47 protein-coding genes, 1 tRNA gene and 3 pseudogenes (2 of these 51 cut by a window edge) are annotated in these 57,671 nt (G+C 55.2%); 20 read left to right on the top strand and 31 right to left on the bottom strand.

Going from position 1 to position 57,671, the window contains the following annotated elements; genetic code table 11:
* Positions 1-1,448 carry the 3' portion of a pyridoxal phosphate-dependent decarboxylase family protein gene (locus H7849_RS05625; protein WP_186744848.1) on the top strand. It extends 4 nt beyond the left edge of the window, so the window shows 1,448 of its 1,452 coding nt (coding positions 5-1,452); its start codon lies beyond the left edge, outside the window; the stop codon is at positions 1,446-1,448.
* A 135-nt stretch (positions 1,449-1,583) separates the two neighbouring features.
* Here the strand turns inward: H7849_RS05625 and mbfA are convergent, their stop codons facing one another.
* The gene (gene mbfA / locus H7849_RS05620) at positions 1,584-2,540 is read right to left on the bottom strand and encodes an iron exporter MbfA (protein WP_186743028.1); all 957 of its coding nucleotides are present in this window, start codon (positions 2,538-2,540) and stop codon (positions 1,584-1,586) included.
* A gap of 89 nt (positions 2,541-2,629) precedes the next feature.
* Positions 2,630-3,361 (bottom strand): hypothetical protein, encoded by a 732-nt coding sequence (locus tag H7849_RS05615; RefSeq protein WP_251106634.1) that lies wholly within the window; start codon positions 3,359-3,361, stop codon positions 2,630-2,632.
* A gap of 290 nt (positions 3,362-3,651) precedes the next feature.
* Here H7849_RS05615 and H7849_RS27320 point away from each other — a divergent pair.
* From H7849_RS27320 to H7849_RS05590, 6 genes and pseudogenes are all read left to right on the top strand, one after another.
* Positions 3,652-3,825: pseudogene (locus tag H7849_RS27320) on the top strand (LysR family transcriptional regulator); the annotation flags it as partial.
* 18 nt (positions 3,826-3,843) lie between these two features.
* Positions 3,844-4,557, top strand: a complete 714-nt coding sequence (locus H7849_RS05610; protein WP_251106633.1) for a LysR family substrate-binding domain-containing protein — start codon at positions 3,844-3,846, stop codon at positions 4,555-4,557.
* Between the two features lie 584 nt (positions 4,558-5,141).
* On the top strand, positions 5,142-5,561 hold the full coding sequence (locus H7849_RS05605; RefSeq protein ID WP_186744845.1) for a fibronectin type III domain-containing protein: 420 nt from the start codon (positions 5,142-5,144) through the stop codon (positions 5,559-5,561).
* 324 nt (positions 5,562-5,885) lie between these two features.
* Complete coding sequence (locus H7849_RS05600; RefSeq protein ID WP_186744843.1) at positions 5,886-6,377, top strand: (2Fe-2S)-binding protein; 492 nt, start codon at positions 5,886-5,888, stop codon at positions 6,375-6,377.
* Positions 6,378-6,397: 20 nt separating this feature from the next.
* Positions 6,398-8,626 (top strand): xanthine dehydrogenase family protein molybdopterin-binding subunit, encoded by a 2,229-nt coding sequence (locus H7849_RS05595; protein WP_222439768.1) that lies wholly within the window; start codon positions 6,398-6,400, stop codon positions 8,624-8,626.
* A 429-nt stretch (positions 8,627-9,055) separates the two neighbouring features.
* Complete coding sequence (locus H7849_RS05590) at positions 9,056-10,174, top strand: carboxypeptidase-like regulatory domain-containing protein (protein WP_186744839.1); 1,119 nt, start codon at positions 9,056-9,058, stop codon at positions 10,172-10,174.
* A 210-nt stretch (positions 10,175-10,384) separates the two neighbouring features.
* Here the strand turns inward: H7849_RS05590 and H7849_RS05585 are convergent, their stop codons facing one another.
* The 6 genes from H7849_RS05585 to H7849_RS05560 form a co-directional block, all read right to left on the bottom strand.
* Positions 10,385-11,200, bottom strand: a complete 816-nt coding sequence (locus H7849_RS05585) for an SDR family NAD(P)-dependent oxidoreductase (protein ID WP_222439767.1) — start codon at positions 11,198-11,200, stop codon at positions 10,385-10,387.
* Between the two features lie 349 nt (positions 11,201-11,549).
* Positions 11,550-13,022 (bottom strand): catalase, encoded by a 1,473-nt coding sequence (locus H7849_RS05580; RefSeq protein WP_186744838.1) that lies wholly within the window; start codon positions 13,020-13,022, stop codon positions 11,550-11,552.
* Positions 13,023-13,183: 161 nt separating this feature from the next.
* On the bottom strand, positions 13,184-13,879 hold the full coding sequence (locus tag H7849_RS05575; protein WP_186744836.1) for an MIP/aquaporin family protein: 696 nt from the start codon (positions 13,877-13,879) through the stop codon (positions 13,184-13,186).
* Between the two features lie 132 nt (positions 13,880-14,011).
* Complete coding sequence (locus tag H7849_RS05570) at positions 14,012-15,616, bottom strand: cytochrome-c peroxidase (protein WP_186744834.1); 1,605 nt, start codon at positions 15,614-15,616, stop codon at positions 14,012-14,014.
* Positions 15,617-15,897: 281 nt separating this feature from the next.
* Positions 15,898-16,821, bottom strand: a complete 924-nt coding sequence (locus H7849_RS05565; protein WP_186744832.1) for a SphA family protein — start codon at positions 16,819-16,821, stop codon at positions 15,898-15,900.
* 14 nt (positions 16,822-16,835) lie between these two features.
* The gene (locus H7849_RS05560; RefSeq protein WP_186744830.1) at positions 16,836-17,423 is read right to left on the bottom strand and encodes an NADPH-dependent FMN reductase; all 588 of its coding nucleotides are present in this window, start codon (positions 17,421-17,423) and stop codon (positions 16,836-16,838) included.
* Positions 17,424-17,591: 168 nt separating this feature from the next.
* Here H7849_RS05560 and H7849_RS05555 point away from each other — a divergent pair, with 168 nt between their 5' ends.
* Complete coding sequence (locus H7849_RS05555; RefSeq protein ID WP_186744829.1) at positions 17,592-17,768, top strand: LysR family transcriptional regulator; 177 nt, start codon at positions 17,592-17,594, stop codon at positions 17,766-17,768.
* Positions 17,769-18,610: 842 nt separating this feature from the next.
* On the opposite strand, the gene H7849_RS27190 is transcribed toward H7849_RS05555, so the two are convergent.
* The 6 genes and pseudogenes from H7849_RS27190 to H7849_RS05525 form a co-directional block, all read right to left on the bottom strand.
* Entirely contained in the window at positions 18,611-19,084 is a 474-nt protein-coding gene (locus tag H7849_RS27190; RefSeq protein ID WP_186744827.1) for a hypothetical protein, read from the bottom strand.
* A gap of 156 nt (positions 19,085-19,240) precedes the next feature.
* Positions 19,241-19,522, bottom strand: a complete 282-nt coding sequence (locus H7849_RS05545; protein ID WP_186744826.1) for a zincin-like metallopeptidase domain-containing protein — start codon at positions 19,520-19,522, stop codon at positions 19,241-19,243.
* A gap of 78 nt (positions 19,523-19,600) precedes the next feature.
* Positions 19,601-19,891: pseudogene (locus tag H7849_RS05540) on the bottom strand (ArdC-like ssDNA-binding domain-containing protein); the annotation flags it as partial.
* Positions 19,892-20,835: 944 nt separating this feature from the next.
* Positions 20,836-21,072 carry a hypothetical protein gene (locus tag H7849_RS05535; protein ID WP_186744824.1) on the bottom strand — a complete coding sequence of 79 codons (237 nt, stop codon included), beginning with the start codon at positions 21,070-21,072 and terminating at the stop codon, positions 20,836-20,838.
* Between the two features lie 105 nt (positions 21,073-21,177).
* Positions 21,178-23,283, bottom strand: coding sequence for an alpha-amylase family glycosyl hydrolase (locus tag H7849_RS05530; RefSeq protein ID WP_186744822.1), 2,106 nt, complete (start codon positions 23,281-23,283; stop codon positions 21,178-21,180).
* Positions 23,284-24,071: 788 nt separating this feature from the next.
* Complete coding sequence (locus H7849_RS05525) at positions 24,072-24,533, bottom strand: cupin domain-containing protein (protein WP_186744820.1); 462 nt, start codon at positions 24,531-24,533, stop codon at positions 24,072-24,074.
* A gap of 464 nt (positions 24,534-24,997) precedes the next feature.
* On the opposite strand from H7849_RS05525, the gene H7849_RS05520 reads away from it, so the two are divergent.
* The 5 genes and pseudogenes from H7849_RS05520 to H7849_RS05495 all read left to right on the top strand — a co-directional run bounded on the left by H7849_RS05520 (position 24,998) and on the right by H7849_RS05495 (position 29,836).
* Positions 24,998-25,606, top strand: coding sequence for a polysaccharide biosynthesis/export family protein (locus H7849_RS05520; protein WP_186744818.1), 609 nt, complete (start codon positions 24,998-25,000; stop codon positions 25,604-25,606).
* Positions 25,603-27,030, top strand: coding sequence for a hypothetical protein (locus H7849_RS05515; protein WP_186744816.1), 1,428 nt, complete (start codon positions 25,603-25,605; stop codon positions 27,028-27,030). Before H7849_RS05520 ends, H7849_RS05515 begins: the two co-directional genes overlap by 4 nt.
* Before the next feature lie 45 nt (positions 27,031-27,075).
* Positions 27,076-28,761 carry a hypothetical protein gene (locus tag H7849_RS05510; RefSeq protein ID WP_186744814.1) on the top strand — a complete coding sequence of 562 codons (1,686 nt, stop codon included), beginning with the start codon at positions 27,076-27,078 and terminating at the stop codon, positions 28,759-28,761.
* 171 nt (positions 28,762-28,932) lie between these two features.
* Positions 28,933-29,280 (top strand): annotated as a pseudogene (locus H7849_RS27315) (methyltransferase).
* Between the two features lie 217 nt (positions 29,281-29,497).
* A complete protein-coding gene (locus H7849_RS05495; protein ID WP_251106631.1) occupies positions 29,498-29,836 on the top strand; it encodes a VOC family protein in 339 nt (112 codons plus the stop codon).
* 484 nt (positions 29,837-30,320) lie between these two features.
* Here the strand turns inward: H7849_RS05495 and H7849_RS05490 are convergent, their stop codons facing one another.
* Positions 30,321-30,965 carry a dihydrofolate reductase family protein gene (locus H7849_RS05490; protein ID WP_186744809.1) on the bottom strand — a complete coding sequence of 215 codons (645 nt, stop codon included), beginning with the start codon at positions 30,963-30,965 and terminating at the stop codon, positions 30,321-30,323.
* A gap of 331 nt (positions 30,966-31,296) precedes the next feature.
* On the opposite strand from H7849_RS05490, the gene H7849_RS05485 reads away from it, so the two are divergent.
* Together H7849_RS05485 and H7849_RS05480 are read left to right on the top strand one after the other, a co-directional pair.
* On the top strand, positions 31,297-33,729 hold the full coding sequence (locus H7849_RS05485; protein ID WP_186744807.1) for an ABC transporter permease: 2,433 nt from the start codon (positions 31,297-31,299) through the stop codon (positions 33,727-33,729).
* 71 nt (positions 33,730-33,800) lie between these two features.
* The gene (locus H7849_RS05480; protein WP_285288930.1) at positions 33,801-34,019 is read left to right on the top strand and encodes an aminotransferase class V-fold PLP-dependent enzyme; all 219 of its coding nucleotides are present in this window, start codon (positions 33,801-33,803) and stop codon (positions 34,017-34,019) included.
* Positions 34,020-34,238: 219 nt separating this feature from the next.
* Here the strand turns inward: H7849_RS05480 and H7849_RS05475 are convergent, their stop codons facing one another.
* From H7849_RS05475 to H7849_RS05415, 13 genes are all read right to left on the bottom strand, one after another.
* Complete coding sequence (locus H7849_RS05475; protein WP_186744803.1) at positions 34,239-34,406, bottom strand: hypothetical protein; 168 nt, start codon at positions 34,404-34,406, stop codon at positions 34,239-34,241.
* A 370-nt stretch (positions 34,407-34,776) separates the two neighbouring features.
* Positions 34,777-35,166 carry a hypothetical protein gene (locus tag H7849_RS05470; protein WP_186744801.1) on the bottom strand — a complete coding sequence of 130 codons (390 nt, stop codon included), beginning with the start codon at positions 35,164-35,166 and terminating at the stop codon, positions 34,777-34,779.
* A 377-nt stretch (positions 35,167-35,543) separates the two neighbouring features.
* Positions 35,544-36,566, bottom strand: coding sequence for a sigma-54 interaction domain-containing protein (locus H7849_RS05465; RefSeq protein WP_186744800.1), 1,023 nt, complete (start codon positions 36,564-36,566; stop codon positions 35,544-35,546).
* 4 nt (positions 36,567-36,570) lie between these two features.
* Positions 36,571-36,981: a response regulator gene (locus H7849_RS05460; protein WP_186744798.1), complete on the bottom strand. Its 411-nt coding sequence runs from the start codon at positions 36,979-36,981 to the stop codon at positions 36,571-36,573.
* Positions 36,982-37,067: 86 nt separating this feature from the next.
* Positions 37,068-37,679, bottom strand: a complete 612-nt coding sequence (locus tag H7849_RS05455; protein ID WP_186744796.1) for a response regulator transcription factor — start codon at positions 37,677-37,679, stop codon at positions 37,068-37,070.
* Positions 37,676-38,716, bottom strand: coding sequence for a sensor histidine kinase (locus H7849_RS05450; RefSeq protein ID WP_186744794.1), 1,041 nt, complete (start codon positions 38,714-38,716; stop codon positions 37,676-37,678). Before H7849_RS05450 ends, H7849_RS05455 begins: the two co-directional genes overlap by 4 nt.
* Before the next feature lie 198 nt (positions 38,717-38,914).
* Positions 38,915-39,289, bottom strand: coding sequence for an efflux RND transporter permease subunit (locus tag H7849_RS05445; RefSeq protein ID WP_349627455.1), 375 nt, complete (start codon positions 39,287-39,289; stop codon positions 38,915-38,917).
* Positions 39,290-39,728: 439 nt separating this feature from the next.
* The gene (locus H7849_RS05440; RefSeq protein WP_186744793.1) at positions 39,729-40,256 is read right to left on the bottom strand and encodes a DUF4136 domain-containing protein; all 528 of its coding nucleotides are present in this window, start codon (positions 40,254-40,256) and stop codon (positions 39,729-39,731) included.
* A gap of 971 nt (positions 40,257-41,227) precedes the next feature.
* Positions 41,228-41,797, bottom strand: coding sequence for a hypothetical protein (locus H7849_RS05435; RefSeq protein WP_186744792.1), 570 nt, complete (start codon positions 41,795-41,797; stop codon positions 41,228-41,230).
* 1,088 nt (positions 41,798-42,885) lie between these two features.
* Positions 42,886-44,277 (bottom strand): alginate export family protein, encoded by a 1,392-nt coding sequence (locus tag H7849_RS05430; protein WP_186744790.1) that lies wholly within the window; start codon positions 44,275-44,277, stop codon positions 42,886-42,888.
* A 298-nt stretch (positions 44,278-44,575) separates the two neighbouring features.
* Positions 44,576-45,838 (bottom strand): cupin domain-containing protein, encoded by a 1,263-nt coding sequence (locus tag H7849_RS05425; RefSeq protein WP_186744788.1) that lies wholly within the window; start codon positions 45,836-45,838, stop codon positions 44,576-44,578.
* Positions 45,839-46,164: 326 nt separating this feature from the next.
* Positions 46,165-47,121 (bottom strand): IS481 family transposase, encoded by a 957-nt coding sequence (locus H7849_RS05420; protein WP_186744786.1) that lies wholly within the window; start codon positions 47,119-47,121, stop codon positions 46,165-46,167.
* 290 nt (positions 47,122-47,411) lie between these two features.
* Positions 47,412-47,485, bottom strand: a tRNA-Gln gene (locus H7849_RS05415).
* On the opposite strand from H7849_RS05415, the gene H7849_RS05410 reads away from it, so the two are divergent.
* The 4 genes from H7849_RS05410 (at position 47,486) to H7849_RS05395 (ending at position 53,523) form a co-directional block, all read left to right on the top strand.
* Complete coding sequence (locus H7849_RS05410) at positions 47,486-48,040, top strand: hypothetical protein (RefSeq protein ID WP_186744785.1); 555 nt, start codon at positions 47,486-47,488, stop codon at positions 48,038-48,040.
* 70 nt (positions 48,041-48,110) lie between these two features.
* Entirely contained in the window at positions 48,111-49,361 is a 1,251-nt protein-coding gene (locus H7849_RS05405; protein ID WP_186744783.1) for a TolC family protein, read from the top strand.
* On the top strand, positions 49,358-50,437 hold the full coding sequence (locus tag H7849_RS05400; RefSeq protein WP_186744781.1) for an efflux RND transporter periplasmic adaptor subunit: 1,080 nt from the start codon (positions 49,358-49,360) through the stop codon (positions 50,435-50,437). Before H7849_RS05405 ends, H7849_RS05400 begins: the two co-directional genes overlap by 4 nt.
* A 2-nt stretch (positions 50,438-50,439) precedes the next feature.
* The gene (locus H7849_RS05395) at positions 50,440-53,523 is read left to right on the top strand and encodes an efflux RND transporter permease subunit (RefSeq protein ID WP_186744779.1); all 3,084 of its coding nucleotides are present in this window, start codon (positions 50,440-50,442) and stop codon (positions 53,521-53,523) included.
* Between the two features lie 34 nt (positions 53,524-53,557).
* On the opposite strand, the gene H7849_RS05390 is transcribed toward H7849_RS05395, so the two are convergent.
* Positions 53,558-56,134, bottom strand: a complete 2,577-nt coding sequence (locus H7849_RS05390) for an ABC transporter permease (protein ID WP_251106629.1) — start codon at positions 56,132-56,134, stop codon at positions 53,558-53,560.
* Positions 56,124-56,816, bottom strand: coding sequence for an ABC transporter ATP-binding protein (locus tag H7849_RS05385; RefSeq protein ID WP_186744776.1), 693 nt, complete (start codon positions 56,814-56,816; stop codon positions 56,124-56,126). Before H7849_RS05385 ends, H7849_RS05390 begins: the two co-directional genes overlap by 11 nt.
* 33 nt (positions 56,817-56,849) lie before the next feature.
* On the opposite strand from H7849_RS05385, the gene H7849_RS05380 reads away from it, so the two are divergent.
* Complete coding sequence (locus H7849_RS05380; RefSeq protein WP_186744774.1) at positions 56,850-57,497, top strand: arylesterase; 648 nt, start codon at positions 56,850-56,852, stop codon at positions 57,495-57,497.
* On the opposite strand, the gene truB is transcribed toward H7849_RS05380, so the two are convergent.
* On the bottom strand, positions 57,498-57,671 hold the end of the coding sequence (truB, locus tag H7849_RS05375; RefSeq protein WP_186744772.1) for a tRNA pseudouridine(55) synthase TruB. It continues 699 nt past the right edge of the window; 174 of the gene's 873 nt are visible here — the last part of the coding sequence; the start codon falls outside the window, past its right edge; its stop codon occupies positions 57,498-57,500.

The following is a 57,671-nucleotide window of genomic DNA, read 5'->3' as shown; positions in this document are numbered from 1 at the left end:
CTGATCGCCTGACTACCATTGCCGGAGCTCATCCCCTCCAACTAGCGTTCGATCACGCCCTCGAATATATCGCCCGACCTCAATCCCGCGTCGCCGGAACCGCGACCCTCGATGACCTCCGCTCCGCCCTCGGCGTCGAGCTGACAGACACCGGCATAGATGCCGCCACAGTCATCGAAGAGCTCATCGAAGCTTGCAAAGACGGCCTCAATCGCTCCTCCGGCAGCCGCTTCTTCGGCTGGGTCATCGGTGGCACCCTTCCATCCGCACTCGCTGCCGATCTCCTCACCTCAGCGTGGGACCAGAACGCCGCCATCTACGCCCACTCCCCCGCCGCTGCCATCGTCGAAGAGGTCGCAGGAGCTTGGCTCAAAGACATCCTCAACATCCCCTCTACGGCCAGCTTCGCGTTCACCAACGGCTGCCAAATGGCCCACTTCACAGCACTCGCTGCGGCACGCCACCACGTCCTCGCTCGCTTCAGTATCGACATCGAAGAAGCAGGCCTGGCCGCCGCTCCTGCCATCCGCGTCTTCACCAGCCGCAAAGTCCACACCTCATCCGTAAGCGCTACCCGCATGCTCGGCATCGGTTCCGCCAACATCCACTACCTTGCTACCAACGACGCAGGCCAGCTACTGCCCGAAGCTCTCGAAACAGCTCTGCAACAGGCAGGTGAGATTCCGTCCATCGTTATCCTTCAAGCAGGGGATGTTAACGAAGGTATTTACGACGACTTCGCCACACTCATCCCCATCGCTCAGCGCCACAATACCTGGGTCCACATCGACGGAGCCTTCGGTCTCTGGGCCGCCGCTTCACCCAGCTACGCGTACCTGCTCAACGGCTCTCACCTCGCTGACTCCTGGGCCATCGACGGCCACAAGTGGCTCAATGTCCCCTACGACTCCGCATACGCCTTCATCGCGCATCCCGAAGCGCATCAGGCAGCCATGTCGAAAGGCGCCTCCTACATCGTTGCAAGCACCGACGCGCGCGACCCGATCAACTTCAATCCTGAAATGTCGCGCCGCGCCCGCGGCTTCGCCACCTACGCCGCACTCCGCGAGCTGGGCCGTAACGGCATCGCCTCTCTCGTCGATCGCTGCTGCCGCTTCGCTACCCAACTCACATCGCGTATCGGCGCATTGCCACATGCCGAGGCACTCAACACGCCCATTATTAACCAGGGCCTCGTCCGCTTCCTGAACCCTTCGCCCACTGCCACCGTGGCAGATCATGACATATTCACGAACCAGATCATCACGGCCATCTGCGCCGAAGGGACCGCATTCTTCACCGGCACCACATTCCAGGGCCAACGCGCCATGCGCATCAGCGTGTGCAACTGGCAAACCAACGACGAAGACATCGACGCTGTCGTCAGCGCCGTCGAGACTGTTCTCGCCACCGCTGCCAATCAGGTTGCCGTTCCGCATCATTCGTAAACCTGTATGCCAAGAAGAGACTCTGCGCCAGGAAATCTGAACCATAGACGGCTGTATAGGAGCTATGCCCGTTCCGGCTTACGCTCTGGATCAGAAGTTTTATCAGCTTGCGAACAATAATCTTGATTCGACACTCTACGACCTTCCTATAAGGATGCCCGTGATGAACACAAGCGCTCCGCCGAGTCCCACCTGCAGAGCTGCCGAAAACACCGGAGTATCCATGAATCGGTGTCGCACCCATGTGATGACCCCGAGTTCGACGAGCACGACGGCCATTGCAATCCCCAAGGCGATCCGAAACTCCGGGACAAGGAACGGGAGGGTGTGACCGATGCCCCCCAGCGTTGTCATGGCACCGCAAATTAGCCCGCGTACCCACGGGTGTCCGCGTCCGGTAAGACTTCCGTCATCGGACAACGCCTCCGCAAAGCCCATGCTGATGCCTGCTCCCAGCGATGCAGCCAGCCCGACCAGGAAGGCATCCCAGCTGTTCTTCGTGGCCAAGGCCGCCGCAAAGACCGGGGCCAAAGTCGAAACGGAGCCATCCATCAGTCCAGCCAGGCCGGGCTGCACGATTTGCAGCACAAACAGCCGTCGGCGTGCCTTGTCCTCATCTTCTTTCACGTCTGGACGCAGCTTTTCTTCCGTTAGCTCCTGGGCGCGATCTTCATGCGTGCGCTCCTCCTGCGCGAGATCATCGAGAAGCTGGCGGATGCTGGCATCCTGGGCTCGGGCCGCAGCCCGTTCATAGAACCTGCGCGTTTCGACTTCGATAGCGCTTGCCTGCTTGCGAACCGTGTCCAACCCCAACGGACGCACCAGCCACACCGGCGTGCGCTGGACGAATCCTTTCACGTCCTGGCGGCGAATGAGCGGTATATGCTCGCCAAACTTCTGCCGATAGAGTTCGATCAGACGACGGCGGTGCTCCGACTCCTCATGTCGCATGCTGTCGAAGACAGCAGCAGAGCCGGCATAATTCTCGCGCAGCCCTTCGAAGAAGTCTGCATACACGCGCTCGTCCTCTTCTTCCAAAGAAATGGCCAGCGCGAGAATCTCGCGTTCCGACAACTCATTGAAATTCTTCATGGTGCTCCCTTTCTCTCACTGTGTGGTCTCGGAACTGCCCGCACGATGATGCGTCCAGTCGAAGCGTCTGCGCACAATGCCCTCTACGATCAGATGATCGGTGGCTGAGACGGTCCTACGCCGACACCGAAGTTGATCTCCCAGTTAGGCGACACGTTCAGGTCGACGGACGGGAAGAACTGCCGCTGCTGATCGTGGAAGGAATCGAAGCCGTGCAGCGATCCATATGAGGCGTAGTATTCGAGACCGCCCGAGATGTACTTGTTGAAGTCATAACCAATTTTGGCATTCGGCGAGAATCCGACGCCCTGATTCACGCTCCGACCGTGAAAGGAGCGCTCAAAAGCAGGGTTTACGGCGAAGTACCAGCGTCCTATTGTCTTGTCCACGATAGGACGGATCTCCCACGTCCAGGTGTCGGTCGAGTAATGAGGACGCTGATAACCGATCTCGGTGGAAAGGCTTACACCCACGGGCCAATGCCAGCTGTCAGGAACGCGAACACGGGGACGGATGTGGTCGCCGACCCATTGCCAGCCGTCACCGTCGCGGGCGCTGGTGAAGATGTAAAACCCGACTTCGGACCAGTTAGTAATGCCTCGAGTGATCTCGATGGTCTCGTGTTCGGCGTGGTTGGTAAGGTACATGCCGTCGGCCGCGTACTTCGAGCCTGGCAACGGTTTAGTGCCAGCCGCAGTGAAGTTACTGTGCAACTCAAGCATGGTTGTTTTGGGAGCCACAGTATCGGCGCCGTAAACCTGAATTTCGTAATTGTCCTGGGCGTGGGCAGAGGCACCGAAGATATAGCAAGAGAGTGCCATTCCGAAAGCAATTAGTTGACAACTAGAAACCCACCTTCTCATCAAGGCATGCATCTACCCTTTCTCCTTTCGCACTCTTTCGCAAACGGATCACCTCGATAAAGGATGCGAACTCAGCGACAATTTCGTTTGTTGTGATTGCGAAACCTCACACCGCTGAGCGCATTCCCGAACATTTGTTCCGGGATTCCAACCGCTTTCTTCGAACCTTTCACGCTAAGAGACGCTGGCTGCCTGATATGGGCTCGATACTTTGTTCCTGTTACTCTGATAGCTAAGAACTATCAGCCATGGAACTAAGGCACCTGCGATACTTCGTTGCCGTTGCCGAAACCCTAAGTTTCCGGCAGGCAAGCAGGCGCATGCATGTCTCCCAGCCCTCATTGAGCGTCCAAATCAAGCAACTTGAGGATGAATTGGGCGTCTCTCTTCTCCGCCGGTCAAAGCGGCATGTTGAGATCACATGCGCAGGCGAGGTTTTCTTGTCCGCAGCGCGAGAAATCTTATTGAAGCTTCAGCAGGCATCGGCAGCCGCACTCCATGCGGAGAGCGGCGAGGCAGGAACGATCCGACTCGGTTTCATCCCGACTGCGAGCTTCCATATCCTTCCCCGGCTTGTTGACACGATCAGAAGCACTCTTCCTTTCGTGAATGTGGAGCTCAACGAAGGTCCTGAGGCTCTGCAGGTCCCAGGAATTCAGTCGGGAGCCTTTGACATCAGTATTGGACATTTAGGCCATAGCTACGACCAAATCGAGAGCATGTTGCTGGTTCGTGAGCCCATTGTTGTGGCCATTCCGAAAGGGCATAAAGCTGCCCGCAAGAGGGTTGTAGCATTGAAGGATTTTGAGGGCGAACTCTTTATGATTCCCTCGAAGGATCTATTCCCGAGTCTGCATCAACTGATTGCCATGGCCTTCCTACAAAACCACGTGCCGTTAAACAGATATCAAATGGTGGAGCATTTCCATACTGCGGTGGCTCTCACCATGAGCGGTGCCGGATTCGCGTTCCTTCCATCTTCGGCAAGAAACTTTGTTCCCCAAGGTGTCGTTTTACGTCCTCCGAGTTTTTCGATCCAACCGCTGGAGACCTTTGCTCTATGGTCACGTGGGAATGTTGACCCACTTGTTCAACGAGTACTTAGTCTGCTCAAGGAACTCAGTAGAGATTTGAGGGTATCTTGGTCGGTTTAGCCGTTCCTCTTCTCTCCAGCGATGGAGTCACCGTGGTTTCGCAATGCCGAGTGGATGGCCCGACCTTTCCTTAATAGGACACGAATAGGACACGGTTTGGGAACCTGGTACGCCAACGGGTCGGTCGATCCGACAAGCGGTATCTAAGAAATCTCCTACGTGGGCGCTTTGTTTATGCATTACGGCTGCGGCTGCATTGCTGGTTTGGCTCCTTCACGATTCTGCCCTCACTTGCCATTGCCCTGTCTTATGTACAGCATCAGGTAATACAGCGACCGGAAATTCCGCATTCCAGCTACAATCATTTCTACAACACCCGGGATAAGTATCGGATGCAGGTCGAAAGCGGCGAGTGCCCGGCAGGAACGCCACTCAGGGTAACTCGACGCTGATTCCAGCGACCGTGCTACGACAGTTGGCTAAACAGCAATAAGTAAGGCAGAGCACAACCCGTACGATGAGGGCGCATGAGCAACCGATAGGCATGTTCATGCGCCCCCGAATACGCTTCGACAACAAATCCTGACAAAACTCCATGGAGCAGTTCCTGGGTCTAACCTATGAAACGTCTCTTTCGAAACAGAGTGCTTCTCATTCTGGCGGCTGGCCTGACCTTATCGTGGGTAGCTGCCGCCCAGACGTCGCCTTACACACCCAAAGACATTCTGCCACCTGCAAAGAGAGCGGCAACGGTGAAGATTACGGAGGGACCAGCCCTCGAATTGTTCAGAAACAACGAGGCCATTATCCGATGGACCAGCACCAATCCTGGCGGCTCGGACGAGCACTTCGGTCTCGTGCATTACGGTACCGATCCTGAGCACCTGACCGAGACGGCGAAGTCTCACATCCGGCTGAATCAAGAACATCCCTATACAGTGTTCCGCGTTCGAGTGGAAGGCTTGAAACCTGGAACAAAGTATTACTACACGGTTGACTCGATGCAAGCCAACGGCGAGAGCGATGGGGTGAAGAGCTCGGTGAAGCATTTCATGACCCCCTAGGGAAACCTCACGGGTATTGTCCCAAGCACAATCCTGCCTGTTAAACCGCTCATATGCGTTCGCCGGGTACTGGAAATCTCGATCTACAGGACGGTGATTCAGGTGGATCCGGCTTCTACATCTCCGACACTCAATCCAAATTTTCTGACTAATGGTTTTCCAGTTATGGGCGATTCTGGAGCATTTGGGATAGCTCCGCACCCTTTCGATTTTAGGGCGTATACTTCCTACTCTTCCATAATCCGGTTTATAGAAAAGGAATCCGAGGTTTAACATTGAATGTATGCACGGTGTTCTCACAAGCCACTATGGGGGTAAAACAGCATGCCTATAAAACTGAAGGTAAATGGCGTCGAGTCGACGGTGGATGTACCTGAGGACACGCCTCTACTATGGGTGCTGCGCGACGTATTGAACTACAAAGGGCCGAAGTACGGATGCGGCATAGGACAGTGCGGCGCCTGCACGGTACATCTCGCCGGAGACGCAACCCGCTCGTGTATCACAAGCGTGGGATCGGTGGGCGACGCGACGATCACCACGATTGAAGGGCTCTCACCAGATGGGCAACACCCGGTGCAACTGGCTTGGATGGCGTTAGATGTGCCCCAGTGCGGCTATTGCCAGGCAGGGCAGATTATGTCCGCCGTGGCGCTGCTCGCGAAAACGCCCCAGCCTACGGACCCCGAGATTGACGCGGCGATGAGTGGGAACCTCTGCCGCTGCGGAACATATACGCGCATCCGTGAAGCAATCCACCATGCGGCTAATGCAGGCGGAACGTCGAGTGCGGGCACAACTGCCCACGGTGAGTAAAGGATGACATTCAGATGAGCATGAATCGGAGATCGTTTCTGCAGTTGACGGCCCTTACGGGTGGCGGCCTGGCCTTGAATTTCTATCGCTTACCCTTTGCTGCGGGCGAGGAAGCAGCCAAGTCCGACCTTACCCCACAAGCCTTTATTCACATCGCTCCGGATGGCGTAACCACCATCATGGCCCGCGCCTCAGAGTCCGGCCAGGGCATGCGCAACATGCTGCCCATGCTGATTGCCGAAGAGCTGGATGTCGATTGGAAAGACGTTCGCGTGAAGCAAGCCGATCTGAACGAGAAGATATATGGCACCCAGTTTTCCGGAGGTTCCGCGAACACACCTGAGGGCTGGGAGCCAATGCGCCGCGTGGGCGCAGCCGGGCGGCAGCTGCTGATCACAGCTGCAGCGCAGACCTGGGGGGTGCCGGAGGCCGAGTGCACCACGCAACCGGGCAAGGTGCTCCATTCCGGGTCAAAGCGCTGTGCTGGCTATGGCGAGCTCGCCGCCAAGGCTGCTTCGTTGCCCGCGCCCGCGCTCAGCAGTGTCAAGCTCAAAGATCCCAAGGATTACCACATTATCGGTACATCACTGCCCGGCATAGACACGCCTGCAATCGTCACCGGCAAGCCACTCTACGGCATCGATGTGAAACTTCCTGGAATGCTGTACGCATCCATTGAAAAGGCTCCCGTGTTTGCGGGGAAAGTGAAGAGCGCCAATATCGATCAGATTAAGGTGCTCCCGGGCGTGCGCCATGTCCTGGTCATCGCCGGAGGCATCACCCCTGCCGCTTACACACCTTGGGAACCCGGCATGGAACCGGGAATCGCCATCGTCGCCGACACCTGGTGGCAGGCGCAGACTGCGCGTGCGGCGCTGAAGGTTGACTGGGACCTTGGCCCGGCAGCCACGCAAAGCTCTGAGGGCTTCAGAAAGCGGGCAAAGGAACTTCTTGAAGCCCCGCCGGCAAAAACCGTGCACAAATATGGGGACGTGGACGCAACCCTCAAGTCGTCGGCGAAAGTTGTCGAGGCCACCTATGAATACCCGTTCATTGCCCACATGACACTCGAGCCTCAGGGCTCCACCGCGCACTGGAAGGACGGCAAACTGGAGATGTGGTCCACCAGCACACTGCCAGCCAACGGCGTTGAGTTGGTCGCCAAGACTCTCGGTATCCAGCAGAGTGACATCACCACGCACATGGTGCGCTCGGGAGGCAGCTTTGGACGCCGCCTGCAGAACGACTACCTCGTCGAGACGGCCTGGATCGCCAAGCAGATTGACGCCCCGGTTAAGTTGCTCTGGTCCCGCGAAGATGACATTGGCCATGACGGCCTGCGCCCAGGTGGGACACACGGCTTTAAGGCCGGCCTGGATGCGAAGGGCAAACTCACCGTATGGCGTCAACACTTGGTCACCTTTGGAGATGACAAGCATCTCGCATCCGGAGGCGGCATTGGCGGGGACTCCTATCCTGCTTCCTTTCCGCCCGTTTACGCCCTTTACACTTCCGCGCAGCCGCTCATGCTGCGCACCGGGGCTCTCCGCGCCCCCGGCGATAACGCTTATTGCTGGGTGTCGCAGTCGTTCCTCGACGAGGTGGCTTGCGCTGCCGGACGTGATCCGCTCGAGTTTCAACTTGATCTGCTCAGCAATAAGAAAGTGCCCTGGACCTCAGGCGAACACGACGCAGTGGGCGACCACGAGCCAACTGGACAGTCGGTTCTCATCCCCGAACGGTTCAAGGGCGTGCTTGAGTTGGTCGCGGAAAAGTCAGGTTGGGCCAAGCGCACTAAGGAAGCCGGCTGCGGCATGGGCATTGCCGCTTGGTTCTGTCATTTAGGCTACTTCGCTGAGGTTGCCGAAGTGTCCGTGGATAAGGACAACAAGGTGAGGGTCACCCGCGTTTGGGCAGCGGGCGATGTCGGCAGCCAAATCATCAATCCAAGGGCGGCCGAGAGCATGGCGCAGGGCGGCATTATGGAAGGCATGGGCCATCTGGCGCAAGAAATTACGTTGGTGGATGGGAAGATTCAGCAGTCGAACTTCGACGACCACCCGCTGATGCGCATGAGGCAAGTGCCGAAGATCGAAGTTTACTGGCGCAAGACAGACTACGCGCCGACGGGCCTGGGCGAGCCCACGCTGCCGCCGATTTTGCCGGCGGTGACCAATGCTATCTTTGCAGCGACCGGTAAGCGCATTAGGACGCTGCCGCTGAGTAAGAGCGGATTCAGCTGGGCGTAAGAGAACCGGATTTAGCCCGGACTTCGCTGCCCAGCTCTCAGATCGCGCGCTGGACAAAGAAAATCAAATCGTCCAAGCCTTGTCGTTCAGATGTCCATGCGGAAACGATAGCCGTAGCAATCGCCGAGACGAACGGGCGACGTACTCCGGGGTGTGATATTCAGCAAACGTTAAGGTTCCCGATGCTACGGTTTAATGTATCTGTTTGAATGTTTGTTTCGATATAAATCCATTCGCAAATGACTAGCAGCAAGGCGATATTCGTGAAGAGTTTCCGAGTGATTGTAGCGTTATCTGCCGCGCTGTCGATTTCGAAGGCAGTTGTGCCCGTATCTGTACAGTCAGACTCGAAACTCGCAAAAGACTAAGCAAAACCTACTAAGTCTAACTAGGGGGCCGGAATTTGCCCTGCGAGACGAGGTTGATTGAATGTTTCACATCGCACGGGCGTCGACGCCGATGGTGTTGGCTAGTTCCATTTTGTTAACGTTTGCCAACCTTGCAGGTTCAACCGCTCATGCGCAGGAGAGTTCGAACTCGAGCGCACGCGACAGTCTCCCGAATGCGCCGCAACCGGCACAGGTCACCAGTCAATCCGGAGAAAAGGGATCCACGCAGACCGCTACCGGGAATATTTCCGGGACGGTGCTCGATACGAGGGGAGATGTACTGCAGGGAGCGAAAGTGACTCTGGCAGGCCAATCGGGTTCGCTTGTACGAACCGTAGAATCTGGCAGCGATGGGCAATTCGCGTTCGCGAGCTTGCCGCCATCCGCCTATAGGATCACCGTGACGGCGCCTGGGATGAACCGTTTCACCTCGACCCAAATCCTATTGCACGCAGGCGAGTTTCGCCTTGTGCCAGCGATAACGCTCTCAGTTTCGGGCGGCTCCACCAGTGTGACCGTGACCGCAAACAAGGTGGAACTGGCTCAGGAGCAGGTGCAGATCGCAGTCCAGCAGCGGGTTGCCGGCGTTATTCCAAACTTTTACAGCACCTACGACTGGAACGCCCCGCCGATGGGAGCGAAACAGAAATTTCATCTGAGCCTCCGGTCTATCATTGACCCGGTTTCGTTCTTAACTGTGGCCGCGATCGCAGGTGCGGAGCAGTACCAGAACGATTTCCCCGACTATGGCGGCGGCATCGAAGGATACGGAAAGCGATACGGGGCAGCGTTGGCTAACCACGTTTCGGCCGACCTGCTGGGCAGAGCTGTCTACCCTTCAATTTTCCACCAGGACCCTCGCTACTTCTATAAGGGCAAGGGAAGCTTCAGCTCGCGCGCGCTGTATGCGATGTCCGCTGCCGTCATGGCCAGAACCGATGACGGACGGTGGAGGCCCAATTACTCGAACGTGCTCGGCAACTTCTCCGCCGGAGCCATTTCGAATCTTTACTATCCGGCCTCCGATCGCGGAGCTTCCTTGGTCCTGCTGAATGGACTGGCCGACACGGGCGCAGATGCTGTGGCGAATCTGATCCGCGAATTCCTCTTGAAAGGGATTACGACTCACGTTCCCACCGGGGCGAACGGCCAGCCATAGGGTGAGCGGTCGCAAGGACTCTATTGCCTCGCGTAGTGTAGGTAGGGCCGGCAAACCCAGCAAGAGAGGTAAACTCGGGAGCGAATTGATTCCTCCGCTACGCATGACCGCTCCCCTGCAGCTGTTCTTAGTTGTAGAGGGTTATTTGTCCACTTGCCGAAGGCAGGGACCGATTTGAAAAGCTCGATGGGGTCGGGAGGAGTGGAGAGACTATTGATCCAGCTTCCCAGCCAATCGTCGCTCCTCCGGCGAAGCGGGCTCCAGGTTGACGGGTTGGGTCACATATGGGCGTTGCGCGGTGAGACCGCCATCGAGGGTCAAGGACTGTCCAGTGTAATACGACGATTTCTCCGAAAACAGCCATACAACCGCGTCCGCAATTTCTTTCGGGCGACCGATACGGCCAATAGGATGAACGCTCGCCATTCGGTCGAGCGCCACCTCGCTGCCAAATACCTCCAACAGCATTTCGGTTCGTACTGCGCCCGGACTGACGGCATTGACCCGAATGCCGTCTCGTCCGCACTCGACCGCGGCGGTTTTGGTCAGTCCAAGGACAGCGTGCTTGCTGGCCACATAATGGCCCGCAGTTGGGATCGCGAGCCGTCCACCCACCGAGGCAGTATTGACGATTGAGCCTCCCTCTCCTTGCGCAATCATCTGCTTCAACTCATCTTGGAGCAATAGGAACAGCGCTTTTACATTTACCGCGAAGACGCGGTCGAAGTTTTCCTCAGTCTGATCCACAAGCAATCGGTTGTCGCCGGATATTCCGGCATTGTTGAATGCATAATCAAGCCGTCCGAAGGTTTCGAGAGCAAACGGGACGATGAGCCTTACCTGGTCGGGTTGAGCGAGATCCGCTTGGATAAATGCGGCAGATCCATCGTAACGTTTGATTTCGTCGATCAACAGTCGCCCTTCGCGCCGGCGCCGTCCGGCAATGACAACCTTTGCGCCTAACTCGGCTACACGTCTCGCGGTCGCAGCGCCAATCCCGCGAGTCCCTCCGGTGATGAGCGCCACCTTGCCGGCAATTCCCTGTGGGTTCCAAACTAAACTTCACGAATTGATCCTCGACCATGCCAGTCAGCTCTCCGAGAGCCGCTTCATTCTGTTCAGCAATGTTCTAATGAAAAATCCCGATCGGCGGCGGGCGAACTGGACACGATACTCCCATTCGTCAATTGCGGCTATCTGGGACGGAGTCGTCAGCAAAGTCAGTAATGTGACTCGAGAGTCTGACGCTCTCATCGGATTCGGGTTTTTTCAATGGCCTTCAGGCTCTCCGCCAACTTCCTAGCGAACCTTTCTATACGGGGCCGCACGGAAGCCTGCGGTCAGAAATTCCGCAGGCTTTTTTGGTAGCGGAGATCTACTTTGCCGTCACTAACTCATCGATAGAAATTCCGATTGCCTTGGCGACACTTTCACCATAAGCGGGATCGGCGCGGAAGAAGTGACAGAGCTGCCGCTCCTGAATATGGCGCGGAACCTGCGAAAGGCTGTCACTGATGTTGCTGATCAGCCGCTCCTTTTCGTCTGTTTTCATCAGTCGGAAGAGGTTGCCAGCCTGTGTGTAGTAGTCAGAGTCGTCTCCATGGTTGTGGCGCGCTACGGTTCCGGTGATTGGGTTGGGGCGCTCGATGTAGCGCGGATCCTGGGTGGGACCACTAAAGCTATTCGGCTCATAATTCGGTGAGGAGCCACCATTACCATCGAATCGCATAGCTCCGTCGCGGTGGTAGGTGGCGACCGGGCTATCCGGCTTGTTGATGGGAAGAGCGTCGTAATTGACGCCAAGACGATGGCGGTGCGCATCAGGATACGAAATGAGACGGCCCTGCAACATCTTGTCCGGCGAATAGCCCATGCCGGGAACGATGTTGCGCGGCTCGAAGGCAGCCTGCTCAACTTCAGCAAAGTAATTCTCAGGATTGCGGTCAAGAACCATCTCGCCGACTTCTACGAGCGGGTAATCGCTGTGCGGCCAAACCTTCGTAAGATCGAACGGATTAATGTGATAAGTCTCAGCATCAGCCTCTGGCATCACCTGCATGCAAACGTGCCACCTGGGGAAATCGCCATTCTTGACTGCCTCGAAGAGGTCGCGCTGTGCGTAGTCGGGATCTTTGCCGCGCATCGCATCCGCTTCCTCGCGCGTGAGGTTCTTGATTCCTTGTCTGGTCTTGAAGTGCCATTTCACGTAGAACAGTTCGTTCTCCGCATTGATGAGCGAGAAGGTGTGGCTGGAATATCCGTTCATATGGCGATAGCCATTGGGTGTGCCACGATCACTGAAAAGAATCGTTACCTGATGCAACGACTCGGGAGAGAGTGAAAAGAAGTCCCACATCATGGTAGGTGACTTGAGGTTGGTCTGCGGATCGCGCTTCTGGGTATGGATGAAGTCGCCAAATTTGAGTGGATCCCTGATGAAGAAGATCGGCGTGTTGTTGCCGACCATATCCCAGTTGCCTTCTTCGGTGTAGAACTTGACGGCGAAGCCACGGGGATCGCGCTCACTGTCAGCCGAACCCTTCTCGCCGCCTACCGTGGAGAAGCGGATAAATAAGGGCGTGATGTTGCCGACTTTTTCAAAGAGCCTTGCGGTGGTCCATTTGAACATGTCGGGATTGGTGCAGACGAAGTGTCCGTAGGCACCCGAACCCTTTGCGTGCACGACGCGTTCGGGAATGCGCTCGCGGTTGAAGTGCGCCATCTTTTCAAAAAGAAGAAAGTCTTGGAAAACTACGGGACCACGAGGTCCAGCAGTGAGGGAGTTCTGGTTGTCGCCAACAGGACGCCCAGCGCCCGTTGTCATCGTCTTGCGTACTTCATTAGCCATGTAATTCACCAAAATCTTTGAGAGTAAAAGGTGGTTCTATGAGTCGAAACCGAACCTGCTCTCGCATGGATAATCAGATCCGGAAAGAGGTTGCAAATGATGGACACCGGCAGGCTACCTATCGACTGCCAAATCGAGGAAAGCAACCGCGACAAACGATTTTAAGTACGCGAATAGCTGTCCTCGCGAGGAGTAACCCGCGCAGCTTTCGTTCGCTGTAGCTGTTGAGGAACATCTTCAGCTGAACTGAGGACCTTGAACGCACCTGCCGCCACCGCAGCACCGCCAAAATCAGCGATCAGGTAAATCCAAATCTTCGACCAGGACGATAACCCGAGGACAGAGATGGCCGTTGCGACTGCCGGGTTGAACGCTCCACCGGAAATGTTACCGACAGAAAATGCACCCACTAGTACCGTGAATCCTATCGCCAGCCCATAAAAGGAATTGCCGGATGTACCCTTGGCCGTTGCGACGTTCAAGACAACGTAGACAAGCGCAAAGGTAAAAAGAAACTCTGCAAGAAGCGCGGGTATAGTTGCCGGGTGGAGCGGCGTAATGGCGTCACCTGCCTTCAGGAGCTTGACGGCAAAAGCTGCCAATACTGCTCCTATGATTTGAAATATCATGTAGGGCGCTACATCTTTGGCCTCGCACTTTCCGCGCAGCCAGATGCCCAGCGTAACGGCCGGATTGAAGTGCCCTCCCGAAATATGTCCGCCTGCAAAAATCATCACCATGAGTGCGGAACCGATTGCGAGCGGGGCAAGCGAGCCGGCGCCGTGGCCGATGACCGAACACCCAATGGTCAGAACCAGAAAGAAGGTTCCAATGAGTTCAGCGAAGTACTTCTTCATTACATCTCCTTTGACTCGACTTAGACATGTGAGACTGACAATGATCTGCGCACATGGCTTGCGGCACAGAGCCGCCCAAGAGGGGCGCCAATCTTCCGGCGCCCTGTTATCAAATTGGATAGATCGTCATCATCAGTGCTGTAGGCTTTCGCGCATCGCACGGATATTTTGCTGAATTGTGTTCGCGACGGCTGGGTTGGTTGTCGAGTAACCATCGGTCAGCGTCTTGAGGAAGGCGACGATATCGTCTTCATCTTGATCGGACAATCCAAGCTTGCCCACCGTTGTGTCTTCATTCTGTGACACCTCCGGTGCGGGCCAGCAGGTTTTCTTTGCATTGGAATCATTGGGCGTCGGGCACATCATATCCCGCGTGTTGTAAAAGTGGACAACTTCCTTCAAGCTTTTCAAGTAGCCGTTGTGCATGTATGCCTTAACAAAGTCCGGATAAGGCCTCATGTCGACATCGCGCACCGTTGGTACCCGCATTTTGCCGTTATACATGGGCGCGTACTGCATCCACGACTTGTCGGGAACAGGCGAACCCTGCGCTCCACTCAAGAATGCGCCCACGCCGAGATCGACATACGCAGTCCCCATCGGGTTGACAACATAGCCATAAGCGTCCGGCTTGTTCTCGTAATACAAGGGGATGTCGAGATTTTTCGGCAGGCCCAGGTTAGAGGAAGTAAAGTCGGTGAACACTGGCGCGGCGTCGGCGACGGTCCCACCGGTGGCTCCGTTCGCGTTGCCACTGAGATGGCAGGTATTGCACTTACCCTGACCGTTGAACAGCTCATAGCCATGCTGCTCTTGTGGGGTCAGCATGGCGTTTCCGGCAAGATAAGCATCGAACTTGGAGGAGAAAGCGTTGACTGCGGACGAGCCCTCGTAAGCAGCAATGGCCAAAGCAAACTGATCATAGATCGTGTTCGTTTTGGTGCGGTCTTCGGAACTGAGGCTTAGTTGTGGACCCACCCCATTCTTGCCTACTGGAGTGCCGCAGGTTTTCTCGGCATCCGCAGGCCAGGTGATAGTCTCAATTGTCGAGCCGTACACCTTCAGCCACAGCGAGAGATAGCGTCCGCGTGAGACACGGTAAGCAACGCAGGCACTGTCCGGCAATCCCATCTCTACCGGATTGGTAGGCGGTCCCTCCGCCTGCTCTGCTGCGGCACTCTGCATCCTGGCGCCTGTCGCGCGCATATCCCAGAAGTTGCCTCCGTAGAAGTCCTGCTGGGTTTTGTTGTAGTGCAGTACCGGCGCCAATGTTGCGTAGGCATAGCTCTGGGGCTTGCGTCCGCTGAAGCGAGTCTTCACCGACCCGGGGTAGGCCACCGTTGTCATGTTCAGGATCTGACTTGCTCCGGTGTAGCCCGCTTCCGGCATGTGGCAAGTGCTGCATGACTCGTTCTTATTTACGGACAGCGAGCGGTCAAATATCTCCAGCTTGCCTAGCGTTTGAATCTGGTGCATGGAGTCGAGATCGGTATCGATCAGCCTTAATGTCTGCTGCTCAATCTGATCAATCTCCGCGTTAATCTTCGCGAGTTCGCCGACTGCTCCAGGCGGGAGAAATCTGTTTGACGCTGCATTCTGTGATGGATCGGTGTTTTCATCCTGTCCTTCCGGCTTTGCGGAAACCGATCGAACGAGCACGAGACAGAGTGCGCAACTAACTAAAGCCGCCGCGAGGGCGCCAAGGGAAAAACCTCGTTTCTTCATTTGCTGAAACATGATGCATCCTCATTGTGTGGGGGATTATGGATGCGAGACGCTGAGATTTCGTGACATCTTCCGGCACCAATCTCCAGCTATTTCGCAGTGTCCCGTATGAAACTGCGAAACTCCCAATACATGAGCAATGTTCCTAAACGACTAAAAGGCAGATAGAACTCATAAATGAGACCAAAATGAGATTCAGACAAAAATATGTGTCATTCCGTGCACAAGGTACCTGTGAAGCATGGATATAGAGTGTCTTAATATTCGAAGTGTCGCGCGCGTTCACGCCCGCTTTATCCTTCCTTCCCGAATACCTTTTCGACCCTGAGTACGAGTTTGTTTCCAGTCGGACGATTTTCTGCTCCGAGTTCGTGATATCCATTCACGTAGAGGAACCACTGGCCATGGTTCCAGACAGCACCTGGCCCGAGCGCTCCAACTTGTTCCGGAGAATTCCTATGCGCAATCCCGTCGATCTTTGGATCGCTGATTTGTTTCAGAAAATATCCGTTACCACCGACCCAAAGATGCTTCCCTAATCCATACGAAAGTGTGGAGTTGAAGTGAATGGCTTGTCCGGCCTGCGTTGATTTCGTGTCGAACGATTTCGGTGGTTCAGCATTCTCTGAGCTCCAGAGATAATGAACACGCCAGCTCGTCTCAAGCCTCTTCAAAGGAAATGCCGTCATCGCATAGTACGGATGGACGGTATAGGCATGACTACTTAGGCTCAGGTTTGTGTTTTGCGAGTATTCACCAACCGGCAGATCGAAGTCGAATACTACTCTTTGGTCGAATGCAACAGTACCAAGCTTCTTCTCGTTCCATTGCAGAATGAGCGGCGAGACTGTGAGATCCCCCAATCCGCCAGCCGTCGAGCCGGGCCCGGCGTTTACATGGGCCGCGGCCACAACGACCTCGGCGCCATACCAGCCACCACCAACACGATATCGGCTGAGCCAGGCAATATGCGTCAACGAGCTGATGCTGTTGACCCGCCCTGTTCCCGGTACTTCATGACCTTTGGCATCGACAATCACTTTGCTATGTGCGCTATCACCGATTTCCTCGACCACGATTCCGGGACCCGCAACTCCATCAAAGAAACTGGTATCGCCTAAATTGACTGGTGGCTCTGGCACGTGGGTCTGAGCTACTGCCAAAGCGGCACAATGTAGAAAGGGAATGATGAAGCCGAGATTACGATGGGTCTTCATTGCTGCTCGATATATCAATAAGCGACCATTGATGTACGCCTTACGAGTGCCTCCACACGCAGCCTTTCCAAAGACTCCATGATGAAAGACAACCCGGTCTCGTCGTTGTACTCGCTATCGGCAAACTTCGTATGGACGCCGCCGATCACGACCTCGGGACCCATGACGAGCTGGGCATGCATTGCAATCAATGTTTCGCGAAGCTGATACTGCGCGCGCACTCCCCCTGTAAACGCGAGCGAAGAACTGATGATCGAAACGGGTTTGTTTCTGAAACAGGACTGGAAAGCAGGACGGGATGTCCAGTCCAATGCATTCTTCAAAACACCTGGAATACCGTGGTTGTATTCCGGCGTCGCAATTAGGACGCCATCACTTTCTACAACGCTTCGCTTCAGTCTCGCAATGGCCGATGAGCCCGGTGAGCGGTCCAGGTCCTCGTTGTAAAACGGGATCTCTTCGAGAGTCATGACATCGATCAACATCAAAGGCGCAGCCTTTCGAGCAAGAGTCCTAAGGATTGCAGTGCTGAAGGAAGCCTTCCTTAGGCTTCCAGAGATTCCGAGAATACGTACCTGGTCTTGTGTGTTCGTATATTGCATTCGGTGCGTATGCGGCTAAATTCCACAGGCCACTGGCTTCTGGAACAGCAATTTTCGAGCTGGCTCTCGCCGCTTTCCTCCAACCTTCAGATGCTAGATATATAGGGGCCGATTGATGTCGGAGAAATACTTTGTTCCTGTTACTCTGATAGCCGAGAGCTATCAGCGATGGAACTCAGGCAAGTGCGATACTTCGTTGCCGTTGCCGAAACCTTGAGTTTTCGACAGGCAAGCAATCACCTGCACGTCTCCCAGCCTTCATTGAGCGTCCAGATCAAGCAACTTGAGGATGAACTTGGCAACTCCTCGATTTGTGTAATGACGTCAAGAAAAGGGGAGGGCTAGAGCAGACCAAAAAGCAATTTTTAATCAGGAGGTCCAGACGTTGGCCAATATCATTGCTCGGGCGAAGCATGAGAAGCAGGTAGCTTGAATTCATACACAAAAACCGTAGCGGCGATCGACTGCATTTTGCGGGGGAGAATGCGCTTCGGCAGTCACCTGAAGCAGTTTCGGCTCTTTGGTATTCGCTTTTGTCATGGTCGGCATTCTGCACGGACTATTGCTTGCTTCAACCCTGCGATTGGCGGAGTTATTTCCGAAAGAGAAGCAGAGTAATGATCTAAGTACGATGCCTTCACAAAGCATTGCAGGGAAGCTCAGGACTAGCCATCGAGTCGGCCCTCGTTGCAAGCTTCCTCAGCAAATCCGCAGGTGCCGGTTCCTAGTCGCTTGGGCAGATAACGACGTCTGATGCGGCGGGGTGCCACGTCACGATCTGATGGTGTTTAAGAGGGAAAAAGAAATTGCTTTCAGCACCCTCAACAAGGGAAAAGTTAAAAGCGTGCATAAGATCTCAGCACCCTTGCTAATGATGCTTGATTTTATCGTGAGCCACAAACCCTTTGTTTCGTTGAGGTTTGATGGCGGGGACGACGGGGCTCGAACCCGCGACCTCTGCCGTGACAGAAGTGCATTCAGATGTAACTCATTGAAACTCATGAGCACCGTTGGCTAACGTAAGCATTGAAAAGCACTAGAAAGCACTGGTAGACAATCCTTCAGCACCCTCGCCAGCACCCTCGCCTTCCCTGCCCCGACGTCTGCCGTGCAACGGCAGCATTCTCACAGGCAACGTGGCCTGCTCTGATGCGCCTACGAAATGGCCGTTGCGCTACCGGTCGTCCTCAATGTTGATGCCTTTTTGCTATCACCATCTCCTCGATCCTTTGCGATAAGTCCTTTACTTTCGTCCCCTGCTGGCAAGATTCTGACGAGATTTTCAAGCCCAACGAGACGATTGATGCCTTTTGGGTATCACCAAACAATGCGATTTTGCATTCATGGCAACCGGGTGAAAGATAACTAGTGAATTCACTACACCCAGAGCCGATCAGGATGAGATTGGTGTCGGCCACGCGCTCTTGCTGGCCAAGTTGCAAACCGGTCAGCAGGAAGAGGCACTCTCTGCCTGCTTTCGGGAAGACTGGAGCAATGGCAACGGGAAAGCGAAGCGCATCCTCCTTCCAGTCCGTCATCTTCAGCCGTGGATTGAGCACAATATCCTGCTCATCCTTAGAGAAGCTTCTTTCGATAAGCGGGACACGCAGCTTGTGCCAGAGGCAGGAAGCTGTGTGGACTGCCCTAAACAAACGGGACACAATAAACTTCTTTTCGCCGATGTACGTCAGGACGCTTGTAAGTTATGTGGAATCTGGGCAAATTGCAGTCTTTCCTGTTGGGCCCTCGCCGACGTGCGATCCGCGTGAGTCGCGGCCAGCCAGCCATCTGTTCTTCTGGAACCTCCAACAGGAGGTTCATCTGTCTTCTGATTTTGTCATCCACCTATCCCTCTCTGTAACTAATTCCTCCTTGCTGTAAAGCTCATCGCCGAAGCGGTCGCTAAAAGTGCGATTCAAGCGGCTCTCGTGGGCTGTACTGTGAATCAGTTCATGGAAAAGGGTGCTGTAGTAGTGGGGCGCGTCCACAAAGCGGCTGCGGGCGGCCATGTGAACGGAATCGGTGCTTGGCCGGTAGTAAGCGCGGTACTCGCTGGGACTGGCCAGATGGAGCGCGGGCCGGTTCTCCCATGCCGTCACGATGCCTTCGCAGATTTCGCTTTCGTCAATCTCAGGCGCGTTCGCGGGCAGCTCGATTTTAGGAACCGTGAGGCTGTCTCACTGCTCCACGTTGAAAACCGTGTAGTGGCAGAGCACGAACGGAAGACGCTCATCCTCTTCTTTGCCTTCCTCGGTTTTCTTCGCGTCTTCGGGAAGCTGCTTGTAAAAGACAATCGGGGTTTCGTGTTCACCTTTGCGAACAGTGCCTTTCAACTCCTGCGCCTGTTTGAACGTGAGCCAGAAAGGAGAGCAATACTCGCTCGACCAAAGCAAAAGAACATTGATGCCTCGGTATGGTTTGCCAGTGTAGAAGTTGCGCGGAAATGGACCGCCTGTGAACCGTGGCGCCTTCCACGGCTTTCACCACGGAATCACGCTCGCCTTGAGGCTGGAAATAATGCGGTCTGTAACGGTCTGGTAGATACTCGGCCTGTTGCTGGTGCGTGTCTTCTTCACTGCTGCCTCCCTCGCTTTTGCTGTTGCCGTTGCTTTTCATGTCGTGCGCGGCATGTACCTCACATGCCGGACGCCACGTGGCGAACGCGGGGGGGTAGCAAGTGCAAGGAGAGGGGGGATCACCCACCTTGCAACGGAGCGCAACGGCAGAGATTCAATTGATGTCCGAATATTCGCGCTTTTATCGAGTTTTTCCGCTTACTCGACTTCTGAGACTAGCTGCGAAAGCCCTGTTGCACTAAAAGTGACCTTATGGCCTCGGGTTCGACCTCTGTGAAATACTACTCATGAACTTCAGAATGCTTTTCGCTGAACGAGGGCGTCCGAAAGTGGAAGTGGGTAGTTCTGGGAATCTGGGAAAATGCTGTACAGTGACCGTACAGCAGATTTGGGATTGGTGGAATTCGTTCCAATCCTGGCATTCCGGCGATCAACAAGTTGCGTATTCTCAGTAGAATCGCCCGGTTCGACTCCCGCCGCCTCCACCATACTTCGCGACACCTTCGCGGTAGAGATGCTGCTAGCGGGGGTGCCGATCGGTCAATCTCAATCCTGCTCGGCCACGCCAGCGTAAAGATCACCGAGAAGCACTACTCTCCTTGGATCAAAGCTCGTCAAATTCAGCTTCAGCAAAGTGTTCGTAACGCGTGGCCAGTGGAGCAGACGAAACCTGTCATCAGCGCGAACAATCGACGGCGCCTGAAACGGAAGGCATCTATCGCTGGTGCGCTCAGGCGGAATTGAGAGTGATGCCAGCGGTGGTGAAACGATTCGTTTTTGAATCGAAGCCAGAGATTCCGGTGTCGGTACTCTTTGATCCATCAGAATTGAAGAAACTAGAATCCGACCAGAAACTTGCCGTCTTGCATCATATGCTGCTTGCGCGAGCCTTTGCTAACGATCGGATTCTTGTTCATCGGAAAGAACGTCTTGACTACATCCCAGTCGCCTGCAAATTGCGCGAGCTGCTTCTGACCAGCGCCCGGAGCGTTCGGCGATTCATACTCATTGTGGATTTGCTGCGCGACTGCCGCGGTGGCAATGAGCAAGGTGGTGGTAATCCATTTCCTCATAGCGCGTGATGATTATGCGAAAATCGCAAGCATTGCACGGCCTCTTGGTTGGCACGGAACGGGTGTGAATTACAGAGCGGATGATGCGGGATGCACCCAGTGTGGCTATGGTGTCGGCGAAAGATAGACCTTCGCTTCCCATGGGAAGAGCGGCTCGCGACCGGCCCACTCGCCGGGAACCTCGCGCTGCTGCGTGACTTCTGTCCAGTTTCGTCCGCCGGGCCAGTTGGCTACGACATACTGACCGTCTTGGGCGGGCGTCGTGCCCCAGTCTGAGAAATTCGCGACCACCACCACCAGCGACCCATCCGGCCCTGGCCCGCGTTGCCATACGAGCACACGCTTGCCGTCATTAAAGTCAGTGTGCAGAAAGCTTGTGTCATTGACGCCCAGCGCGAAGCAACTTGTGCGCAGCTTCACTAACCGTGAGACATACGCTAGCAAGTCTTGGCGAAGGTTCGGAAGCGGGTCGCTGCCATCCAGCAGATCGAAGTGCACGGGCGCCACCTGCTTGCCGCCATCCTGCGAGACGTTTCCGTTCACATCGAAGCGTGTGTGCAGATCGCCAAACTCCTCGCCTGCAAGGATCATCGGCACACCTACGGCGGTCAGCAGGCAAGCGAAAGCGAGCTTGATACGCCGGATTGCATCGACCGCGGCGAACCCAGCGTACTTGGTGAATGAAGTGAACAGCCGCTCGCGCGCCTTGCCTTCCACATCGTGCGACGTGATGTAGTTCACCGCCTGCGTACCATCTGTGAAACCGAGGATACGGCAGTCGATGGCCTTACGCACGGTCCACTCGAACGTAGGCTCGCCTTCATCCGCTGCGTTTGTGCCGAACACCGCCGCCCGCACCAGCACGCGGAAGTGATCATTCCACAGACCATCCAGCCGCCCCTGCGTGAGCAGCGCCATGGGCACGGTTAGCTCCTCTCCCACTACGAGGAACCGATCGTCGCCGCTCCCCTCGAGCCCCGCGGCCTTCCACCTCGCTTCCCACGCCGCCCGCGCACGGTTCTTGAAGCCGCCGACGAAGTCCCAGTTTGCAACGTTCTCCACACTATCCATCCGGATGCCGTCGATGCGAAAGTCACTCATCCAGCGCGCCAGTTGCGTATACATGTGCTGCCGCGCTGGGATCATGTTTGGCTGATCGCTTCCGGTTTCTGGATCGTAGAACGCACTCGTTAGTGCGCGGGTGTAGCGGAACAACGTGCTTCCGAAGCCATCGCGTGGTTGAGGATTGCTTGGCGTAGAGCGTGACGTTTGCGCATCCGGATCGCTCATGTGGTCGTTCGCATCGTCGATGCAGAACGGATCGAAGGCGACATGCTGGTATGGCTCGTTACGCGAGAACGCCATCACCATGTCTACAAAGAAGCGAATCTTATTTGCATGGCAAGCGCCCACCAGTCTCGAGAGATCGCGGTTCGCCGTCGGCCAACTATATCCCTCTGGTTGACCCAACTCCGAGTCGGGCGCGAGGTAATGCGCTGTATCGTAGCCCCAGTCGCGCTTGAAGAAACTGTCCGCCGGCGGCAGCAGTTCGAGCGAATTGACGCCCAAATCCCGCAGATATGAATTGCCAGCAGCGGTTACAGCAAGATCGCTAAAGTTTGCGCCGATGGCGTCGGTCTGCACTAGTGCAAGCACATCCTGAAAGCTGCCCGTGCCAATGCCGGAATCACCCGTTCCCGCACGCGCCCATGCCGTTGGCAGTTCATAGATCACGAGTTGGTTATTCGGCGGCAGCGCGGGAGATGGCATATCCTGCCCGGTATCCATGTGTTCACCGCCCGGATCGCATGGCTGCAACTTGTCACTGGAAAACAGCACGACCCCTGCAGGCTGCCGATCTTCGTCGTCGAACGGTACCTTCAACGGCGGCGGAATCAGCCGCCAATCCACGGTCCATGCTGTTGGATCCGTGCAGAGAATCGCGCCGCCTGGCCGGTCTGGATTTGTGCTCTCCACTTCGAACCAGTAGTGATACACCGTGCCATCAGTCATCCCGCAGTCTGTCGCGGCAATGTGCCATAGCCCGGTCACTCCAGAAACTGGCTTCAATGGCAACCGTTTCGAGTCTGCCAGCGTAGGCGGATTTCCAAACTGGAAGCGACCGATCACCAAAGCAGGCGCTGCCATCCCCAGCAGCGGACGCCACAGAACGAAGTGCGTAGATTTGCGCGAAAGCAGGTCCGAAGGCACGGATCAAACTCCTGGAATCAGACAGGATAATCTGTGGGCCAGCTGGCTCCGCAAAATTCGAAGCCGCTCCCGAACTGCCGAGTGATTCCTTATACCTCGGCTTCACTGCCACGGCAATACTCCGGGGAAAAATTTAACGAAGTCATCCGGGTCGAGCAGCGCTTTCAACACCGCGCTGCTGCGCGGGTGGTTTTCCGCTAAATATCGGCAAACGCGCCTGCGTTGAGTAATTGTCCGTGTGGCCAGTAACAGGGAGTAACTCAGAAAGGCGCAGAAGCGAGTCCGGCAAACGCCAACCCGATCTTCGCGAACTCCTGCCGGAGAACCGCAGCATTCTAGGAGATTCGCAGCCTCTCCAAATCAGCCGTTGGACAGCTACGAGGTAATGCATATGAGTTGATCGGGTGTAGGAGCTACCGGATCCTGGCTGATGCAGCGACGCAGCACTCTGGCCTCCCTGTCCAGCCCGTTCTGGCCCTGCTTGACTTGCCACGCGTGAAAGCGCCTAAAGAGATCCCGCCGATACGGTACTGGATGGTCTGGTACCCGCGCTTCGATCGCGACTTGCTACACGCATGGCTTCGAGAAACCGCGCGTCAGATCTTTCGACCTTCTCCTCGCGAGTAGATTAGGAACGACAAGTCGGCATGTGGTGAGCAAACGGTTGTTCATTACATGTGCGTTTAGGATGATCTATCTTGCAAAAAAGGCTCTGGTCCGCGAACTGACAGGGGATGAGTTTGCGCCTTTGCAGATCGGAGAAACACTATAGCACCCGCACTTCCAATTCAATACTCCGCTTTCTCTCCCCTCGCCGGAACTGAGGTCGGAACACCTGGAGTGCCGGCATAGGTGATGAGCAGCACAGTAGGTTCATCACCCGACTCTCCCCGATGCACATCGTCAACGGACTCCCCTACGGCTTGCCCCTCATGAACAACCAGCGTTTTACCGCTGTCTCTGTCGTGCAGAGTGAGAGTGCCGGATAGCACATAGACAACATTCGGAAACGGATGGGTGTGCCATGGCAGAGCGGTATGTGGTGCAATGGTCAGTTTGATCGTTGTGAGTTGCGGCTGCCCGGTTGAATAATGTGTGTACGGTTTGCCGTTCCAGGATTGTGTAGTCTGTAACAGGATATCGCGGTGGCCGCTTGCAACGTTCTGAGCCCCGTTTTGAGCGAGTACGACCGTCAAAGATGCTCCGCAGGTCATGGCCGTCAGTACGAAGATGCGGTATTTAGAAATCATATTGGACTTCTCCCATGGTCATCAGGCTGTCATGCAATTGCTTGTCGAACAAGATATCTCAGCCTTTAAACATAAGATTCAGAATGGCCTCTCAGGACGCTGGAATAAACGATCTCAGGTTTGACTGCTGTTCCCTCATTGCTGTCGCCGAATCTTGGGCAGACGCTGGGAGATGCCCGATCCGCCCGGCGCTGGCAAACCCAGAAAGACCTAATGGGGCGCGATCGATCCTCGTAAGCGTGCAACTGGCTGTCCGGGCCAGACAGGATGCAGAGAATGCAGCGATGAGACGCTTCTGCTGTGATGTCCGATGTCTGGCAAAGGCAAATGTGCCGGGTAACACAGCATGGTAACTACATATATGCGACCAAACGTAACAAGTTTTGCCCGGCTACCCGATTTGTGGTAATACCCTCGTTCAAAATCAGCCGACATGGCATACAACGTTTTGCATGCAGTATTTTTTGCCTGGCGCTATGCTCCGCGGGCTCATGGTTTTGCTCATGGCTGCGGGGCAGCTCTGCTATGCGCAGGCGACGCAGGCCGCACCAGATGCAGCAATGAGCGGTGTCGCAAAAACGCCCGAAGTGGTGCCCGCGACTTACAAGATTGGAATGGGCGATGTGTTGCACATCACCGTTTGGGAGGAACCTCAACTTACTGAGACGGCCGTGGTGAGGCCGGACGGCAAGGTTTCCATGCCATTGGTGACTGAGGTGGATGTGGCAGGGCTAACTCCGGAAGCGGCGCAGCAGGTGCTGACAGAGCGGCTGGTCAAGTTCGTTCATAAGCCGCGCGTGACGGTGACCGTACAGGAAATTCATAGCCGGATGGTGTACATCACCGGCGAGGTGCAGCGGCCGGGCGCGTATCCGTTGATGGACGCGATGAATGTGGTGCAGTTGGTGGCGCGCGCAGGCGGACTGACGGATTTCGCAAAACAGAAACAGGTGTACGTTCTGCGCGGGGGCACGAGCGCGCGGCTAAACGTGAACTACGAGAAGGTTCTGAAGGGGCAAGCCCCACAACAGAACGTGGAGCTAGCGCCAGGGGACACTGTGGTGGTGCCATGAGAATCCAGAGAGTGGGCCTGCTCCTTTGGTCCTTTATCCTGATTGGTGGCGCGGTGACACAGGCCAGCGCACAACATTCTGACAACAGTGGTGGAGATAGCCGCGGCAACTACACGATCCGCAGAGCGGACAGTGACAATCCGCGCACGGCCAGCACCGAGCCGTTGAACAGCTGCGGAGATTCACTTTCCGTCGCGCTGCAGCAGGGAACGCCGGAGTTTCCCTGCTGGGCGAATATTCGCACGGTGGAGCGATGGAATACGGCAGCGATTGTATCTGGTCTGCAGCCCGGCAGCGATGCCGCCGTTAATCTGCCAAAGTATCAGCCTTCTACTTTCAAATTCACCTTGGGCGGACTGAGCGGGTTCAGCTTTCCCAATGCTGGTCCGGGCAATGCCTATGGCGGACTGGGTGCGGCAGCGGGCGTTATCGAGCGGCGCCGCTGGCAGTTTATGGCGGAAGACGGCGGAGGCCTTGCCGATTTCAAGGCGGGTGGCGAGGACTACTTTGTCGGTCTGAACCGCGCGGCGGTGCGCGCGACGGGCGAGATCAATCCGCGATGGACATGGCAGGGCACGGCGACTAGCACATTCGGAACCGACGCGGCGCGGGTGGTGGCTCCGCTCGATTTCCGGCAGGTAGGCGACGCGGGAGTGCCTGCGGCCGAAACAGTGGTGTACGGGCTGCACTCTGGAAGAGTCGCAACGGGAGAAGAGAGCGGCAAGATTCGCTATGAGGATTCGCGACGGTCATACTGGGACTTCAGCGGGACGCACACATACACGCAGTACAACGCGGATGACTTTCTGGTGCAGACCGCGCGCGCAAGGGTGGAGTATCTGCATGCGCTGACGCCAATGATGGGATTTGGTGTCTATGGCAAAGGGGAGCATCAGACGGGGCCGCTGGATTGCAGTCTCGGCGGAGTCGGTTTGCGGTGGCTGGATGCGTGGGGGACGCACGCCAGCGTGAATATCTCCGGCGGAGTGAGCGGAGCGAGTGATTCGTGCGGAAAGCGCGTCCAGTTTACCGGCACTGCAGCGGTCTACGCGAAGCTGACACATTCGACCGATCTGTATCTTTCAGGAGGCCGCGATTTGAGCGATGGCATCCTGGAGCATACGGTGTTTCTGGGTACGGCGGCCGCGGGCGTTCGTCACTCTTTCCATCGCGTATTGGATATACGCGCGAGTTTGAATGGTATTCACGGGGTTGATCCGGCGACGAAGCAGTCCTATCACGGCACGTTCGTGGAGGGCAGTTTGCATTACCGGATGGGGCTGGGCTTTTCGCAAGAGGTTGAGGTTCGTAGTTACAAGGTCGCAGGCACGCCAACAAACGACCGGGCAGTAGCAGTTTTCACGTTGTGGTGGACTCCAGGACGGACCGCCGAAGCTACAACAGCGCGTGCTTCACTTCGCTAGATCTTAATTCTGCCTTTTTCATCTTGGACGTACATCGAGGGAGCTATGCAAGAGAAGAATATTCTCCTGTGCTTTCTTGCTTTGCCGCTGCGACATAAGCTTGCAGCAGCAGGCATTGCACTTGCGATCGCAAGCGGATTTTTCTTCTGGTCGCGACACGGTACCGCGCGCCTGACGACGGCTGAGGTGTCGTTTGATGCGGATGAAGCACGGCAAATTGAGCCTGTGACCATACAGGAGAAAGCGCCCGCGGTGGCGCTGGCACAGTCGATCCTGAACGATAGCGCGATACAGGGGGTGGCGAAGCGCACAGGTGTGAAGAGCGATACGGCGGAGTTTCGTTCTCATCTGGAAATGACGCAGCCTTCTGCCAACTCCCTCCACGTAGTTTTCCTTGACACTGAGAGAGAGACGTCGGTGGCGGTAGCGAATGCCGTATCGAATTTGCTGGTGGCGTGGAAGCCGGCGCCTGCTGCTTCTGTAGCAACCGCTCACGCGCCGCAAGCTGCGCCACTTATGCCTCCTGCGGTGGCGAGGCCGCATTCAAACACGCGGTCTTTGCACTCACAGGAAGAGCAGTCGCAGACCGCCCATATGCAAAGCTTAGAGGCGCAACTTGCGGCGACGGACCAGAAAATCGCTGCTCTGGATGCAGCGGTGCAGACAAGCACTTCGCGAAAGGCGGAGGTGTCTCCGCGTGTGCCGAGTGCTGAGAATGACCAACGGCGGCTGCTGGAGGCGCAACTTAGTGTGACACAGAAGAAACTCGATGATCTGCGACTGCGGTACACGGATGAGTATCCGGATGTGGAGGCAGCGAAAGAAAACATCGCCGAGATTCAGCAGAAGCTAGCGTCTTTACGACCAACGGGCAATGAAGCGGCGCCACCGAGTCCCCCCAAACCGGAGGCGCCTTCGAACGAAGAAAATCAACTGCGCCAGAAACGCACTCGTTTGCTGGAGACGATTGCGGACGAGAAGCGCCGTGACGCGACGCGGCGAGATTGGGTACCGTCAGCTGTGGATGAATCGCCTGCTCTTGTGCCTGTAGCTTCCTCCCAGTCGCAGGAGACGCAGGCTCCTCAACCTGCGAATCCGATTGTGGCGCCGGTGCTGCAAAGTCCATTTACGCTGGTGCGCCTGGCGACGTATGGCGAGCCGGGCCCATGGTGGCATGGCGTTCTGGCGGGAATATTATGCGGATTCCTTTATTTAAGCAGTGCTGTATGGCGTTGTCTGCCCATTCAGAGTACGGAGTCGCACGAGCCGCTGACATTTAACAGCGATACTGGCACGAGGGCAGCGAAATCGCTGGAAGGTCCTACTGATCTTGCGAGTTGGGAGAGCGAGATCAAGAAAGCTCTGGCTCTGACTGATATCGGTCGCCAGGAAGAAGCGTTCCTATTACGCCAGGAAGCAGAGAGGGTGCGCGAAGAAGCAACTGTTGACCGGCAACAAAGTAGCGCCGGCGGTCCAGAGCTGAAGGGTCAGCTCTACTATGCTGAAGTAGCGGCGGCTATTCGCGAGAAGATCAAACGAGAGCCGGATAGCTGGATGGCGCACACCGAACAGGCACGTGAAGCCCTTGCAGGAGGCGACTACAATATGGCCATCAAGGAGATAAAACTTGCGATGACCGTGGCGCCAGAGAAGATGAAACCTCAGCTCGACAAGATCATCATTCAGCTCGACAAGAATATGAGCATGAAACAGCGTGCTGCTTATGGGTGAAGTTGAGACACATCAAAGACGTCATTCTGGGCCGCCACCGAAGAATCCTAGTTATCTTGGGCTTCCGATAGATCGAGATTCTTCGTCGCGTCGCTCCTCAGAACAGCAGTCTTCGTCTACATAAGACTTGCTCTAGACATCGCAAAGATTCACGGCTTCTCGTAGCGAGGCATGCTTGTGGATCTCGAATCCAGCGTGAATGCGGCGAAATCTCGCTTCGCGAATGAAGATCCCTCCTCCCGATGCCAACTGATTGCCGCAGATCTGACGCAATCGGTCCCGGCGAGCGCTGATGTATACATGCTCAAACATGTACTGCACGGGCGTCAGGATGGGGATGCTATTACTATTCTCTAGAATTGCCGAGCGATCATTCCGCAGAACGGCAATTTATTGATTGTAGAATTCATCCTGCCGCCGATCGTCTCTCACGCAGATCCACAACTGGAAGGCCACTTGATGAGCGATCTCAACATGCTTGCTGCCACCGGCGGTAAAGAGCGAAGCGAGCGCGAATAGAGAACGCTTCTTGAGGCAGCGGGCTTCCTCCTGACCGAGGTATATCTGGTTGGAGGCGACAATCTGATGGTTCGGAACGTCGGGATACTCGAAGCAAAACCGGCTTAGGGACATGGAGATCGCTCCGAGCATTCGGCTGTTCTAGATACACCCCAGACGATCAGTAATATAACGCCAGCTTGTCGGAAGTGACCTCCTGTCTGCTACGATGCCAGCCATGAACAAAGTTGCGCCATTCCTCTGGTTCAATGACAACGCTGGAGAAGCTGCCGAGTTTTACCTCAGTGTCTTCCCGCACGCGCGCAAGCTTGATGAGGTGCGTTCCAAAGGCGTAGGTCCCTGGCCCGTTGGCAAGATTGCCACGATTACGATCGAGCTTGAGGGTCAGGAGATGGTCTTTCTCAACGGCGGCCCCTCGTATCAGCTCAACCCCGCCTTCTCGTTCTTCGTCCGCTGCGACTCCCAGGAAGAGATCGACAGCTACTGGGGCAAGTTGATCGAAGGCGGAAAACCCATGGCCTGCGGCTGGCTCACAGACCGCTTCGGCCTATGCTGACACACCACGGACATCACAAAAATGCACACACTGCGCCTGAGTCGCATCTGGTCTCCTGAAATTGTTTTCGATGATGGCAGCCCCATTCTTCTCAAGCCTTAAGGCATGCTTTGGATGTGATCGTTTCCACGATCAAAGCTTTTCCTCACCCGGATCATGTGTTGTCAGAGTAGTATTCCTTTTACACCAAATTCACGGAATCCAAAAATATTTCAAGCACTGTTCTGTGGACAAATCGGTGGACCGGTCGCTTATCACGTCCAACGAACCTCGCCCACTCAAACTGCAGCAGGATTTGCAGGTGCCCATCGAACCAAGCCCCATCGCATCCCATCTTTTCCCTCAAGCGCAAAGCATAGCCCGCAAAGCCTCCGCCTGCTTGCTCCAGGCGCTCTCCTCGCCGCCGACAGGGCCAAAGCTCATCGAGGCGTATGAATAGTCCTCATAAACGCCATCATCGGCGATAACAGAGTGGTTCTCACTCTTATCCTTTCTCCAGTACAAAATGCGTCGCGTGCTCAGTAGCCTTGTGCTCCGACACAGAAAATCCAAGCGCGGGAAGGTCGAGATCAGTAAATAATGATTCACCCTGACCGAGTACAACAGGTGCAAGTACAAAGTGCAGAGAGTCTATCAGTCCAGCTTGCAGACACTGCCGCACCGTAGAAACACCGCCTCCAATCTTGACGTCCTTGTCGCCCGCCGCTTCTTTCGCGAGTCTCAGCGCCTCCTCAACTCCGCCCGTGACAAAGTAAAACGTCGTCCCCCCTTTCATCACTAGTGGCTCACGCTCGTAGTGCGTCAGGACGAAAGTTGGCGCATGGTATGGCGGGTTGTCGCCCCACCATCCCTTCCATGAACCATCGGGCCACCGCCCGCGCACCGGACCGAACATGTTGCGGCCAAGGATGAAGGCGCCAAAGTTTTCCATCGACCGTCGAGCAAATTCATCGTCCAAGTCGATGGATCCACCCTCCTGCCCATGCATCGAGCAGAATGTCTTTGTGTGGAAGAACCACTGAAAGATCTCGGGACCGCGCTTGCCCAACGGATCGTTCAGGCTCTGCGCTGTTCCCGCGCTGAAACCGTCCAATGAAACACCAAATCCCGCAACTCGAACCTTCGGCATGTGCGTTTCTCACCTCCAAAGTTCATGTTATCGCCGGTTGGGTAAACGTCGTCATGAATGGCACCTTCTGCTCATCGCATGAATTGAACGACTCGCCTTCTCTCCTCTCTCGTTCTTGGTTTGATCACAATTGCCAATTTTCTAAGCTTTTCGCTTATGGTTAACCTCTGATCGCCTGGATACTGGAGTGTTTTCCGGCACTTATCTTCAGAACAGAGCTCAGCTAGGAACTGTCAATACCAAGTGGAACCGCGGCTCTTGAACGAGCGTACATTCTGATACAGCCTGGGCCACCAGCAAAAGACAGGCAATGATGCGTAATGGGGGAAGCATGAACGCCGATATACGACTTGCTTTACGACAGTTGCGAAAAGCGCCTGGATTCGCCCTGACCGCCGTGCTCACACTGGCACTCGCGATTGGCGCCAATGCAATCGTGTTCAGCGTCCTGAATGCGTTGATCCTGCGACCGCTCAACGTGCCTCACCCCGAGAACCTCTTCATGCTGGAGCGCGCCTATGGGTCGGACACAAGTCCATCGGAGTCGTATCCGGATTACATCGACCTGCGCGACAGGAATCGCAGCTTCGATTCGCTGGTGCTATACGACATTATGGGCGGCGTCGGGCTCGATACCGGTCACGGAAATCCTTCCGTGGTCTGGCCTTACATGATTAGCGGCAATTATTTCGATGCCCTCGGCATACAGCCCTACCTTGGCCGATTCATCCATGCTTCCGAAGAACATGGGCCGAACAGCGTCCCCGAGATCGTTCTGAGTTATGCGCTCTGGCACAGCCACTTTAACGGCGACCCTGCCGCAGTGGGTCGTACTGTTCAGATCAATAAGCATCCCTTCACCATCGTTGGTGTTGCTCCACCCGACTTCCGCGGCACCGAACTCTTCTTCGCGCCCGATTTTTGGGCTCCCATAGTCGATGCGCATCAAATCGCCGATTGGGACTCACTGGAAGAGCGCGGCAACCATAACGCCTGGGCGATAGGACACCTCAAGCCCGGAGTAACACCGGCCGCAGCCACCTCAGACTTGAACACAATTGCAAATTCGCTGGCGAAGACATATCCCAAATCGGATGATGGCCTGAAATTCTCCTTGTCCCACCCCGGACTCGCCGGAAATACCCTCGGCCGGCCCACGCGCGCTTTCATGCTGGGGCTCATGCTCCTTGCAGGTCTTATTCTGCTTGCCGCGTGCGCCAATCTCGGTAGTTTGTTCGCCGCGCGCGCAGCGGATCGCTCGCGCGAAATCGCAGTCCGCATGGCGCTTGGATCGCGTCGCCAGCTCATCCTCCGCCAGCTCCTCACCGAAGCCGTTTTGGTTTCTCTGGCCGGGGGTGCTTTAGGGATGGCGGGAGCTGTGGTCATCCTGCGCACCCTCAGCACGTGGCGACCGATTCCGAATATCCCGATCAATGTGCCGGTAAATCCGGACGCGAAAACCTACGCTCTCGCCTTCCTGTTGGCTGTTTTCAGTGGGCTGTTCTTCGGCTTGGTTCCAGTCCGCCAGATTCTCCGCTCCGATCCCTGGCAGATCATTCGCTCCGGGACGACAAGTGTAGGCAGCACGCGCCGCTTTACACTGCGCGACATACTTCTTGGCCTTCAGATCGCCATTTGCGCAGTTTTAGTCACCGCTTCACTCGTCGCCGTGCGCGGCCTGGCTCGTTCGCTTGAGAGTAATTACGGTGTTCAGCCTAAGAGTGTGATGCTCGTGCAGACCGATCTGCAAATGGCTGGGTATGATCCCGGCCAGCGCGTGCAAATGCAGAAGCGCATGCTCGAGGCCGCCGCCGCGATTCCTGGCGTCGCAGCCGTGGGATATGCCGATCGCCTTCCACTCAGTCTCGGCGGAGGGGATTCCGACGTATTTACCGACACCACCACCGATTTCCGCCCGACGAACGCTGCAGCCGATGCCCAGAACTTCAATGTCTCGCCTGACTATTTCCGTGCCGCCGGGACTGCGCTGCTCGCCGGCCGAACGTTCACCATGCACGATGAAGACAAGGCTCCTATCGTGGCTGTGGTGAATCGCGAATTTGCCCGCAAGGTCTTCGGATCCGCTGACAAGGCAGTAGGTAACCATTTCAAGTTCTGGGGCGGCCAGCGGGCGGAAGTCATCGGCATTATAGAAGATGGCAAATATGAAACCCTGACCGAAGATCAAAAGCCGGCCATGTTCTTTTCCTTCCTCCAGCACCCTTCCAGCGATACTTGGCTCGTCGTTCGATCGCAGCGCGATCCGCAGGAGATTGCCGCAGCCCTGCAACGCTCGATGCGCAGCCTCGATCCCGCTCTGCCTCTTGAAATCAAAACCTGGAACAGGGAGTTGGATTCCGCCCTCTTCGCCGCCCGCGTAGCCACCGTGTCACTTGGTGTGCTCGGGCTACTTGGCGCGATGCTTGCCATCACCGGAATCTTCGGCATGGCCTCCTACACAGTCAGCAAACGCCTCCGCGAACTCGGCATTCGCATAGCGCTCGGAGCCGATCAACGCAAGGTGCTCGGCGCTGCTCTCGGACGTACTTTTCGGTTGCTCGCCATTGGATCGATAGCTGGCCTGATCCTCGGTGTACTGGCAACGCGTGTGCTTTCATCTATCGTGTATCAGGCGACGCCAAAAGACCCGGTCATTCTCGGCGGTGTCATTCTCACTATGCTCTGCGTAGGCATTGTCGCAGCCTTAGTGCCCGCTCGACGTGCCCTCGCCGTTGATCCGATGATTCTGCTCCGCGATGAATGAATGGGATGTCCGCTTCTCTGCTTCTCGCCAGTGAGTAGCCGATAGTCCTATGTTCTTTCGCCTGATTGCCCGTGTGTGATCCCAACGTCGCGCCGGCGTTTGTCACAGAGATCATGTCGGACCGCGGCATCGGCATTCGCGACGGCCACATGTACGCCCCGCGATTGATGAAGCGCCTGGGCGCGAGCCTCGATGTCGGTGTCAACCGCGCATCGCTTGTCCACTACAACACCGTTGAGGAGATTCACGAGTTCGGGAAGGTACTCCGTGACATCGTTCGGGGGCAATAAGCAAGCTGCTCCCGCGTGGGCGCCCGTGGCTTTCAAACTCGCCCCCATGGTCGTCCATCCCTGCGTGAAAGACCGGGAAGGCACTTGGCCTTCCCAGGTATTCGCGCTCCGAAGCCAGCCGTAGTTGGAGACTGCAGCCAATTGGTGATCTGCTTCAGCTTCCCGAAACATCACCTCGGATGAAGGCGGGTAGTGAAGAACCCTTACACGGATTCACCCCTACTTTGTAAAGATGTTGTGTCCCTCGTCGTAACGGAGTTGCCTTTCCTTAGCCCGCTTCGCAAATTCATTGGCGAGGCGACTTATCCGTTTCCCCTCGGCAGTTTTGGGGGAGTTGGAATCATCATGCTTCTTCTGCGCATCTGGATCGTTGTTTTCTGTGGTCATTGTGCTTTTCTCCTTCAATAGATTCAGGGCATTCGTGATGCCAGAACTGGTCTAAAGAGCAGCCGTCGATGTAACTGATTCCACATGACGTCGTTCTAGAAAGATCTTCGTATCTGTCTAAACCTCGACAGAGGCCATAGAGTTTTCGACACTTGCTACTGCACGTCTGAAGATAACCATGACTCATTCGCAAATCCGAATGCCGGCGCAACGTGTTATCCGCAGGCGATGTGTCGGCAGTGAGTAAGGTCGCGTGTTGTTCCCAAGCGAGTCAGTAACTAGTGTCGTCGCAGCTTACGGCTGGGGAGGAGGAAGCACGAGGAGTGCAACTCGCTAGAGTCGCACTCACTCATTCTGCGTGTATCCGTTATTAGCGATGACCACCTCCGTGACCGCCGCCGCCCACGTGGCCGCGCCCGTCACGGATCTCATTGCCGTGGAAGTGGTTGAAGGCCCTGTCTCCATGCTCGGGCAATGGACCGCGGTAGCCGTGATTTGGATCGAAACGGTTGTCGACATGGCCGTAGAAGCCCTGTGAGCCGTGGAACCAAGGACCGACCCCGATAAACACACCGCCGCTGAACCATTCAGGCCCGTAATACCCGTACGGGGCACAGTTGTATGGGGCGTAGTCGAAGTAACCGTATGGGCAAGTCGGCGGCACTCCGATGTTGATGGCGACTTCAGCAGATACTGGGCGTAGGACACTCAGCATAGCAACTGTCAGGATGGCTAGTAAAAACAATTTACGATGATGCATAAGACTCTCCTCTCGTTGTTGGACCAAAACATCCAAGGTGGATTCAGCCGCAATGTTCAGGCTTTCTCGATCAGCTTGTTCAAAGTCAGTCGATCGACATAGTCAGCGTGTAGACGTGCATCTGACCGCAGGTGCTGTCCAGGTCTTGATCCATTGACCCAAACAGATTCGCTTCTTTCATTCCGGAGACGACTGGCTAACAGCGGTGCATGCACTGAATCGCGTCTTACACACAGCGACCAGTGGCTTCAACTGCTAGCGCAGCAGTTCGGCCGGCACCTGGCGAACAAGCCACGTGCATCCAATAGGGTTGGTATGACCGAAGCGGCCCTAGCATTGGGTTTTGTAAGAGTTGCAGATATTCGACACTCGGAACCCTAGCTTGCTAAAAGCTGCGATTCATTCCGATGAGGAACCAATGTTGCACCCTCTAAGGAAGCCAGGTGGAGGCCACCTGGGTTGTTCGAGATTCCTAGCTTCTGCATCCGGGAAATGAGTGTAGTCCGCGGAAGGCCTAGTCGGGCGGCCGCGCCGTTGCGCCCGCCGATAACCCAATTCGTTTCTTTCAAAACTCCTACGATGTGAGAGCGCTCCGCATCGGAGAGGGTTTGTGTTTGTGTCGGTGCTGAGGTGGCTGCATGCATCAGAACCTTGAGCTCGGCAATTCTCGGTGACAGAACCGGTCCTGGCGTCACAAGCACGGAGCGCTCAATAAAATTCTGCAGCTCCCGTATGTTGCCGGGCCAGTGGTAGCTCTTGAGAACCTCGATCACTTCGTCTGGAATGTGTTCGATTGACTTGTTCATCTGACGCGAGAACCTGCGAACAAAATAATTCACCAAAGGCGGAACATCCTCTCTTCGTTCGCGGAGGGGCGGGAGGCTGAGGGGAAAGACGCTCAGCCGATAGTAGAGATCCGCGCGGAAGCTCTTCTCTTCCACCATGCGCCACAGATCTTGATTGGTTGCTGCGATAACGCGCACGTTGGCTTGTATTGTGCGGGTGCTGCCTAAGCGTTCGTATTGCTGTTCTTGCAATACTCGCAAGAGTTTCGGCTGGAGTTCCAGAGGAAGGTCCCCAATCTCGTCAAGAAATAGGGTCCCGCCATTCGCGGCTTGAAAGCGCCCGGTGGTCTGCGCGACAGCCCCAGTAAAAGCTCCTCGCTCGTGGCCGAAGAGTTCGCTCTCCAACAATGCTCCTGGGATCGCCGCGCAATTAAGCCCAACGAAGGGGCCCTTCTGGCGCGGGCCAGACTCGTGGATCGCTCGAGCGATCACTTCTTTCCCCGTCCCTGTTTCGCCTTGTACCAAGACCGCGCACTCGGCCGAGGCTACGACTCTTACATCGTCGAGCACAGATTGAAATCGTGCACTCGATCCAATCAGTTCAGGAAGTTTCATGATCTCACCTTTTCTCTAAAGTCTTCTCGTCGTCACCCTGAGCCCTCCTCAGAGCTAACTTGAGGGCACAAAGCAATTCATCAGCATCAAATGGCTTATGCACAAAAAAAGCCGCCCCTTGCGCAAAAGCACATCGCTCTATCTGGTCCTCGTGATGAGCGGTAATAAAGATGACGGGCAGTTCCGGGCGTTTTATCCTGAGCCGTCGTTGCAGTTCCAGACCATCCATCTTCGGCATCCGGACGTCTGTGATCAAACAACTCGTTACTGCCAGAATCTCCCCATCTAGAAAATCTTCTGCGAGCGAAAACACCCGAGCTTTCAAGCCGGCGGATTCGATGAGACTCTCTAGAGACTCGCGAATCCTGGGATCATCGTCGACGACAGCGACGATCGGCTTTGAAATAACATTCATTGGGGAAAGTGGCCTCGCTCCATGGTTCGATAGTAGCGAGAAGTCGAATGGCTGCCTATTATGTCTTCATATAAGCCGCTTAACTCTCAGGAAATCCCCAGTTTACCGGCCATTTTCACAAGCTCTGCCAGCGAAGACGCGGCCATCTTGCGCATAATCTGTCCGCGATGAACCTGGATGGTAATTTCACTGGTGCCGAGTTCACCGGCGGTTTGCTTGTTGAGTAGCCCGGCCACCACGAAGGGTAGGACTTCTCGCTCGCGGGGAGTTAGCAGTGCGTAGCGCCTTCGCAGTTCAATGATTTCTGCTCTCTTTACCCGCGCTTCGCGATCCTGGAGGATGGCCGCGTCTATGCTTCTCAAGAGTTCCTGATTATCGAATGGCTTCAGCAGAAACTCGACGGCTCCGGCTTTCATGGCACGAACCGATGAGGGTACATCTCCATGCCCCGTGACAAAAACGATGGGTAGCGAATAATCCCCCGCAATTTCCTGTTGAAGTTCCAGGCCATTCATACCGGGCAACTCCAGATCTAAAATCAAGCATGCCGGAGCGTCAGGCTTCTTGAATTGCAGATACTCTGCGGCGGAGGCGAATACCTCCACTCGCAGCCCCAACGATGACAGAAGACTCGACAGAGCTTCGCGCACTCGGTGGTCATCATCGAGTACATAGATGATGGGTTGGTCTTCGGTCATGTAGATTGACTCGATTCAAGCGGCAAAGTGAAGAAAAATGTTGTTCCCGGACCATGGGAGGGACTAATCCCCAAGAGACCTCCATGTGCTTCGACGATTGAACGGCAAATCGCTAGTCCCATTCCCATCCCCTTTTCCTTCGTAGTATAGAAAGCCTCAAATACCTTCTCCGCATCCGCCAGGCCACTGCCGTGATCGCGTATCTCGACGACGATCGCATCCCCTCCCCGCAACTTCGAGCAGATCCAAAGTTTTCTCGGGCGGTCGTTCACGGCCTCCATCGCTTCGATTCCATTGAGGAGCAAGTTGAAAATGACCTGTTGCAACTGCACACGATCGCCCTGCACAAATGGAAGCTTCTTCTCCAGATCGGTCTCAACAGTGATTCGTTTTCTCACAACTTCGGTGCGGATCAATCGAATCACCTCGTGGACGACGTCATTGACATCCAAGTCCACCTTCGTGAGCGCATTCTTTTTAAAGAGTTCCCGTAAGCGCCGCACTACCTCTCCCGCATCCTTGCCATCGCGAACGATCCTCTCCGCCGCTATCCGCGCGTTGGTCATATTGGGTGGCTCCGCCGCCAGCCATTGTGTGCATGCTTGACCGTTAGCTACTACCGCGCTCAGGGGTTGGCTGATTTCATGTGCGATTGAGGCTGCCAGCTCTGCTACTGTTGCGATCTGTGTTGCTCGCGAAAGCCGTGCCTGTGTTCGGCGCAGAGTTTCCTCAATGCGCTTCTTGGCTTCGATCAGTTGGCTCGCCGTGATCGCTGCAGCGAGAAATACTCCGAGCCGCAAGTAAGAGGATGGATCGCTCGATAGTGGGAGCGGGGCGGGGAGAAAGAAAATGTCAAACGCGATTGTAGAAAGCCCAACGGCGAGTAGCCCCGGTCCGCGACCGCCGAAGAGACTGCTGACGATGATGGCGAGCAGGAAACATGAGGATTCAGCCTTCAGCGGCCGTGCGACTACTAAGGCAATTCCGCAGGCGATCGCCGCCACCCCATAATGGCGCATCTTCACAACATTGGTCACGGGCCACTTGCTCCGATACACACCATTGTGTCTAATGCCATCGGGTGGCCGCAAGACGGTAATCGAAAGGCCGGGCGATCGCAGCCGACGAGCGGCGCATGGCTGCCGCGAATGAGCAGATCGGCATCGCCATCGGCGTAAAGAGGTATTTCGCAGGCCCGGTAAGAAAGACTACCGAGACGAAGACGATGCAGATGGTTAGAGTCGATACGAACGTGGGTGTCGCGATCTCTGCGGCCCCCTGCAGCACGGCATCAAAGAGCGGCTGCTTCTCCGTTGCCGGTGAATGTTCTCGATCGTAACCGTGGCGTCGTCCACAAGAATGCCGATGGTTAGCGCCAGTCCGCCCAGTGTCATGGTGTTCAGAGTCTGTCCAAGCGCATTCAGAATGATGATGGACTTAGGATGGAAAGCGGGAATGGAGATGGCGATGATCAGCGTACTACGCCAGCTACCCAGGAAGACGAGGATCATCAGAGCAGTGAGGCAGGAGGCGATGATTCCCTCGCGCAGGACGCCCTCGATCGATGCGCGGACGATGACCGACTGATCGAACAACCCCTGGATCTTCATGCCCTTTGGAGCACCTGCCTGCACAGCGGGGAGTATTTCGTTCTTGATTTGGTTGATGACGAAACCCCTAGAAGGAGAATCAGGATGGAGGCAACGATGAATGTATAGGGTCGATCGAGCGCAAGTTTGACAATCCAGATAGATGTCGTCTCTCTGCATAAGAAGTGCTGCCGTAGAAGCAGCGCATGCGAACGGACCCCCTTGCGTAGAGGAAGTCTCCTAAAAGGTGTATGCAGCAAAGAGGCCTGTTCCTATGGAAATCATCTCGATGTGCGCTTCTAGGTGCTCGCTTTTCACCCGTAATCCAGAGGCCCGGATTAAGGCGAGAAACGCGTCGAAGAGAGTGGCTGGACACGCTAAGACTCCTTAAGAGGCATCGCAGCTGTAGACAACCGCGTCACGATGCCTGAAGGTATCCGCCGGCCAAGCTTGTGAAGTACTACTTCGGTGGGAACTTCTTGAACATGTTGTTGAGATCCTTTGCGAGCTTCTGGATGTTCTTATCTGCGTTCGAAGACAAATCATCAGTATCCGTACCACGCCAAATCAGCTTTTGGGTGTGGGTATCGAAGATATCGACAACGACATTACCGACCTTCGTGACATCGGTGGTCGTTGTCGCCATGGCATTGCCACCGCCGAAACCTCTCCAGCGCCATCCGCCGCCGAAGCCGTCATAGAAGGTCTCGAGCGTCTTCTGATCATGGGTGCGTCGGAAGGCACTCACCGATGCGTCCCCGTTCGAATCAACCTTGGTCCAGCCTTTTGCGGCAAGTTGGGAATCCACGTCCTGCTTGATTCGGTCATCCCAGAGTGAGTCGCCCGATTGAACCTTCAACCAGGAATACGTCTTGTAGGAACTAAAGGCGGCGCTGTGATCGTAATCCGTTTTGACTTGCGCTTGGAGCGACGCGGCACTACTGAACAACGAGATACCAAGTAAGAACAAAGAAAGCTTCTGCCTCATATGTTTTTCTCCTAACTCTGATAAAAGCAATCGATATACCACTTCTCACGAGGAGGCCAACGCGCACATTGTTGGATTTAGCGGAATTGCTCCGTCATCCGATGTCGAAGACCCGTCACAGATGTCGATAGTCAGAGATGTCATTACTTCATGAGAATTAGCTCGATTCGGGTGGAGGGCTTATCTGAATGTCGGGATTTGCCTGGTTGCGCAGACGCATCTCAAATCGGATGTTTGTATGCCGCTCGCACCATACTCGGACACTCTATGGGCGAGCTTGTGGTCACCCACTGTAACCGCCTGAGGTACACCTAGCCTGCACTCCATGTTTCGAACAAAAAGACAACTCGGTGACTTGGGAATGATGGAGAAGGGGAGAAGATGCGGTGGTCGGATTTTTAAAGACGCTTATTGATGATTAAGCGGACCGGGGGAAACAAAAGCCGGGAAATAGTTTCGACGTGCGCCACATAAGTTCCTGGAAGGAGTTGGAGCGAGCGATAGAGCGAAGTTCCACAGATTTCGACTAGATGGACGACATTTACTGCGGTCGTTCAAGGCGGATTTCAGCGCACTTTATTTGCCTGACCCTGCGTCCTAGGTGAGGCAACATCAGGAATACCGCAGATAATTGATTTTCTCCTTCCCCAGATGCTGCCCCATTGAGTTCCCCGGATGTTTCGCTCTGCTTTACGCACGTATGAACAACATCGCTGTGAGGAAAGACCCTCCTTCTCTTCGAGTCCCCTCGCAGCAGTGAGGCAGCGCAAGCAATCACCATTGCAAAAACCACCATGTCTACAAAAAATATTAAATTGACCATGTCTTTTCCTTAGGACCCGCCTGATGGACCTGTCCTCTGAACCGCGAGGCTCTCAAGCATGAGCGAAATGAAATCTCATGGAGTGCGGCTGTATTGACCCAGTCTTGCCAGGTGTAAAGCGAGCAACAGAATGCTTGAGTGGTTGCATTCACCATTCGGGCCATCTTGGCGAACTTAGAAATGTCCGCCACGCATACAAAGCTTCATGAAGGTGATCGCCGCCCTTGTCGGCTGTTGCAAGGAATCTCAAAGCCAACTCGCGGGCTATCATGAGATCCCTCCGAGAGCATTTGAGAAGACTTAAGCAATCTCCGTCTGACTGCCCTTCGAGAATGGACAGGACGAAGACAAACCGTTCGAAGGTACAGAGTGAAAGAATGGCGGCAAAAAGGCTATTCTTTAGGGGAGCTGCCGTCCCTTTAGCGCTGATAGGCGACCAGTAATCCCTGTCTTCCGGCGCGGGTCTCATCATCAGAATGGCCTGCTTAATAATCGCGCGCCGAGCCCACAGGCGCGACCACTCCATGAAGGCGCTAATTCCCTTGACACACTCTCCTAACCCGCCGACAAAACATTGTTCGGCTTTGTCCTTGTCTGCGGTTAGCAGGAACGAGAGCAGGTACAGACTGTGCATCTCTTTCGCGAAGATTTCGCAGAAGTCGGCAGCGGTCGCGTACTGGATTCCTCTTTCGTCTACACTTTGCAATTGCGCTAACATATTCACCTCTTTTCGTTTCCTAGTCGTCCATCAGGTCCATCGTTTTGAATAAACCGTGTTCGGAGACGATCGAACAATGACCGCGCAGTTCGAGACTCTGATGTACACAGGGCGAATAAACCTCAGCCTATGCAGCGCGACGGAACCGCTGCACGTTGCCGGTGTGCGGAACGCCTCCCAAGGGGTTGGCATGACTGAAGCGTACAAGCACATCGTTCATCGTCTCTTGTATGCGAGTATTTGGCCTATGTAATTTGCGAGTTGCCCTCGCGGCAAGCTTGGTAAGTAAAAAACGATTTGAGACGTGGGTCATTGCGCCAAAGACCAGTTCAGAACGCATCGTATTCTCCAAGGCATGGAAGGTTGATCTTGCTCCTCGGCAGCCTTATTAGTCTTGACAGCTCTAGTGCAGGCGCAATGCCAGAGTCCGGCGCAGATAGCGACTCCAGCGATGTCATTGAATTGAAGGCGCCTTCTTCTCAGGGGGTCTTAAGGCAGACTTAGCACATATCCGAACTCTGGTCGAAATCTCGACAGCAGCTAACGGATTTCGACATCAAGCCGTCGAGTGGGGCGCCCGCGCTCCACTTCGCGCCACTTCCGAAACAGGCGTACAGCATATGCTCAGGCATATCCCAGAAATTGTCTGTGTCGAGTTGTTGATCGTGCGCGAAAAGGCGCCCTATGGAGCACGATGGAGACCACATGGCCTCCCCACGGGTCCGCGCTTCGAAGGTCAGCCGTAGCTGAATAGCTGCGGCCGACTGGGATCTGCTTCAGCTTCCTGAAGCATCAACTCTGATGTGAGGCCGGTAGCTGTTTCTGCGTATCTAAACCGTCGTTTTCACTGGTCATTGTACATTTCCCTTTCAATGCCTTGAGAGCATTCGCGATGACAGAGCTGATGCAAGAAAGCAGTCTTCGATATAACCGGTTCCACAGGACGTCGTTCTGCGAATGTCTTTGTGCAGTTGAAAAGTATCAGAACCGTCTATTTAGACCGCGACAGAGACCACAGAGTTTCGACACACGATCGATGCAATTGACGGGGGCGGCCTATAACTCTGTCAATGAGAAGGCCCCATTTATCACTTACCCAACTTGAAACGGTAGGTAATAGAGAAATACGAATATGTAAGGGGGGCGCCATGACTATTGGCTGCCATCAAGCTCCCCGGAAAGAAGTGCCCAACTCCGGCGTTCAGGACCCAGTAATTATGGAACACATACTTTGCTGACGCGTCAAAGCCGTCGCCAATATTGTTGGTTGCAAAGCCGTGGGCTGGAGCTTGCACTACAACTCCTGCAACACCGTCGTAAACACTGTCAAACCGTGAAGAGACGCCGAGCGCTTCTCCCTGGAACAGCAGCGAGAGGTTCTCTGTTGGCGCGAGGTCCAGATTGACTCTTCTCTCCCTTATGTTCTGGAAGCCAAAGAGATCAAAGAGTCCAAAAGCATTGTGGTTGCTGGGGTATTGTTGATCGTAGGTACTTATGCGATTGGGATTCTGATGAGGGTTGCCTGTGGCGTAGTCATATTCTCCGCCGAGCCGCAGCTTCCACGGAAGAGAAGTGAATACGTGTGCGACCTTTACAATACCTGCGCCGGCATGAATCGAGTCGTTCGAGTAACTGCCGCGTTGCAGGTCTCCTAAAACATCGTACTCAAAGCTTCCAGGGAGGCGCCCGTCCATTTCGGCGCCAAACGTGGTCTCTATCTCTGAGCCGTAAATCCCCTGCTGGCTCTTCACACGGGGCAAGGCTCTGACCAGGACAAACGGCTGGAGGATACTATTTGGAATCCACGAGCCGATGGTCCCGTAGACGCCATGAAAGGTCAGCCCTGCCCCATGCTTGTCTAGCGAAGTAGGATGAACTGTAACAACTGAAGTGCTAAAGACATCGACCTTGTTCTTGCCCGTCTTGTCACCAAAATGCCCAAAGAATCCATCCCAGGTTCTACTGTTATTGGTGAAGTCGCTTATTCCGACAACGCGTTCATCGCCATACTTCAATTCCCTTCTTCCCGCGTACAGCCTGATATTATCGTGGTGATATTCTAGGTACCCTTGGCGCAGATCAAAGACATCACGCATATTCGCAGCAACATGCTTCACCGGCAGTCCTAATGCGTGCGTATCGATAAACTGCACATAGCCGGTGAGATACGAAGCAGGCTGCAGGGTAAGTCCACCGTATACACGCGTCAGCTCGTAAACTCGGCTGTTCCCGGGGATATATTGATAGGACGTCTGGTCCTCGGTGCGCAGCCTGATCTGCATATCCAGACTGAGCCAGGAAGGAAAGTCTTCCTGTTTCAATTGCTCAATCCTGCCTCGGGTCTGCGGGTAATCCGCGAAGACTTGCGCCTGAGCGTATGACATCAAGCAAGGCGTCATACAGATACCGATCAGGGCGAGCATTTGCATACGGAAATGCTGTTTGGTGCGGGTTGAAATGTGCTGTGAGACTTCTGTCATTTGTCGATCGTCTCGCGAACAGAGAGGCTGCCGCCTTGCAAAATAGCGAGAGGCCGCCTTAGTTCGGAAGGCCTCTCCCTTTCCGGGCGTTGCCTAGCCATCTGCATTCGGTCATCCAATCACCCAGAAGCGATCAAAGCCGGTTGGCCCGAATAGAAAAGGCGATGCAGGCCAATGAATGTGTCGCGGTGGATCACTGCAGTGATTGTTAGGTTAAGTACGACGGTCTGCGCTGACTTCCCCCGAACTATGGATGTCATCAGTTAGCCCATCCGAGAGCGCTCTGCGATGGGCCATCCTAAACGAGCTCCAGTTTTTCCGCAGGGATCCTCGTGGCCATTTCCTTACCAATGTTCAGGTGCGCCTTCAACATCTCGCTCGGCACGCGCCTGAGCCACTGATTCAGGGAAACATCCATGAACTCTTCAGCTGCGAACAGTTCCAGGACCACCAGGTCGGTATCACCAATGTTTTCGACATAGTGAGGTGCGTTGGAGGGAACGTATCCGACATCGTTGGCGCTGAAGTCCATCGTGCGGGCATTATCGACAGGATAGAAAACGGTCATGCGACCCTTGCCGGCGACATAGTACTGCCACTCGGAGGCGTTCGGGTGCCAGTGGATCTCGCGCATGTGTCCAGGCTTGATGATGAGCAGTGCCGCGGCAACTTTCTTGGAGACGGGAAAGTTGTGTGAGTCGACGACGCGAACTTCTCCTGCTTGGCTGGCTGTCGTCGGCTGCATCGACCTCATGCGGAAGGTGTACTGATACTTCGACGCTACTTGCTCTCCGCCGATCTCCGTCTTGTCCTGTTCGAGCGAGTTAGGCAGGTTGCCAGGGAAGATGTAGAGCGGCGCACCGGGAGTTTGCGCGAAGACACTCTTATCCAGGCCCGTATTTTTTGCCAATACCTCGGGAGGTATGTGCGCCACCGTTTCCGAGAGAAGCATGGTCCCGTCTTCGGAGAACATCCCCTGGTTGAAAACCAACAAAAACTCCGTTCCGTCCGGGCCGAGCCCTTGAATAGAATGCGGGTAGCCTGCGGGAAAGAGCCAAAGATCGCCTTCACTGACGTCCCCAATGAACATCGTGCCATCGGGGTTCATCACTGTGACACGGGCATTGCCAGTGAGTACATAAGCCCATTCATCAGCGGTGTGCCAATGCAGTTCGCGATAGCTGCCTGCAGTGAGACGCATTTGCACGCCGGCAATTTCCTTGGAAGAGGGAAGCACGCGCTGCGTCACCTCGTGGGTCCAGCCGCCCTCTTCGACGCGCTTCTTCACCAGATCGAATGAATACCAGATGGGCACTATATCGCCGTGATCCGTCGGTGGCGGAGTGTTGGCGTCAGGGTTTTCGCCTAGAAGCGTCTTGTTCTCTGGCCCGGGATCGCTCGAAGAATGGTCGTGTTCTGCCTTTTGCGTGCTCGCCTTCTCTTGAGCATTCGCAGTCAGTCCAGCAAATGCGGCAGTTGCCAGAGCCACCGAGCTCATCCCGAGGAAGCTTCTCCGAGATGGACTCTCTGCGAGCACGAGTCCTTTTTCTTTGTCAGTCATTGTTCTTCTCTCCGATTCTTGATCTGACGACTCACCTCAGCGAATACGCCTTTCCTTCACAGTGCAATCGGAAAGCCAATCATTGAGGATTCGCTTTGGGCCTGCACTCAAGCCATGTAAACTGCTTCTCGATCGGCGTTTAATGGCAAGGACCCTGTGATTTACCTGAATCGCTGGGCCAGGTTTGCACTCGATTCCGCGCTGGCACGTGTCGATATAGCGACGCGACAGGCTTTCCCTTCACCGCGCCAAAGAGATATAGGGCGGTAAGGTTACGCCTCATAGTGCTGGAAGCTGTCTGTGGAAGTCTTTTTGACCGCGGAGAGCTAGGTGTTTAGTCCCGGCAATTGATGGATGGGATCGAGAGTAAATCGATCCGGTTCATTCTGCCAGCATTTGCAGATGAATTCGTAGGCGGTGAGGCCGCCGAGAGTCTTGAGGCGTTTGGCGAAGTTGTAGGCAGCGACGAAGTCGCTGAGGTGAATGCGCAGCTGGTGATGGCTGTCGTAGTGGTAGCGCTGAACCGTGGCTTCTTTGATGGTGCGGTTCATACGCTCGACCTGGCCGTTAGTCCAGGGATGGTTCGGTTTGGTCAGCCGGTGGTCGATGCCATGCCGAAGACAGAGCCGGTCAAAAGGATGGCCGCGAAAGCGGGCCGTTGGCCCCTTGCGATTCTTCGGCAGATCGGCGAACTGGATGCCGTTGTCGGTGTGGATGAGATAAGGAACAGCCGCGACCAGAGCTTCGAGGAATTTCGCCGCAGCCTGCATGTCAGCTCGTTCGACCAACTCCACGAAAGCAAACTTCGAGGTGCGGTCGATGGCCACTAAGAGATAGAGCTTGCCCTCCGCAGTACGCACTTCCGCCAGATCGATGTGGAAGTAGCCGATCGGATAGCGTTGGAACTTCTTCCTTCCCGGCTTGCTGCCTTCCACTTCCGGCAGCCGGCTGATGCCATGCCGTTCCAGACAACGATGCAGGGAGGAACGGGTCAGATGAGGAATCGTCGCCTGCAAGGCATAGAGACAATCATCGAGTGGTAGCAGAGTATGCCTGCGGAAGGCAACAACGACAGCTTCTTCCTGCACCGTCAGAACCGTGGAGCGGGGATGCTTGGGCCCGGTACGAAGATCAGACACCGAGCAGCGCTTCCTCCACTTCGCAACGGTCTTGGGGTTGATCCCATGACGACGCGCCAATGTTCTCAGGCTCTCTTGACTATGCTGTATCGCTCGACGGACCGCCTCTGTCGTGGTGGCGCCTCGGTGTAGAACCTGGCCCATAGTGCCTCCTTCCACTCCCTGGATAAGAATGCACCATCAAATGCCGAGACTAAACACCTAGTGTCCCTCCGAGATGTCCTGCGTGTCGAAATACCGCCACAGTACGGGCACTGCTGACACGCTCGATTTCAACGATTCTCTCTCTCAGCGAATGATTGCCCAGTTCATCGTGACCAGCAAGAGGACCGAGATTTATGGATACGGCAAGACAGTAAGGGACTGATAAACGGCTCTTATGCAGTGTTTATATGGCTTTGTAGATATTGTGAGACTTTTTTAGATTGGACTTTTGGCTGCCCCCCAGGGATTCGAACCCCGATATGCTGATCCAGAGTCAGCTGTCCTACCATTGAACGAGGGGGCAATGCTTGCCGCGGCGAGTCGCTGCGTGATGGTTGTTACATTACTCATAGTAAAAGCTTGTGGCCGCATCGGTCAACTCACTGCGCTTGTATATCATAGCCATCACGTAACTTCTGTTTCGATCAAGTACAATCGCATTGTCAGAGTGGAACTTTTCCTCAATTTCGCATGGGCAATGCTTTCCGTGACGCTAAGTCTCCTTTGGATCAAAAGGCTGCGCGTTTCCGTGCATTCAAAACAGCCGGACGTGAAAGTGCAATTGCTGGCCCTGGCGATGCTCATCATCATTTTGCTGCCCGTTATTTCTATGACGGACGATATGCAGGCCATATCTGCAGCGGAAATAGAGCATGTAACCAGGAGAGCAGATCTGCTCCCAAATTTGGATCATGCCCGAGATCTCGTGGCTCTTTTAGATGCCAGACTGTTCCCGAACAGTCATCTCCTTAACTTGCAAGTCTTTGCGCGTGTCGAACTTTTTAGCGGCAGCGAGGGGCCGCAGTACCGATCGATCCGCCAGATGGCAAAACGCCCACCACCCACGCTCGCAGCTTAGGCATCTCGACTGTAACTCAATTTTCATTTGTATTGACTAGGACTTATTCAGAGGTCCCAGGGATGTGTGTATGAGACGACTCCTCCGCAGAAGCGCTTTTCTGCTTGCAGCGCTTCTTTCAGGCGTAAGTATGCAGGCGCAGGCGCCACCGGGTCCCATAACCCTGCAGCAAGCGCTCGATATGGCACGCACCAGAAATCCTAATTTGCTCTCTGGACAGCAGCATGTCATCGCCACAAGAGCCACTGAAATTACCGCGGGTTTGCGCCAAAACCCTAATTTCACGCTCTCCGGGGCGAATGTGAGCTTGCCAGCCAACAACCCCAGTAGCCCGTACACGTACGTTGGCAACGTCAACCGCCTATTTGAGCGTGGTGAGAAGCGCCGCTGGCGGCTCGATATCGCACATGCCACTACCGATGTCACTCAAAGTCAATACAAGGATTCGGAGCGCCAGACCGTTCTTGCAGTCAAGCAGGCTTTCACACAAATGCTCGCAGCCAAAGCTGCGCTCAAAATTGCAGACGATAACCTGCAGGGCTATCGCAAAACCGTAGATTTAAGCAAAGCCCGTCTTGATGCTGGTGATATCAGCGCTACTGATTTCGAGCGCATTGATCTGCAACTCGCTGAGTTCGAATCCGATTACGACACCGCCAAGCTGAACCTCACCCAGTCGAGCGATCAACTGCAACTCCTGCTCGGAATCGACAAACCAACAGACACATTCGATATCACCGGTACGCTTGAACTACCCACACTCACTGCTCCTCTTACGCAGATTGAGCAGCAGGCTCTTCAATCCCGCCCCGACTACCTGGCGGCTGAACAATCCGTTCGCCTTGCAGACGCCAATGTCAAATTCGCAGATGCCAACGGCTCCATTGACCCAACGATTGGCGGCGAATATGAGCGCGTCGGTGTCTTTAATAGCGCCGGTTTCCAGGTCAGCATTCCTCTGCGCATCTTCGACCGCAATCAGGGCGAGAAAGAGCGTACACGCTATGAAGCACAATCCAGCCGCTTCGCTGAAACAGCCGCGCGAAATCAGGTTGTGAATGACGTAGACCAGGCGTGGGCAGGCTATGAGACGGCGATCTCGATGGCAACGCGTTATCACGGGCATTATCTTCAGGAAGCAACGCGCGTGCGCGACAACCTGGAATTCAGCTACCGTCACGGCGGCGCTACGCTGCTCGATTACCTGGATGCCCTCAGGGATTATCGCCAGACGAATCTTGATGCGCTGAATGCCAATACTCAGGTTTGGCTCGCCATCCATCAACTTAGCTTCGCCGCTGCAACGGAGATTCTCCCATGAGCAAGAAATACCTCACTGTGCTTCCTCTTCTCTGCGTCATGGCCCTCACGGCTTGCCGACATCCAAGTGAAGACACAACTCCCGCACCCGCCACGAGTAAAGATGTGGTGGACACGGTGACCGTTCATACAGCACAAGTCACGGATACGCTGAATCTCCCCGCGCGGCTTATGCCGAATCCCACCGACGTAGTGCATATTTACCCGCCGCTCAGTGGACGCGTTCTCGCTCTCAAAGTGCTCCCTGGACAAGAAGTCAGCAAAGGTCAGGCCATTGGCACTCTGCAGAGCAATGATGCCGCGTCTGCGAGGTCAGACTTCGAGAAGGCAAAAATCGAAGCAGCCCGTGCCGATCTGCAATTGCAGCGTGCAAAGGAATTGCTGCAGCACGAAGTCATGGCGCAGAAAGATTATGACGATCTCAAAGCGCTCGACGACGCCGATCACTCAGAACTTGAACGAACGCGACAGACTCTACACAACCTCGGGTTCTCGGAAAACGATGCTTCTGCCGATCTTCCGATTCGTTCCCCGATCAGCGGCATCGTTTTAGAAGTGGGCACAGCACCGGGCGAGTTGCAACGCTCGCTCGACAACGCAAATGCCATCGCCACCATTGCCAACATCGATTCGATATGGGTTCTCGGGGACCTTTATCCAAATAACGTCGGCGCAGTGCGTCGCGGCCAGCCGGTGGAAGTTCGCATCAGCGGCTATCCGAATGAGGTGCACACTGGCGTCATCGATAACATTTCCGACTCAGTTGACCCCACCACGCTCACGCTCAAAGTGCGCGTAGTGCTTGCGAATCCTGGACATAGGTTCAAGCCGCAAATGTATGCAACCATCTCGGTTGCAAACCTAAAGCGTGAAGCCATCGTGGTTCCATCAACAGCCGTCATTCGCGACGGAGTCAAGAATTACGTGTTCGTCGCCACCCCTGATCACAAATACGCGCGGCGCGACGTAGAACTGGGCGAGACGCACGCACAAACAGTGGAAATTACCCACGGCCTTGAAGATGGCGAGCAAGTTGTAAGCACAGGCGCTGAGTTGCTGCGTCAGGCAGGAGCATAGCGATGCAGGCTTTTATTCGCATGCTCCTGCGGTACCGCAATATTGTTCTGATTATTTTCCTGGCATCCCTTGCCGGGGGCGTGATCGCCTTCCTGCAACTGGATATTGAAGCATACCCTGATCCGTCGCCGCCTATGGTTGAGTTCATCACGCAGAATCCATCATGGTCCGCTGAAGAGATGGAGCAACAAGTGACGGTTCCTCTAGAAGCAGGGCTGAACGGGACTCCGCATCTTGAACAGATTCGATCGATCAGCATTTTCGGCCTAAGCGATGTCAAACTCTACTTCACCTTTGACAGTGATTACTTCACCGACCGCCAGGAAGCACTGAACCGGCTGCAGTCCGTCAATCTCCCCAATAACCTTCAACCCCAGCTCTCTCCTGAGTCTCCCATCGGCGAGATCTATCGATATCAACTCACCGGCCCGGGATACTCACTGAACGAACTCAAAGCTACGCAGGACTGGCTGCTCGTACGTGAGATGAAGCAAGTACCGGGGATCATCGATGTCGCCACTTTTGGAGGAACGACGCGCCAGTACCAGGCTGAGGTCGATCCCAACAAGCTTTTGACATACGGCGTTACGATGACGCAAGTCGTCAATGCGATCCAGAACAGCAATGCAAATGCCGGAGGCAACTACCTGACACTCGGCAGCCAGAGCGTCAATGTTCGCGGAATCGGCCTTCTTCATTCGATTTCCGATATGGATAACATCGTTGTCGCTGAACGCAACGGCGTGCCCGTGCTGTTAAAGGATGTGGCCGATGTAAAAGAAGGTCATCAGCCGCGCCTCGGGAAAGTCGGTCGCGACGAGCAACCCGACATCGTTGAGGGCATCGTCCTCCTGCAAAAGAATGAGAAATCTCTTCCCGCACTTGCGGGTCTCCGCGCAAAGATCAAAGAGCTGAATGAAGGCAATCTTCTTCCTCCGGGCATGAAGATCAGCACCATCTACGACCGCACAACCCTCATCAACACGACGACGCGCACAGTTCGCCATGTCATCATTACCGGGCTCATTCTGGTCACGCTGGTACTTCTCAGCATGTTGGGCGACCTGCGAATTACCGCCATCGCGGCCATCACAATTCCTTTCGCGGTGCTCTTTTCCTTCGCCATGATGGTCCTCACAAACCACTCAGCGAACCTTATCTCGATCGGAGCCATCGACTTCGGCATCCTCGTCGACGCCTCGATTGTGGTTCTTGAAAGTGTCTACCGCAAAATATCTCGCCGCGTTCAGGGTGAAGAAGTTGCAGAACTGATTATGGAAGGCGTGGGCGACGCTGCGAAACCAGTCCTTTTTGCAACTCTTATTATCCTCGTCGCCTTCATTCCTCTTTTCACGATGCAGGGCGTGCCAGGCAAGATCTTCGCTCCTATGTCCGTGACCTACGGGTTTGCCCTGACAGGCGCGCTTATCTTTGCGCTCGTATTTGCGCCAGTCCTCGGTTCCTTCGCAGTGCCCAAACAGATCAAGCATGAGGCGGAGGACACATGGTTGAGCGGATTCTTTCGCCGTCATTATGACAAGGGACTGAAACGCGCTCTCAAATTCCGCAAAATCACATGGATCGTCTTTCTGGGTGGTCTTGTTGCAGCAGTCGTGCTCTTCGTCTTTGTAGGCGGCGAATTCATGCCAGCGCTTGAAGAAGGCAACCTTTGGATTCGTGCAACCATGCAGCAGGACATCTCTTTCCCGCAATCGGAAAAGATGGCAGACAAAATCCGCGCTACGCTTCGCTCCTATCCCGAAATCACCCAGGTCGTGTCACAGATGGGCCGCCCGGACGACGGCACTGACATCAGCACCTTCAACAACATTGAATTCCTTGCCGGCCTCAAACCTGCGGGAGAATGGCGGCCTCAATTTCACGGCAACAAAGATACATTGATTGCCGCTATCGAAAAGGACTTTGAACAATACCCCGGCATAGACTTCAACTTCTCACAGAACATTCAGGACAATGTGGAAGAGGCCATGTCCGGTGTCAAAGGCGAAAATTCTCTCAAGCTTTTCGGCAATGATTTTGACGACCTCACGCGCATCGCAGACCAAATCGAGGATGCGATGAGCAAAGTGCAGGGCATCGCAGATATTGGCGTCTTCAAAGTCACCGGCCAGCCCAGTTTGATGGTTTCCATCGATCGCAGCAAGGCAGCACGCTACGGTCTGCAACCGCAGGACGTAAATGCAGTAGTGCAGGCTGCCGTCGGCGGCGCGCCAGTAACGCAAATTATCGATGGTGATCGCCGATTCGATTTCGCCCTCCGCTATTCACCGGAATATCGCGACACCCCGGAAGCAATTAGCAAGATCCTCCTTCCAACTCCGGACGGTACGCAGGTGCCGCTGGGCACAATCGCTGACGTCGGCCTCAAGAACGGCGCTTTCATGATCTACCATGAAGGTGGCCGCCGCTATATTCCCATCAAATTCAGTGTGCGCGGACGCGATCTCGCCAGCGCTATTCAAGATCTGAAACAGCAGCTATCTGAAAAAGTAAACCTGCCTGGTGGCTACAACTACACTTGGGCGGGTGAATTCGACAGTTTGCAGAAGGAGCAGCGCCGCCTCGCCTACATCATCCCAGTAAGTCTCGCCATGATTCTCGTTCTCTTGTATATCCAATTTCGAACATGGCGGGACGCCTTCATCGTTGTCGGCACACTTCCCTTTGCTGCGATCGGAGGCATTCTCGCGCTATTTCTCACTCGAACATCATTCAGTATCTCCGCGGCCGTTGGCTTCACCTCGCTCACCGGAGTTGCAACGCTAGGCGCAGTCGTCTTCCTCTCGGGAATCCGTCGTGCTCAACGTGAGGAAGGATTCGACCGCGGCCTGGAGAAAGGCTGTCTCGACGAGATGCGTCCAGTGGTGATGGCTTGCATGGCCGCCGGCCTGGGATTACTCCCGGCCGCCGTCTCCAACGGAATCGGTGCTCAGGCCCAGCAACCGCTTGCGCGTGTCGTCGTTGGTGGCATGCTTACGACCGTCTTCTCGATCCTGTTCGTCATGCCATTACTGGTCCGCGCCTTCACGTCGCGAAATGAATTCGAGAATACTGTCACCGAATAATTGATTGATTTCCGTCGAGGGACTTCGGAAGAATTCACTCTTCCCGCAGCACTTCAAGTGGTTTCTGCCCAAGGATGCGAAAACTGGCGATCCAGCCCGTCACGACCGCAAGCGCAGCCGTCGCGATCACGGAAATGCCACTGATAATCAACTCCGGATGGTATGGGACTTCCATCCTGTGCAACAACACGCGCGACAGTAGATTGGCGAATATCACACCAACAAACCCTGCCAACAGCCCAAGCACGACGAACTCAATGCTAAAGACCGCGGCAATTCGGTTACGGGTCGCGCCAAGCGTCTTGAGCACTACCACTTCACGAATCCTGCGGAAGCGCGTGCTTGCCACACTCGACGCCAGAATAATCGCCCCTGAAAGAATTGAAAAACCGGCCAGAAAACGAATCACCAGCGTAATCTGGTGCACTACGCCCTCCACCGTATCCAGAATGTCGGCAATATTAATCACCGTGACCGTGGGATATGCGGCGAAAAGCGCTCGCTCCATAAACGGGATCTGCTTCGATTGGACATGCGCTGCCGCATACCACACATTCGGCAACCCCTGAAGTTGTCCCGACGGCAAGATAAACTCGCTACGCGCAAATACGTGCTCACCCTCCGGCTTGTAAATAGCAGCGACACGGGTATGGATCGTTCTCTCGCCCGATTCGAAATCAACCGAAGAGCCTGGATGTAGATTCAACCTGCGCGCGGCGTGGTCAACGACAGCTAGACCATCCGCGTCGCTTCTCTGCCACCATTTCCCTTGCATTACCTTCAGACCTTCAGGCACCGAGTCCGCCCACGTTACAGATACCGATGACAGCAACCGCTTCGGATAATTCTTCACCTTCAACTGATCGACAGGAACGCCATCGATAGACGCGATCCGAGCCGAAACAATCGGAATCGATTCAAACTTCTTCTCCACACCGGGCTGATGTGCCAAGAGATCTCTGACTCCCTTCACTTCATCCTGGCTAATGTCGATCAGAAAGATATTTGCCGCACTCGAAGTCACATCGGAATTCATCCGATTCACAATTGCGTGCTGCATGAGAAAGACGCTCAATATCAACATGACGCCCGTGCCCAGCGCAGCCAATACAGCAGCCGACTGGTTCCCGGGCCGATACAAATTCGCCAGCCCGTGCCGCAGCGCCGAGTGCAGATGCAGACGCGTCCTATTCAGGAATGCGCGAAGTGACCGTAACGTGACCGCCGAAAGCCCCAGTATCACGATCAGCAGCCCGCACAATGCCGCCGCAAACCACTTCCCCACCAGCATGGAATCCGCAAGCCCGGCTGCAATACCCGCAAGGGCTACAACAATCACAACAACAGAAATCCACTGCGCCTTGTTCTCGACAAGTTTTTTCCAGAAATTGAGCTTGCCGTCCGCGTCGCCGCCATCCACTGCTTTCCGCAAAACAATGCTTGGCCGAATCTTGCGAACATCAAGCAGTGGCGGCAAGCAGAAGAGCACCGTAGTCAGGATTCCCGTTCCAAACGCTGCAGATACCGAGCGTACAGGCAACCGCAGCGGCGGTTGAATCGGCAATAGCTTCCCAAAGAAAAATGGCAACGCCCATTCCACTCCCAATCCCAGGGCGATGCCTAACAGTCCCCCAACGGTTCCAAGCAACAGCGTCTGTAGCAAATAGATTCGCAAAATATCAGAAGACTTCGCGCCAACCGACTTCATAATTGCAAGAATGTCAATCCGCTGCTGAAGATGTGCGCGCATCGCCATCCCCACGCCAATCGCTCCCAGCACCATCGCAACCAGGCAAATCAAACTCAACAGACCCGTCGCATGGTCAATCCCTTCAGAGAGAGCAGGGCTCGTCTCGCGAAAATCAGTGATCTGCGCGTCGGGCAGAATCTTCTCCAATTGACCGCGCACGTCAGCAACCTTGCCGCTCTGCGGCCCCAGCTTGAACAGATATCGTTCGGTTGCCCGGCTTCCCTGTTGTAGCAGACCAGTTCTATCGACTGCTGCGCGGGTCATCATCACACGCGGCCCCAGCCCTATACCCGCGGTCAAACGATCGGGCTCCTTCTCAATCACGGCCGCTATTTTGAAGAGCTGTCCGCCGATCTTCAGGGTGTCGCCCATCTTCGCGCGCAGGCGCACCAACAGATTGTCATCGACAACAACGGTCGAATCAGTAAGTGCCGTGCGCAGATCACCCGCGGGATTCAACCTCAATCTCCCGTAGAACGGATACTTCGCCGGGTCTACAATCTTCAACGAAACCAGCAGCGGCACCGGATCGCCTTGCAGCGAGGCCATCGAAACCGTCTCGGTGACCGAAGTCCGTTCCACCCCTTTCGAGGCAGCCATCGCATCGAGCTTTGCGTCTTCTGGTTGCGTCGTAAGCCGAAACATCCGCGCTGAAAGATCGCCCGCCATGATGCTCCGCGCCTGGTCCAGCAGCGCCTTCTGGAACGACTCACTGAAGCCGCGAACTCCCGTCAGCGCCGCCACGCCAATTGCAACCGAGAGAATTACGAATAGAAATTTCGTCCGCGATGCGCGTAGCTCGCGCCAGGCGATTTTCGCCGCGGTGCTCCATCCCAATGCAGGCTTCTGATCAGACTCCACGGCTCGCCTGCTTTCCGTTTTCATCGGCAACGATGCGTCCATCGCGCAAAAAAATCCGCCGGTCAGCGCGATCCGCAATTTGCTTATCGTGAGTCACCAGCACCAGTGTTGTATTCGCTTCGCGCTGACGCTCCGTCAACAGATCAAGCACATGCTGTCCATTGGTCGAATCCAGATTTCCTGTAGGTTCATCGGCCAGAACAATTGGCGGCTCTAATACGAAGGCTCTTGCCAATGCCACGCGCTGCTGCTCGCCTCCCGAGAGTTGTACGGGATAGTGATGAAGGCGGTCCACCAGACCAACCGTCTCAAGCAGAGCGGCAGCGCGTTTCTTCCCATCTCCATTTGCGTTTAACTCATAAGGCAACAAAACATTTTCCAGAGCCGTCAGCGTTGGAATCAATTGGTACGACTGAAAGACGAATCCAATCTTCTTTCCACGCACCTGCGCAAGCCTGTCTTCGGGTAACCGGCTTATCTCGCTTCCGTCTACAAGCACCTCGCCTTCGCTGGGCGCGTCGAGTCCTGCCAGCAATCCGAGCAGGGTGCTCTTTCCGCTGCCCGAGGCCCCCATAATCGCCAGGAATTGCCCTCGCGGAACGGTTAAGTCGATCCCCCTTAAAATTTCTACCGTTCGACTTCCATTGCGAATCGACTTCTTCAGTCCCCGCACTTCAATCATTCCCGGCTCCTCTTCCCTGATTACAATACCCATGTGACGCGCCGACACGCTCTCTTACTTCTTTTTACGCTTTGCCTCGCCGGTTCGTTCCATCCTGCCAGCACAGCACAAACAAAATCCACTACACACGCTCGCCCCGTCATCGTCTGCTTCGGCGATTCGCTTACTGCAGGCCACGGCGTCATTGCAGGGCACACGTATCCAGACTATCTGCAACGCGACCTCGATGACCGTGGCTATGCCTACAGCGTCGTCAACAAGGGCATCGACGGCAACACTACAAAGGACGGTGTCGACCGCCTGAAAGACGTGTTCGCGCTTCATCCGCAGATTGTTGTTGTTGAATTCGGGGGCAATGATGGCCTGCGTGGACTGCCGATTTCAGTAACGAGGCAAAATTTGGATCAGATCGTCTCAACCCTGGTAAAGTCCGGGATAAAAGTTGTCCTCGCCGGAATCACCCTGCCACCAAACTACGGTCCTGACTACATTCAGCAGTTCAACGAAACCTACACCATGCTGGCCCACAAATACAAGGCTCCGCTCATTCCCTTCCTGTTCAAGAATGTCTACGGCGTGCCGGGTTCAATGCAGGAAGACGGCATCCATGCAACAGAGAAAGGCAATCAACAAGTTGCTATCAATGTCTTGCAGGCCCTCACGCCGTTGCTTAAGAAATAGCTAGATCAACACCACAAAAGGTTGGAACAGCGTTCCAGCAATGCGACGCCCAATCGCAATCAGGTTGCGCTGCCCCTCGAAAACCTTAACCATTGGTGCTGAGCCGAACTCCGGCAAGTTCACGGCCGCGCCGTTGCGTACTCGGCCTATCGAGAGCGCGTCAGCGGTCACCGC

Origin of the sequence: Alloacidobacterium dinghuense, assembly GCF_014274465.1 — a bacterium.
Taxonomy (GTDB): Bacteria; Acidobacteriota; Terriglobia; order Terriglobales; family Acidobacteriaceae; genus Alloacidobacterium; species Alloacidobacterium dinghuense.
The sequence above is the reverse complement of the archived record's forward strand: the minus strand, read 5'-3'. Positions and strand labels throughout refer to the sequence as shown.

What these genes read in the sequence shown, in the direction of transcription:
- H7849_RS05465 (WP_186744800.1), bottom strand. Translation starts at nt 36,566, where the DNA reads ATGAAACTTCCTGAACTGATTGGATCGAGTGCACGATTTCAATCTGTG.
- H7849_RS05560 (WP_186744830.1), bottom strand. Translation starts at nt 17,423, where the DNA reads ATGCAATATACGAACACACAAGACCAGGTACGTATTCTCGGAATCTCT.
- H7849_RS05440 (WP_186744793.1), bottom strand. Translation starts at nt 40,256, where the DNA reads ATGAGGCAGAAGCTTTCTTTGTTCTTACTTGGTATCTCGTTGTTCAGT.
- H7849_RS05595 (WP_222439768.1), top strand. Translation starts at nt 6,398, where the DNA reads ATGAATCGGAGATCGTTTCTGCAGTTGACGGCCCTTACGGGTGGCGGC.
- H7849_RS05515 (WP_186744816.1), top strand. Translation starts at nt 25,603, where the DNA reads ATGAGAATCCAGAGAGTGGGCCTGCTCCTTTGGTCCTTTATCCTGATT.
- H7849_RS05420 (WP_186744786.1), bottom strand. Translation starts at nt 47,121, where the DNA reads ATGGGCCAGGTTCTACACCGAGGCGCCACCACGACAGAGGCGGTCCGT.
- H7849_RS05485 (WP_186744807.1), top strand. Translation starts at nt 31,297, where the DNA reads ATGAACGCCGATATACGACTTGCTTTACGACAGTTGCGAAAAGCGCCT.
- H7849_RS05575 (WP_186744836.1), bottom strand. Translation starts at nt 13,879, where the DNA reads ATGAAGAAGTACTTCGCTGAACTCATTGGAACCTTCTTTCTGGTTCTG.
- H7849_RS05570 (WP_186744834.1), bottom strand. Translation starts at nt 15,616, where the DNA reads ATGTTTCAGCAAATGAAGAAACGAGGTTTTTCCCTTGGCGCCCTCGCG.
- H7849_RS05385 (WP_186744776.1), bottom strand. Translation starts at nt 56,816, where the DNA reads ATGATTGAAGTGCGGGGACTGAAGAAGTCGATTCGCAATGGAAGTCGA.
- H7849_RS05395 (WP_186744779.1), top strand. Translation starts at nt 50,440, where the DNA reads ATGCAGGCTTTTATTCGCATGCTCCTGCGGTACCGCAATATTGTTCTG.
- H7849_RS05490 (WP_186744809.1), bottom strand. Translation starts at nt 30,965, where the DNA reads ATGCCGAAGGTTCGAGTTGCGGGATTTGGTGTTTCATTGGACGGTTTC.
- H7849_RS05555 (WP_186744829.1), top strand. Translation starts at nt 17,592, where the DNA reads ATGGAACTCAGGCAAGTGCGATACTTCGTTGCCGTTGCCGAAACCTTG.
- H7849_RS05425 (WP_186744788.1), bottom strand. Translation starts at nt 45,838, where the DNA reads ATGACTGACAAAGAAAAAGGACTCGTGCTCGCAGAGAGTCCATCTCGG.
- H7849_RS05405 (WP_186744783.1), top strand. Translation starts at nt 48,111, where the DNA reads ATGAGACGACTCCTCCGCAGAAGCGCTTTTCTGCTTGCAGCGCTTCTT.
- H7849_RS05565 (WP_186744832.1), bottom strand. Translation starts at nt 16,821, where the DNA reads ATGAAGACCCATCGTAATCTCGGCTTCATCATTCCCTTTCTACATTGT.
- H7849_RS05475 (WP_186744803.1), bottom strand. Translation starts at nt 34,406, where the DNA reads ATGACCACAGAAAACAACGATCCAGATGCGCAGAAGAAGCATGATGAT.
- H7849_RS05535 (WP_186744824.1), bottom strand. Translation starts at nt 21,072, where the DNA reads ATGAGGAAATGGATTACCACCACCTTGCTCATTGCCACCGCGGCAGTC.
- H7849_RS05455 (WP_186744796.1), bottom strand. Translation starts at nt 37,679, where the DNA reads ATGACCGAAGACCAACCCATCATCTATGTACTCGATGATGACCACCGA.
- H7849_RS05470 (WP_186744801.1), bottom strand. Translation starts at nt 35,166, where the DNA reads ATGCATCATCGTAAATTGTTTTTACTAGCCATCCTGACAGTTGCTATG.
- H7849_RS05615 (WP_251106634.1), bottom strand. Translation starts at nt 3,361, where the DNA reads ATGGCACTCTCTTGCTATATCTTCGGTGCCTCTGCCCACGCCCAGGAC.
- mbfA (WP_186743028.1), bottom strand. Translation starts at nt 2,540, where the DNA reads ATGAAGAATTTCAATGAGTTGTCGGAACGCGAGATTCTCGCGCTGGCC.
- H7849_RS05600 (WP_186744843.1), top strand. Translation starts at nt 5,886, where the DNA reads ATGCCTATAAAACTGAAGGTAAATGGCGTCGAGTCGACGGTGGATGTA.
- H7849_RS05400 (WP_186744781.1), top strand. Translation starts at nt 49,358, where the DNA reads ATGAGCAAGAAATACCTCACTGTGCTTCCTCTTCTCTGCGTCATGGCC.
- H7849_RS05460 (WP_186744798.1), bottom strand. Translation starts at nt 36,981, where the DNA reads ATGAATGTTATTTCAAAGCCGATCGTCGCTGTCGTCGACGATGATCCC.
- H7849_RS05430 (WP_186744790.1), bottom strand. Translation starts at nt 44,277, where the DNA reads ATGACAGAAGTCTCACAGCACATTTCAACCCGCACCAAACAGCATTTC.
- H7849_RS05445 (WP_349627455.1), bottom strand. Translation starts at nt 39,289, where the DNA reads ATGAAGATCCAGGGGTTGTTCGATCAGTCGGTCATCGTCCGCGCATCG.
- H7849_RS05510 (WP_186744814.1), top strand. Translation starts at nt 27,076, where the DNA reads ATGCAAGAGAAGAATATTCTCCTGTGCTTTCTTGCTTTGCCGCTGCGA.
- H7849_RS05495 (WP_251106631.1), top strand. Translation starts at nt 29,498, where the DNA reads ATGAACAAAGTTGCGCCATTCCTCTGGTTCAATGACAACGCTGGAGAA.
- H7849_RS05410 (WP_186744785.1), top strand. Translation starts at nt 47,486, where the DNA reads ATGCTTGCCGCGGCGAGTCGCTGCGTGATGGTTGTTACATTACTCATA.
- H7849_RS05590 (WP_186744839.1), top strand. Translation starts at nt 9,056, where the DNA reads ATGTTTCACATCGCACGGGCGTCGACGCCGATGGTGTTGGCTAGTTCC.
- H7849_RS05435 (WP_186744792.1), bottom strand. Translation starts at nt 41,797, where the DNA reads ATGTTAGCGCAATTGCAAAGTGTAGACGAAAGAGGAATCCAGTACGCG.
- H7849_RS05580 (WP_186744838.1), bottom strand. Translation starts at nt 13,022, where the DNA reads ATGGCTAATGAAGTACGCAAGACGATGACAACGGGCGCTGGGCGTCCT.
- H7849_RS05525 (WP_186744820.1), bottom strand. Translation starts at nt 24,533, where the DNA reads ATGATTTCTAAATACCGCATCTTCGTACTGACGGCCATGACCTGCGGA.